Below are 57671 nucleotides of genomic sequence, written 5' to 3' on the forward strand. Positions count from 1 at the left end.
GACGAGATTCATGTTAATCTTCCTTTCTCACAAAGAAATAGTGTGCACCCCTTCGGCGCACACTACCTTATGATTTAACCAATAGTGAATCTTTTAGGGCATCGAGGTTTTGTTTCATAATGTCGATATACCCTAAACCTTTATCCTGTTCTTCTTTGCTTAAGCCTTCCAGTGTATTCAGCACTTCTGTCTTCGCGCCGATTTCACTGGCGAGCGTATCTGCGACCTTGGAGGATGCAATTTCTTCAAAGTAAATGACTTTTACATTATGTTCTTTGGCATATGTTTTCAGCTTTGCCAAGCTGGCTGCGCTCGGTTCTTGGTCAGGAGAAAGCCCTGCAATCGGAACCTGCGTCAGGCCATATTCTTTTGCGAGATAGCCAAAAGCAGTATGCTGCGTGATAAATTCTTTTTTCTCCGCTTTTTTTGCGGTTGTACGATATAGTTTATCAAGATCCTGCAGTTTTGCAATATATTCTTTACTATTTTTCTCATAGTATTCTTTGTTATCCGGGTCTTGCTTTACGATTTGCGCCGTAATATTTTTAACTTCCTTTTGCGCCAGAACAGGGCTTAGCCATACGTGAGGGTCCATTGCATGACTGTGCTCATGCTCCCCATGATCGTGGTCTTCGTGTTCATCTTCAGAGCCTTCCATTAAATCAATGCCTTTGCTTGCGTTAACGAAAACAGCGTGGCCTTGGCCCATGCTTTTTTCAGCTGACGGAACCCATGTCTCCATGTATTCACTATTATAAACGAACAGATCAGCATCCTGAATGTTGGCAATGTCTTTCGGCGTCGGTTCCCAATCATGCGGTTCAACGGAAGATGGGATTAACAGATCCACATCGCCTTTGTCTTTTACAATTTGTTTTGTGAATTCATACATCGGATAAAACGTTGTGACAACGTGCAGTTTATCACCCTTTGAATCCGCCGACCCTTTTGTTGATGAGTTGCCGCATGCTGCAACCAATAAAAAGCACGCTGCAATCACAAACAAACCGCTCCATTTTTTAAACATATCGTATATCCCCTCTTTTTCAGTAGCTTTAAATCAAAATGATAACGATTTTGTAATCCTATATCATAATAAACCGAAGTCATTACGTTTTGCAAGAATAAATTTCATTTTCTTTTTATTCTTCCCGCCTGCAGAGCGAATATATGTACTAAAAAAACCCGGCTGAATGCCGGGCTGCTAAATCATTAGGTTGTTTTGTCCAGAAGGTACACCCTGCTTTCATAAGGCTGGAACACCATTTCGTCAGCAAGGTCGCCGTTGTTGTTATAGTTGCTGAGAAGCAGAGATGCCTGAGCTTTGCAGCAGTTCTTAGGCCATGGGAAAACAGCCTGCTCTTTTGAAAAATTATTGACTGACAAAAGCTGCTGTTTACCGTTTTCTCTCATATATACAAACAGCTGCGGATCGTCCGGAAGCAAAAGGTCATAGCTTCCTTTTATAAGATCAGCGTACCGCTTTCTCAGTCTGATCAGCTTTTTGTAATAGAGTAAGACCGAATCGGGGTCACTCAGCGCTTCCTCCACATTGATAGAGGTGAAGTTCGGGTTGACCTTCAGCCATGGCATGCCATCAGTAAATCCGGCATTTTTGCCGCTGTTCCACTGCATCGGGGTCCGAGCATGATCCCGGCTTTTGGCTAAGATTGATCTCATCACATCCTCTGGATCATAGCCTTTTTCAAATACCCGTTTATGATACATATTGATCGTTTGGATATCTTTGTAGTCCTCAATCCGGGTGAACGGCGCGTTTGTCATCCCGATTTCTTCTCCCTGATAAATGTACGGCGTGCCCTTCATGAAATAAAGTACGGTAGCCAGCATTTTCGCAGATGCTTTGCGGTATTTCCCATCGTCCCCGAATCTGGATACAATCCGGGGCTGGTCGTGGTTGCACCAATATAATGTATTCCAGCCTTGATGTTCAAGCTTTTTTTGCCATGCGGTCAAAACCGATCTTAAATCAGAAAGCTCAAGGGGCTTTACATCCCAATGTTCTTTCCCGGGCTGCTGGTCAAGCTCCATATGCTGAAAGTGAAAAATCATATTCAGCTCATGCTTATCTGTTCCCGTATATTTTAGGCCTTCTTCCGGCGTGACATTGCCGACCTCTCCGACAGACATGACATCATATTGAGAAAACACTTCATCTGTCATTTCTTTCAAATAGTCATGGATTCGATCGCCATTTGGCTGAAAGGGCTTCGGCTCTGCCTGCTGATTGATATAGTCCTCATACGCAGGAAGATATTCTTTCTTAGAAATGAGATGGAGCTGATCAATGCGCAAGCCGTCGACCCCTTTATCGAGCCAAAACTTCATCATGTCATACACCGCTTGGCGAACTTCGGGGTTTTCCCAGTTTAAATCAGCTTGTTTGTCGGCGTTCATATGGAGATAATATTCTCCGGTATGCTCCTCGTATTGCCAGACCGGACAGCCATAGTTTGAGAGCCAGTCCGTCGGCGGGCCGTTCTTTGTGCCGGGACGCCAATAATAATAGCTGCGGTATTTGCTGTTTTTGTCCAGCTCCGCTTCTTTAAACCACGGATGCTCGACAGAGGTGTGATTTAACACAAAGTCCATCACCAGCTTTAATCCCCGCTGATGCACCTGGTCCAGCAGCTCGTGAAAATCGTCCATTGTTCCGTATGAATCCATGATTGCCCTATGGTCTGTCACATCATAGCCGTAATCAACATTCGGAGAAGGATAGATTGGGCAAACCCAAATCACATCTGCCCCGAGCTCCTTTATGTAGTCAAGACGGGAAATAATCCCCCGCAAGTCCCCAATTCCGTCTCCATTGCTGTCCTGAAAGCTTCTCGGATAAATCTGGTACACCACCGCATCCTTCCACCAGTCTGTGTTCATCCCGCAATCCCCCTGTATTTGATGTTCTATTCAAGCTGAGACGGATAAAGTGTCATTCCGCCATCGACGAAAAGTGTAGTCCCGGTCACATAGCTTGCTTCCTCAGATACGAGCCAAGCAGCTGCTGCCGCCACCTCTTCCGGTTTTCCGAAGGCTTTCATCGGGATTTTTTTCAATTGTTTTTGCCTGCTCTCTCCCTTTTTCGTATCAACATTTGATTCTGTGGCAATGGTGCCTGGCGCTATCGCATTGACGCGGATTCCCTTATCCGCATAATTGAGCGCCAGCGTTTCCGTCATCATCTTGATGCCGCCTTTGGATGTGGAATACTGAACGTTGACTGGACGCGGAATCTGCTGATGAACACTTGAGATATTCAGCACATTGCCCTTGATATTGTTTTTCATCATGTGGTTAAGTGCCGCTTTCGCTCCCAGAAAGGTTCCGGTAACATTGACATCAATCACTCTCTGCCAATCTTCAAGACTCATCTCATGCGGCATGGCTTCCGTGCCGTTAAAGCCGGAGTTGTTTACCATCACATCGAGCGTGCCGAAATGCGCTAAAGCTGTGTCCAAGAGCGCCTGGATCCCCTCTTCTTTTGACACGTCCGCCTCAACTGCAACGGCTTTCCCTCCGTTCTGCTTGATGATTTCCAGAGTTTCATCGGCTCCAGACGGGTCGCTGTGGTAGTTTACAACAACATTCATTTTCTCCTGTCCGAACCGTACCGCAATGGCTTTCCCGATTCCTTTTGAAGAACCTGTCACAATCGCTGTTTTTCCAGTTAACTCTTTATACATACATGATATCCTCCTCTGATTTCTCACTATGCAGTGGAAAATACCCTGTTTTTCCGAGTTGAAAACAGCACAAAAAAAACAGAGAACCTGTAGTTCTCTGCTTTTTTCTATTGAAAGCGCTGCTCGGCTAGCTTCTTTTTAATATTCATCAGCCTGCGGTAAAAGAAAGCGGCGGACTCGTAACGTTCCTGCTGATTGAAGCGTTCCGCTGTATCATGCAGCAGATCTTCGGCATCAGCAAGAAGCTGCCTGGATTCCAGCAGGTCAAAGCATTCTGTAAGCACGGTCCGGTCGCCGCTTCCAAGATACAGCTCATGAATGAGGCGGAATTTCGTCAAGTACATGTCATCTTTCCATTCAGCCGCGCTCTTTATCCCGCGTTCATATGTCTCTACTGCTTTGTCGTATTTTTCTTCTTTACAGTACATATGAGTCAGTGAAAATACAGCTTGAACAGCCTGCTGAAAGTTGTGCTCCTCAAAAATAGCGGCGGCTGTTTTGAAATAGCCCTCCGCTTCTTTGTAATCGCCCAGGCTGTATTTACAGTGGCCGACATTATAATAGGCAGCGGCGATCATATACGCTTCTTCCAGCTGCCTGGCATGATCTAAGGCACTGCACAAGTGGGTCAGTGCTTTTTCATGATGATACACATCCGTCAAATTTCCGGCGATGATAAATTCACACTGCACGCGGCGGCGGCCGTACAGTTCATATTTCGTATAGATATCAAGCGCCTGGCTCGCATAGTTCATGGAAAAATACGTTTGTTTGATGTGATAATACACCTCTGCAACCTTAAAAAGAAACTCAGCTTTTTCGATCTCATCCTCAACATACTCGAGCTTCTCCTCAGCATGTTTATAATGGTCAATCGCTAATATGAAATTTTTCTGCTTAAATTCGTACATTCCTCTGAAATAATAAAAGTAGTATTCCAATAAGCCCGTAAGTTTTTGCTGATTGCTTTCAATTTCATTCAGCATATCAGAGAACGGAGGCTTGGTGTCGCTGTCTTTCACCGGCATCAGCTTATCAAGCATGATTCGGTGCCGGAATTCCATCAAAGAAAAATATAAAAGCAAGTCCTGGTTCTCTTCCATATCTTCTAAATCGTATTCAATCTCCTGCTTTAACGCTTCTGCTTGATCTGCTTCAAATGCGCGAATGAGCTTGTACCATTCATTTAGCTTTACTGCTACTTCTTCAGATGGAATCTTTGCTCTCATCAGTCTGCCTCCTTCCTCCTGCTACTATTTATGTTATATTTTATCATAGCTGTCCGCTTTTAGAGAGAGTCAATCACTTAAAAGCGTTAACATTCAGCACATCTTGAGAAAGTGAGACCGATATGAAGTTGGCCGCAAAAACATCTGTTATCTTATGTATTCTATTTTTTCTAAATCTTTGTGTTAGTTATATTCGGCATGAATGGCATTCTCAAAACGCCTTGCAGCACATGCCTGTCCCTTCGGATCTTCACCCGATTGTGAAGCAGAATGCCGATGCACTCAAAGCCGCTGCAGCGAATAAAGGCATTACCGTCGTTATTACTGAAGGATTCAGATCCTTTAAGGAACAAGACGAATTATATAAACAGGGACGTACAAAAAAAGGGAATATTGTCACCTATGCAAGAGGAGGGGAATCATATCACAACTATGGTTTAGCGATTGATTTCGCCCTTCAAAAAAAGGATGGCAGCATCATATGGGATATGGAATATGACGGCAATCAAAATGGAAAATCAGATTGGCTGGAGGTTGTCGAGATCGCTAAAAAACTCGGTTTTGAATGGGGCGGGGATTGGAAACGATTCAAGGACTACCCCCACTTGGAGATGATTCCTAACTAGACATCCCTCACAGCCTTTTCTTTTTCCTTATGTGCGCATCAATATAGGAAGGGTAAACCGGCTTATAGACAAGTTTGCAGTGCTGGTCACTGCCTGCTGTAAAATCAGGCTGCCATTCCAGCTTCACATCAAAAGCGGCTAAAAACGCTTCTCTCGCTTCTTCAGCGGAAATATCCGGCCTGTGATTTATTGCTTCCAATTGTTCAGGTTCAATATCAGGCGCCATAAAAGCATCAATCAATCCCGTTTCCGGATTGACAATGATACGGGCGGCGCCGAACCGCAGCGGCACTCCTTTATACCAGACAGAAAAATGATTGCGGATTCTCCCTCTTTCATCAATTCGGACGGGATTCAATTTGAAAAACTCGGCTGCTCTCGGATAAAGAGCATACAAAAATTGAAGCGCTATTGTCTGGCATTCTTCCATTGAGCATTGGCGGTTGTTGCGCCGCTCAATAAAAGAAAGCGCTGCTTTTAATTTTCCGGTTCTTTTATCCGTCTTCATTTTGATTGTGTTTTTATTTCTCGTTTCAAAATAGCTTCCTATGCTCAGATCCTTACGCTCCGGTGCAGTGCCCCTGCGCCACGTGCTTCCTATTTGTTCCCCAAAGTCTTTTTCACTGACTTTCTGCATATCAGGGGTAAGACCCAGCAAGGCAAATATATCGACTTCTTCGTTGTTCCGAAGCGGCGGCAATGGCGCCGCGTTTTCTATTCTTTCATCTCCGATATGCTGGTCGGGCACAATTTCGTCTATATCCGCGGGATAGCTGTATCCCGGCAGAATCGGTTCATATACAAGCCTGGGTGCCTGATCGCCATCAATGACATCGTACATCAGCTGAAAAGACATTGTATTTAAGTAATGGGACACAACCTTCTCTTTCGCTACAAATTCTTTTGGAACTTCGGCTTTGTGCCCTTCTCCGTAATATAAAAAATGGATGATCTGACCGCTGCGTGTCACATCAATTAAAAAGCCTGAATTAGGAAGCGGAAGCCCTAATTCCATTTTGGTATACATAAAACGAATGTGCTGCCTCCGTTCTTCCTTGCCTTGAAAATGAAAATTCATAAATGTGCCGGGATGGTTAGCAGCGGCGGACTGAAGAGCCGTCAGCTTCAGCTCGGCGTCTGGAAGTTGTTTGTCTGTCTCGGAGCGGACGGATGTTGAAAAGGTGAGCAAAGCGCCGTCATTTCCGAGTTCCACTGTAATGTGCTTTTCCGGATCTTCAGGGTTCCTCCAGATGAAGTATGCCCGCCCCTTCTTCTTTTGTTTTTGATCATAATCTTCTATCTCAAGCTCATAATGCGGCGGTACATTCCCGATCTCTTGCGCCTTCTTTTTCAGCTGTTTATTTACCAATGAAGTCATCCTTTCAAAGAGTCTACGACAAAGAGAATCCAGTTTATTATATAAAAGGACCTTTCTTCTTTTAAAGTGAAGAAAGGTCCTTTTCTATTATTATCATTGTTTTTTGACATTCCTCCTGTTACTTTCATCACATATCCCTTTATAAATCTAAGGCAATTGTGTGACTTTTAGCTGTTTTACCATGAGCTAAAGACAGGCTCTCCTGTATGGGCTTCGATAAAACGGGGATACACCGGCTGATAGACGAGCCGGTAGCTGGGTTCTTCATCATCCCCGTATTCTCTTTCCCAGCCAAGCTCAACTTTAAAATGCTGCCAAAAGAGAGTCTTGGCTTGTTCAACTGAAATGGCCGGAACGGGATCAATGGCTGCCAGCTCATTTGGATTAATATCAGGTCCCATATAAACGGTGATATCCCCTGTCTGGCGGCTGACGCAAATTCTGATCTGCCCAAATCGGAGCGGAACTCCGTGACAATGCGCTTCAAACGTAAAACCAGCGACTGCGTTCTCTTCTTCATCCTTTTCGTCGTATCTGATCCTAAAATATTGATCGGCATTTGGAAATAAAGCAAACAGAAAGCGCAGCGCGATTTTTTCGCACTCTGCCTCAGTTACTGTCAACGGCCCTTTTTTCTCCATAAATGACATGACGCCTTCGAGTTTTCCGGTTTCTTTGTGATAGATGGTTTTCAGCACTTGATGCGTCCGTCCCTTGAACCAACTGTACAAACTTTTATCCGCCGGCTGATACATAGGTTCATTCGGATTCCGCCAAACGATCCCGATTCTCCCATCGTCCAAATCCACTTCCCGTTCTTTGACAAATCCTTTTTCGATTCCAATCATGCTGACAGGATCGGCCTTTTCGTAAATCTCCTCGAATAAAGGGAGAGGAAAGCTCTCCGGCTCCCTGTAATCATCGTCATCATCAGCTGCCTGTTCTTCTTGAACCAAATCCGCAGGTACGGTAATGGCCCTGCATTCAGGCTCATACACCAAATGCGGCTGATCATCTCCGTTTTCGTAAACAGAACGATGGAGAACTTCAAACAAAAGGTCAAACTCCACGTCCTTCTTGAAGAAGGCAAGTGCCTCTTTATCATCCGCGATCCGCTTTGGTTTGATGATGCTGCCAGCTTTGCCGTAATAGCGAAAGGAAACGATCTCACCTGATAAGGAAACATCAGCCATAAATCCGCTCATAGGGAGAGGAAGCCCGGCCTCCATTTGAACATATGAAAATCTCACTTTATCACAGGATGTACGGTCATTTTCTTCACGAACAAAGGCAGAGAGTGCTCCCGGATGATGGGTCTCGACAAATTGGCGCATGATATCCTCTAGTTTCTCCTCAGACAGCCTTTCTCCGCTTTCAGGCCCCATATCACGGGAAAGGGATTCCAGCTCCCCGCCCGGCCCAAGTTCCACGATAATGCCGATATTCTCATCCTGAGGATCTGTCCAACAAAAATGAGCTCTTTTGTCATCATCGTCAAAATCTTCAATTTCCAGTTTTAAGTGTGTCGGCACCCGGCCGATTTCCAGTGCTTTTTGTTTCAATTCCTCTTTCTTCACAAAGACAGCCCCTTTCATCCTTCATATGTCCCCTTCAACAGGTTAAAAAGTAATAGTCTAAAATACACATTTTTCTGAGTTTACCAGTTTTACCAGAACATTTTTCGCCAAAAATAGGATGATGAACCTATTCAATATAAAAGCTAATAATCTTAAAATTAATTCCGTTGTAACTTTTTATAGGTCCATTCATGACAAAGGAGGGCGGAGTTTCCAGAAAACCCGGTGAAAACCGTGAGAAAAGAACTGATTTTTTTGGTTATATGATGCTAATCCATTCAAAAAGATCCATTTCTCAAAGACAAAAGACTCCCCTTCCCTAAACCATTTGAGGAGGAAAAATGAATGTTTCAGAAAAAAACGTACGCTGTTTTCCTAATTCTTCTGCTGATGATGTTTACAGCTGCTTGTTCCGGCAGCAAAACAAGCGCGGAGAAGAAAGAATCAGAAACAGAAAAAAGCTCAGATATAGCTCAAGTCAAAATCAAGGATGTTTCTTACACGCTTCCGTCTAAATATGATAAGTCCACTTCAGATGACCAGCTTGTGTTAAAAGTGAATGTCGCTGTGAAAAACACAGGAAAAGACCCGCTGAATGTAGACAGCATGGATTTCACTTTGTATCAAGGTGATACGAAAATGTCTGACACAGATCCTGAAGACTATAGTGAAAAGCTTCAAGGCAGCACGATTAACGCTGACAAATCCGTTGAAGGAAATCTGTTCTTCGTTGTAGATAAAGGCAAGCAATACGAGCTTAACTATACGCCGGAGTCTTACGGTGATAAAAAGCCAAAATCAGTTACTTTTAAAATTGACGGAAAAGACAAAAAAATCCTGGCGACGGCAGATAAGCTCCAAGATTCTGCAAAAGCGTTATCAGCTTATATTGATGTCCTTCTTTTCGGCAAAGATAACGCCGATTTCGAAAAAATCACCGGCGCTAACAAGAATGAAATTGTCAATGACTTCAACGAATCAGCCAAAGACGGTTATCTATCAGCTTCCGGCCTTTCCAGCACATATGCGGACAGCAAAGCGCTTGATAATATCGTAAACGGCATTAAAGAGGGATTAAGCAAAAACTCTTCCATTCAGGCAAAAACGACTTCAATCTCTAAGGACGAAGCCATTGTTGAAGCCACAGTGAAACCTGTAGATGCATCTTCTCTTTCAGACCGTATCGAAGACAAAGTGAAAGACTACTATAGCAAAAACTCTAATGCCAGTTATGAAGAAGCTGTGAAATACGCGCTTCAAGTCTATCCTGAGGAATTCAAAAAGCTTGGACCGGCTTCATCTGAAAAAACGGTTGAAGTGAAAATGAAGAAAAATGACATCGATCAATGGCAGCTTGATATGGACGATTACAGAGCAGCAGAATTAGTCGAAGCATTCATCAAAGAATAAAACACCAAAAGGAAATAGCCTTGACGGCTATTTCCTTTTTTATTTAAAAATGTCGCTGATGAAATTCACTTCATCTTCAGTCAGTTCAACGTTTAAGGTTTTCAGGTTATCCTGTAATTGCTCAGGTCGTTTAGCTCCCGGAATAATGGCATCAATCGCTGGTCTCGTTAACAGCCACGCCAAAGCAACATGTGCTGTCTCGGCTTGTTTTTCCTCCGCTACCGCTTTCAATTTATCTACTTTTTTGAGATTGTGGATAAATGTTTCACCCTGAAATTGCGGTTTATCCTTTCTGAAGTCATCAAAGACTGTGTCTTGCGAGAATTTTCCTGTCAGCAGTCCGGACGCAAGCGGAAAGTAAGGAATAAAAGAAATGCCGTGTTGTTCACAGTATGGAAGAAGCTCCTTCTCGGCATCACGCTGAATGAGAGAGTATTCGGCTTGGAAGACCTCCAAATAGCCGTCAGCATTACATTCCTGCAATTGCTGATAATTAAGGTTCGATGCGCCGATCGCTTTGATTTTCCCCTCATCCTTCAGCTCTTTCAAAGTGCCCGCTACTTCAGCGAGAGGCGTTTTTCCATCTGGAAAATGAACATAATACAAATCAATGTAATCTGTTTTCAGCCGCTTCAGGCTCTTTTCCACCTCACTGCGAAGAAACTCCCGGCTATTGTCTAATTCAATGCTGCCATTCACTTCTTTATGGGCACCTTTGGTGGCAATGATGAGCTCATCCCGTGCGCCGCGCTCCTGCACGACTTCGCCGATTAATTCTTCAGATCGCCCCAATCCATATATAAAGGCGGTGTCGATAAAGTTCACGCCGCCATCCAATGCCGTGCGCACTAAATCCTTCCCAGTTTCATCATGTAGATTTGGAAATAGATTATGCTCGCCGACCGCATTCGCGCCGAGTCCGATCCGCTTCACCTTCAGCTTCGTTTTGCCGAGTGTACGTGTATGATCCATTGTTCCTTCTCCTTCGAAACCAATTTTGATGAAAAATAGTGCAGGTTCACTTTTTGTATTAGATATCCTTTTTCTATTTTCCTTCTTTTTTCAGGATATACAAAAAGGAGAAAGTGTATTTCTCCTTTTGCAAAGTTTATTTCGGAAGAACCCACTTGTCTTTCAGGAAGCAGGCTCTGGCCAGTAAAAAGAAAATGGCGATGAGCACGGCGATGGTTCCTGACGTGCACCAAATGGCAGCCGGGTCAACCATCCCGAATAAAAGCTGTTTGAATAACGCATGCAGGTTCAGAAACGGGATAAGAAAGTATGATAAATCAAATTGATTCGGTGCCTTGCTGAAGATGAAAAACATCGGGAACACAGGCAGAAAGACGACGAGAGACATATAGCTTTGTGCTTCCTTTACCGAGCTGGAAATGATGCTGATGAAAAGCTCCATCGCAGAGATCAGCAATGCAGAAAGCACGATGATTAAGGCTGAAGCGCCGATTACACTCCACATATGATCTCCCAGCTGGAGGGCCGTTTTTAAATTCTCAGTAAATAAGACGGTGGACAAAATCAAAAACACCAAAGCAAATACACCTGAAGCAACGCCAAAAGTAGAAACCGCAAGCCACTTGCCGACCAGCATTTTGTTTCTGCTGACTGGCGTCAATAACAGCGCCTCAATTGATTTCCGGTCCTTTTCCCCGGCCATGATATCAAGAGCGATCGGCATTGCGCCGGAAACAATGGAAGTCAGAATCAGCATGGGCAGGATGGCGGAAAGCATAATAGCGGAAACCCCTTTCTCCTCATCCGCTTCCTTTTGCTGAATCGTAAATGGCTGGATGACCGATTGATCAATGCGCTTATTTGTTAAACGGTCCTGCACAATTTCATTTTTATACTGATCTAAGGCAGACTGCACAAGCTGCATGGCATTTGACGACCCTTGATCGACTGAATTGCCGTAAACATCAATCTTAAATGGCGTCATGCTGTTGACATATGATTCGAACTCTTTCGGGACGTTCAGATAGGCATCTGCTTTTCCTTCGTCAACCGCTTCTTTAGGCGCAGCAAACGTTTTTACACTGATCTCGTCAATCGCATGAAGCTTACTTTCCAGTGCGGGCGGCAGAGAATGGCCGACAGCCAGCGTGTATTGCTCCTCTTTGTCGGACAGCATGCTTTCATAAAAGAATACAAGCCCAAGCATCATAATCATCGGCACTAGGATTGTGAGTAATATCGTTTTTCTGTCGCGCAAAGCGTCGATCATTTCTTTTTTATAAATATGGCTCAGCATTTAAGAAATCCCCCTGACAAGCTTAGACATAAAGATGTAATTCAAATCCTCACTGCGCTCGCTCTCGTATAGTGATTCGAGCGCCCCCCGGTAAATCACCTCTCCGCTGTGAATCATGATGACACTGTCACAGAGCGCCTGCACTTCCTCCATAATGTGGCTGGAAAAAAGAATGGTTTTCTGTTCTCTTTTCAGCTGCTGGATGAATTCGCGAAAGATATTGCTGGATGTAATATCAAGCCCTGTAGTCGGTTCATCAAATAAAATGATGTCCGGATCGTGAATCAGCGCTCTGGCAATGGCGACCTTCTGCCTCATGCCTTTCGAAAACCCGCCCACTCTGCGATTCATATAATCGCGCATGCCAAACCGTATTGATAAATCTTCAATTCTTGCTTTGATCTCGTGACGGTTCAGCCCATACAGCCTGCCGAAGTATTGGAGATTTTCTTTAGCGGTCATCCTGTCGTAAAGCCCGGTTTCTCCTCCGAATAAGACACCGATTCTTTTTTTGACCTCAGTCGGCTGCTTGACCGTGTCAAAGCCGTCTACCGTGATTGCCCCTTGTGACGGTTCAAGCAGAGCAGCAATCATTCTCAGCATCGTCGTTTTGCCCGCACCATTTTCTCCGAGAATGCCGACGACTTCTCCTTTTTGAATTGTTAAGCTTACATCTCGCACCGCTTTGACTACTTTTTTCTTATCCTGAAACCTGCGGCTGCAATCGGTCAGTGTAATCATGTCATAATCTCCCTTTTCTTTTTTCTAATAATGACTATATACGAAATGCTGGATTTGTTGGATAAAGTTGTCGCGAAGAGTTCTTTTTATGTCGCGAAATGGGATAGAATAAAGATGATTCTATGTAACTAGGAGAATGATAATGGTAAAAGTCGGACTTGTCGATGATTATCGAGTAGATTTAGAGAAGCTGGAAGCGATCGTATCCAGAATGCAAAATGTCGAAATTGTCTTTTCCACCGATTCAGCGGAGGAAGCCTACAGCCGGGTAAAGAATGAAGACATTGATCTGCTGCTTGCCGATATCGAGATGCCTCATATGTCTGGCTACGAGCTTGCGGATTTGATCAGATCCCATTCACTTGATGTGGATGTGATTTTTGTTACCGGCCACAGCGGTTATGCGGTTCACGCCTTTGACCTGAACGTCCACGATTATATTATGAAGCCTTACTATGCTGACCGTCTGGCCGCTTCCTTCGACCGTTATTTGAAAAAGAAAACGGAAACGAGTTTGAATGGGCGTATATTGATCAAGCAAAAATCTGAAATGCACGTCCTGCAAAAGAAGGATATCATTTTCGCAGAACGGACGGGTCGTTCCACGACGATTGTGACAACCGCTGAAGAGGTGCAAACGTATCAAACATTAAATGATATTAAAGGCGACCTGCCCGAAAAGGATTTTCTCCGTTCGCATCGTTCCTTTATTATTAACATTCATTACATAAAGCACTTTTCCGCTTATACCAAGCATTCATTCACGGTTTCCTTTGAGGGAACGTCTAAAAAAGCGATGATCACCAAGCAGCAGCTTGATTATTTTCAAAACTACTATTTTTGAGGAGTTTAGTACGTGGTTACCCTTTTTAAAGGTCTTTATCTGATTTTATTTAGTTTCATATGTTATCAGGGGGCTGCTGCTCTTTGGCACAGTACAGCCGGCTCTTGGCTCGCCGCTGCTTTAGGTGCGGCGGCAGCAGGATTGTACCTATGGAAAACGAAGCTGGTGTGGGACCGCTGTTCCTTCCAGCTTTGTGCGTGGATTGCGGTGATTCAAGCGATGGCAGCGGCGGTAGTGCCGTTCGGCTCTGACATAATGCCGGCATTATTTGCGATCGTGATATTTGCAGGGTGTGAAGGGCTCCGTATCGGACAGTCTGCCCTGCAAGCAAGGCTTTCTGATCAAATTGATAAGCTGACACAAGCTGAACAGCACGCCAATCAAATGCTGATCGATGTCAGAAGCCGGAATCATGACACAATGAAACATATCACAGCAATCAAATCAGCTCAGCCCAAGGCAGATACACAAGCATATATTCAAAACTGGACGGATCAATACAGTCAATACGACCGTTTTTTGAAGGGAGAGAACGCGTACGTTGCAGGGGTGCTTTATGATTTTCTAGAAAAAGCCCGCGCCTCGAATGTGAGTGTTTCACTTCATATGCATACACCGTTTTCTTCACTTCCATTTTCAGCTGCTGATCAGGTCAGCTTGGTCGGCAACATATTGGAAAATGCGCTCGACAGCGCGGCGGAGGCCCGAGAAAAAGCGGAGATTAAGCTGGAAACTTCGCTGCGAAGCGGGCTTTATGTGCTGATTTGTGAAAACAGCACCCCCGGCATGGACCCTACGGTGCTCGATACTCTGTATCAATCGTTTGGCCGCTCAACAAAAGGCGGTGCTCATGAAGGCATGGGCACATATATCATTCAAAAACTGGTGAAGAGCGCTTTTGGCAGGCTGGATTTTACCTACCGTCACCCCGTCTTCCGGTTAGAAATCAAAATTCCGTTTCAGAAATAAAAAAACCTTGAAAAGCCTGGCTTTTCAAGGTTTTTTTCATTATGAGGATAACGCTTGGGCAAAGCGATCCGCTTCGTCCTGCAGCGTGCTTTCAATTTCTTTGTAACGGCTGGAAATGGTTGATGCGCTTACGCCGTATTTTTTCGCCAGTTTAGCCTGGGAAACGGACGCGCCGTTAAGAGAAATCGCGTTTACATAATATTCAACTGCCGCCGCAAAAGCTTCCGGCTTTCTGATGACAGGTGATTTTTTCTCGCAGAATGTTTTCCAGATGTCAATAACAGCCGGAATCAATTCAGTCGGATACTCATCCCCGCTCATGCCTTCTTCGATAGCCGCAGCGGTTTCTTTCTCCAAGTCGTTTGCCCACTCAACAGAGCTTTCCTCCGCTTTTTCTGCTTGCGGCTCTTCATCCTTTTCAGCTAACAGCGCGAACAGAACGCTGTTGAATTCCTGCTTCATGAAGTCCTCCGGCGTTTTGCCGTTCTTCACAGCGGAATCCGCATATTTCTTCACCTTGCTGATCAGCGCTTCTGTTCTCTTCACTGGGAAGATCGTGAACTGCATGAAGAATTCTGCTTTTTCGGCTTCGTGGATTGGATATCCAAGAATCAGGCTTCCCACTGGAGGAAGGTCTTGATTGCTGGCGTCCATTTCCACTTCGAATTGTTTTGCCGTAATGACATCTTCAAAGTGAATGATGCCTTCTTTCAGGTCCTTCAGCAACAATAAAGCTGGCGTCATGCTGTTCCATGATTCAACGATCTCACGCGTTTTCGGACGAGTGATCGAATCGCCTTTTTTCTGCAGGTACTCTTCGAAGATTGTCTTCTCACCGGCAAGCGGATGGAAGAAGATTCCCCAGATACCCAAGTTAAATACGCTGATGTCTTTCGTCTGTCTGTCCATAGCAGAAAGAAAATCATGCTGGTTGATAAAGCCTGAAATGCTTTCTCTATGTACTGTGAAGGCATACTCCACTAAGTCTTCCTGAATTTGTTTTGCTTCTTTTGCCGCTAACTCTGCCGGGAAGTCGACTACTTTACTTCCGCAGCATTTTTTATATTTCTTGCCGCTGCCGCACGGGCAAGGGGCATTTCGTTTCACTTTTCCCACAATAAACCCTCCGAATTCTGTTGTAACTTTTCTATTTTAACAAAAATAACTTCTGAGGGCTTGGTTTCGGGCTAAAAAAGAATTTGGTAATGTAATAAGCTGGCTGATTATGCCAATTTACCTATGACATTTTCACCAACTTTTGTGATTTAAGGCTTATCACCTATTCCCATTTTAGGCCCTTCTTTTTTACAATCATTAGGTATTTATTTAACATTTTAAGGAGTGTTTCTATTGGAACTAGCTGGTTTCATGCTGCGCGCCTGCGCTCTTGTACTTGATGTAATCATTGCCGCAGCAGTGATTTTGGCAGCCGGATTTACGTTTGGCGACGGGTCCGCCGGTGTCATTATAGTCGCTATATTGATGCTGATTGTGTACCCGTTGCTGATGCCGCTGACAAAGTGGAAAGGGACACTGGGCAAAAAAATCATCGGACTTCAAATCGTAAGAGATGAAACACACGAGAAAATTTCTCTCCTACAGGCGATTGTCCGCTACATCATAGCGTGGGTGCATGTGTTCTCCCGCCTGATCTATTTGACTGCCGCATTTACGAAGAAAAAACAAACCGTTCATGATATGGCTGCAAAAACCATTGTGCTGAAAGCAGAATAACCTTGAAGAATAGCATTCTTCAAGGTTTTGTTTTTCATTAGTTCGTATTCTGGCCTCCGCCGTTCAGCCCTTCTTTGATCAGGCTGTTGACTTGGCTGTTCATCAATAAACCGATGTGTCCCACGCCATGAATTTGAACGTTTTTGGCACCATCTAATCTTGATAAGTAATTCATGACAATCATATCGGCACTGCTGTAAATAGATGTGTATAAAATCTTTTGATTTGGATCTGTTCCCGGAAGCGCCTTGCCTGTCGTCAAACGGTTCGCGCCGCCAAGCGTCACGACGTTTGCAACTTTATTTCCGCCGTCCAGATTTTTTATGTAGTAAAGTGTGTTCGCGCCCCCCATGCTGTGAGCGACAATATCCACTTTTTTCGCACCCGTTTCATCTAACACCTTTTGCACAAATCGTGATAATACCGGGCCATTGTTATAATTCGTGCCTGTCTTGTCCCAAAAATCAACCGCATACAGCTTGTCCCGTGACCAGCCTTGGGATACGAGATAGCTCTTAATTCCAGCAAAATTGAAGGATGCTCCTCCAATACCGTGAACCATAACAACTGGGTTATGTTCAGCGGCTTTTGCTGACGGCTGCAACGCAAACAGCGATGTAACAGCCAGCATCAAAATTGTTACAACTGCAATGAACTTACTTTTTACAAATTTCATAATATCCTCCTTTTTTGTAACAAATTCTCCAAATATATTACGTTACCAAATTAATTAAGTAAAGGGTAATTTTGGCTTATTTTTAAAGAAATTTTAAGATTCAGAGGTCATTATTGGTCCTAAAAAACAAAAAAAGAAGGCTTATTCGCCTTCTTTTCTTCAATACTTATTGAAATAAGCTTGGATCTTTTTAGGATCGTTGGTTTTGGTAAGCGCAAGCATCAGCAATATCCGTGCTTTTTGGGGGTTTAAAGAGTTCGATGCCAGGAGGTTCTTTTCCTCATAGTCTTTGTTTGGCGTTACGACACCATTTCCCGTACGGCTTGAACGCACCACAGTTACGCCTTTTTTGACTGCACTGCCCGCTCCTTTTTCGGCTGTGTCAGATAAAGACCCGTTCCCAGAACCAGCAAACACAATCCCTTTTGCTCCGGCTTTTACAGCTGCGTCAAACAGGTAGCTTCCATCATTTTGGTATCCATAGATAATGTCTACTTGCGGCAGCTCATCAAGATTAGAAACCGAAAAGTCCGTATCCTTCGTATGCTTGCGGGTTATTTCATTATTAAAATAAATATCATCGGCAATTGTTCCGACAAAGCCCATTTCATCTGATTTAAATGTATCTGTTGTGGTTGTGTTTGTTTTGGTGACATACCGTGCTGAAGCAATCCGGTCGTTAAGAACGACGAGCGCACCTTTTCCTTTTGCCTCAGGTGTGCCTGCCACTTTCACTGCATTGTACAGATTAGACGGCCCGTCGGCGCTAATCGCTGTGGATGGCCTCATCGAACCGACGACAACAACAGGTTTATCGCTTTTCACAGTGAGGTTCAAAAAATAAGCTGTTTCTTCCAGCGTGTCAGTTCCATGAGTCACGACGATTCCGTCTACATCATCTGAAGCGAGCAAGTTGTTGATTCGTTTCGCCAGCTTCAGCAATATTTTATTATCAATGTTTGTGCTGCCGACGTTGACAATCTGCTCACCGCTGACGTTCGCGATGTCCTTCATTTCCGGGACTGCCTCGATCAATGATTCAACGCCGACAACACCTGCTTTATATTCAGTTGTTGAGGTTTTGGATTGATCGGCTCCTGCAATCGTGCCTCCAGTCGCTAAAATTCTAACGTTTGGCAGGTCCTTTTTGTCAGAGGCGGACGCCGAAGAGACTTTTTGTGTCTTTGTTTTTTCTTTCGGAGATTCTTTTGTTTCAGGAGAATGTGAACATCCGGCAAAAACAAACAGTAGTGCGGTAAAAAGTACAAGCAGTCGTTGTTTTTTCATCTCTTTCTCTCCTTACATCCTTATGATGATTAATCATTGAATATTTTATCTATTCAGTCAAAAGTCCAGTCAGCTTTTCTCTCACTTTTTTTGTTGTAATATACTTCTTTTTTTGTCTTTTCATACAATGAATTTCTCTTGACAATTGATGAACGAATCAAGATAATAGACCAGTCACTATATTTTTGATTGAATTCAGTAAGGTGGGAATGTTATGAGTTATGGAGATTCCCGTGAGAAAATCCTTTCGGCAGCTACCCGGCTTTTTCAGCTGCAAGGGTATTACGGCACGGGGCTGAACCAGATTATAAAGGAAAGCGGCGCGCCTAAAGGCTCTCTTTATTACCACTTTCCGGGCGGTAAAGAACAGCTTGCGATCGAAGCCGTGAATGAGATGAAGGAGTATATCCGTCAGAAAATCGCGGACTGTATGGAAGCTTACACCGATCCGGCGGAAGGCATTCAAGCCTTTTTGAAGGAGCTCTCCTGCCAGTTTTCATGTACGGAAGACATTGAAGGCTTGCCTGTGGGCTTGCTAGCGGCTGAGACGTCATTGAAAAGCGAACCTTTGCGTGAAGCCTGCCATGAAGCCTACAAAGAATGGGCCTCTGTATATGAGGAAAAACTGCGGCAGGCTGGCTGCAGCGAGAGCCATGCAAAAGAAGCCAGCACTGTAGTTAACGCGATGATTGAAGGCGGCATTCTTTTATCTTTGACGGCAAAAAACAGTACGCCGCTCCTTCATATCTCCAGCTGCATTCCTGACCTGCTGAAGAGATAAAAAACGACATCCTACATGCAGTTGATAGAGAGGGGAAATGATTTTGGAAACAACAGCTAAAGCATCTCAGCAATACAAAGTGATGCCGATTATGATTTCCTTGCTGTTGGCCGGTTTTATCGGCATGTTCAGTGAAACAGCGCTGAATATTGCGTTAACCGACCTTATGAAGGAATTGAACATTACAGCGGCAACCGTCCAATGGTTAACGACGGGCTACCTGCTTGTACTCGGTATCCTTGTTCCTGTTTCAGGACTGCTGTTGCAGTGGTTCACAACAAGACAGCTTTTTACCGTGTCACTTATCTTTTCAATTTTAGGCACATTCATTGCGGCGCTTGCGCCGAGCTTCCCGTTTTTATTAGCGGCAAGGCTCGTTCAGGCACTTGGAACCGGTCTTTTACTGCCGCTGATGTTTAACACAATCTTGGTGATATTCCCGCCTCATAAACGGGGCGCCGCAATGGGAACGATCGGGCTTGTCATTATGTTCGCGCCCGCCATCGGCCCAACTTTTTCAGGATTGGTTCTGGAGCATCTCAACTGGCACTGGATTTTCTGGATCTCTCTTCCGTTCCTTGTGCTGGCGCTTGTTTTCGGTATCGCATATATGCAGAATGTATCTGAAACGACAAAGCCGAAAATCGATGTATTGTCTATCATCCTGTCGACGATTGGCTTCGGCGGCATTGTGTTCGGATTCAGCAACGCGGGTGAAGGCTCCGGGGGATGGTCCAGCCCGACTGTTATCGTGTCGCTGATTGTCGGCGTTGTCGGCCTTATCCTATTTTCAATCCGCCAGCTGACAATGAAGCAGCCGATGATGAACCTCCGTGCGTTCAAATACCCGATGTTTATTTTGGGTGTGGTCATGGTGTTCATTTGCATGATGGTCATTCTGTCATCTATGCTGCTTCTGCCGATGTACCTGCAAGGCGGCTTAGTCCTGACGGCATTTGCATCTGGTCTTGTTCTCTTGCCAGGCGGTATTTTAAATGGATTTATGTCCCCTGTTACAGGCCGCTTGTTCGATAAATACGGGCCGAAATGGCTTGTCATTCCTGGATTTGTGATTGTCACTGTTGTTCTTTGGTTCTTCTCAAATGTCACAACCACATCAACGGCTGTGCTGATTATCATCCTGCACACCTGCTTGATGATCGGGATTTCTATGATCATGATGCCTGCGCAGACAAATGGTTTAAACCAATTGCCGCGCGAGTTTTATCCAGACGGCACCGCCATTATGAATACACTGCAGCAAATGGCGGGCGCTATCGGAACAGCGGTTGCGGTCAGCATTATGGCTGCAGGCCAGCATGATTATATGAGTACCGTTAAAAACCCTGCCGATCCGGCAGTCATCCCGCAAGCTTTGACAGCGGGTGTGCAGCACGCGTTTGTGTTTGCGATGATTGTTGCCATTATCGGTTTAGTTGGCGCATTCTTTATGAAGCGCGTTAAAGTAGATCATTAATATGAAAAGCCCCTGACCTAGTATTCAGGGGCTTTTCTATGTTTACTTATCAATCATTTTCGCCGCGATTTCATCAATCGCGTGCCGCATTTCCTCCTTCGTATTATAAAAGTGGGGAGCGAGACGGATGACTTCGTCCCGCGGCGCGCAAATCACTTTTTTCTTCTTCAGCAATTCCGCCGTTTCCGATGCCCGCTCATCAAGGATCGCAACCATGCCTGGCTGAACCCCGCCTTGTGCAGCCGCCAGCTGCAGGCCTTTTGCAGCAGCATATTGACAAGCCTCTGCACAGATCGTTTTTACATGATTCCGGATATGAGAAACCCCGATATGATTCAACAGCGACAAAGCCGCTGCAGCTGCGTATATGCTGATAAAAGCTGGGGTGCCTGTTTGAAAACGGCGCGCGCCTTTCGCATAAGCCCAATCAAATCCGTTCTCACGGCCAAACCAGGCTGATGCTTTCGGCTTCAGTGCGTCAGCCAGCTCCTTTCTCACATAAAGAAACGCCACACCCGGTATGCCGAGCAAATACTTCCGGGTGCCTGCTGCCAGTATATCTACGCCCCACTTCTTCACATCAATGGGAATGTGCCCCGCTGATTGATAAGCATCCACAAATAATAAAGAGCCCTTTCTCTGAGAAATCTCGGCAATCGCTTTTATATCCTGAACATAGCCGTCACGATAATGAACGTGAGGAACACACGTCAGTACTGTTTCATCCGAAATATGCGTTTCATATTGTTCAAGCGGCAGCACGCCGTCTATTGATGGAATGACGGATACGTGATAGTCGCATTGTGTCTGCCAGACATGAGACACTGCCGGAAAATCCATCTCCGTATACACAACATGTTTCTTTCTAAAAACAGATAGGGCCGATGCTACGGAAACCAGCGCATCAGAAACTGACGGCACAATCGCCACTTCATCCGGTTCAGCTCCGATCAGCTTAGCAAACTCGTTTCTCGCACTCTCTGTTTTTTCGATCGCTTCTTTCCAGTTCGTCCCAATATACAGCAGGCTATCATGATAATCCTGGATCGCCCTTGATACAGGCTCTGCCAATGCGCTCTGAGAACAGCTGGCAAGCATCGTATGCGTCTGCAAGGTTGGGAATAAATGACGATACTGATGCGGCAAATGTTCCATTATGATTCACTCCTTTACATTATTTTGATGAAAAACCCATAAATAAACAATAGAATAAAAGAAAAAGGAGATGGGAGAATGAGAAAAAAAGTGCTGATCACCGGCTTTGACCCTTTTGACAAAGAAACCGTCAATCCATCATGGGAAGCGGCGAAACGGCTTAATGGCTTCGAGACGGATGAGGCAATCATTACAGCGGAACAAATTCCTACTGTCTTTAGATCCGCTCTCGACATTCTGCGCCAAGCCATTCGAAAGCATCAGCCAGATATCGTGATTTGTGTCGGCCAAGCCGGAGGGCGGATGCAGGTCACACCGGAACGAGTGGCGATCAACCTTGCAGATGCGCGAATCCCCGATAATGAAGGACATCAGCCGATTGATGAAGAGATTTCTCCAGGAGGGCCCGCTGCTTACTGGACGGGGCTTCCCGTGAAACGAATGACTGAAAAAATGAAGGAAAACGGCATTCCGGCCGCGGTCTCCTATACAGCGGGAACCTTTGTATGCAACTATTTGTTCTACGGATTAATGGATCACATTAGCCGGACAGCTCCGCACATTCGCGGAGGGTTTATTCATATTCCTTACATTCCGGAGCAAACAACAGACAAAACAGCGCCGAGCCTCAGCCTCGACACGATTGTCCGGGCATTGAGAATCGCCGCTGTTACGGCCGCACAATATGATGAGGATGTGAAGTCACCAGGCGGTGCGCTGCACTAAGCGGCCGCCGCCGTTTCGTCCCTCAGCCTCTTTTTGTAGACAAACGCTGATAAGGTGACACTTACTTCAAACAGGACAAGAAGCGGAATCATCACAAGAAAATCAGAAATGAAATCCGGCGGTGTAATCAATATAGACACAACGATCAGCAGAAAATAGGACAGCTTTCTCGCTTTGGCCAGTCTGTAAGGATTTAAGATGCCCAGCCTTGTTAAAAACATCACCACCAAGGGCATCTCAAACAAGAAGCCGAACGGCAGGCTCAAATTCACCATAAACCTGAAGTAGCGGTCAGCCGTAAACATCGTTTCAAAATGGCCGGAGGATAAATGAGTCAAAAAGCTGAGCACGATTGGAAACAAGACAAAGTATCCGAAGGAGATGCCCGCCAAAAACAACGCAAATAAACCTGGTATGTACATGAGCGTCACCTTGCGCTCCGTTTTCGTCAGCGCCGGGGCAACGAAACGCCACAGCTGGTACGCGGCAACAGGGATGGAGGCCGCAATGGCACAAATGCCGGCAAGCATCATATACACCCAAAGAATTTCACTCGGACCAAGCACAGCCAGCTTTCCGTCCAAATCCCTGATCAGCCAGTCATAAATATCCTGTACAAATAAAAAAGCCGTGATGAGAAATAGAAGAAATGCCGCGAGGGTTATGATCATCCGGCGGCGAAGCTCTTCTAAATGCCCAATCAGATGGGTTTCTTTTTTATCCATTCAAAAAAGCCCTCCCTTTCATAAAAAAAGAGGCAGACCCGGTGTCTGCCTCATCAGCATTCAGCCCGCGTTTTTGTCCTGCTTTACCGCTGTCAGCTCAGCTGATTTCTCTTCTTTTTCATCACCAGACACAAGTGATTTTGTGGCGCTTTTAAATTCCAGCAGTGTCCGTCCGGCGGCACGCCCGATTTCCGGCAGCTTGGAAGGGCCAAAAATAATGAGGGCGATGACGAAGATCAGAATCAAGCCCGGTATTCCAATGTTTGAAAACATAATTTCCACTCCTTAATTCGTGATTTTTGCCCGCTTCTTAATCATTTGTTTTTCGTGGGCTTTGTTGTGCGCAAAGAAACGATCCTCTTCGACCTCATCGGATTGCTTCACCCCGCCTTGGATTGTTGTGGATGATACCTTTCTCAACCCAGTTTGGTCTTTCTGGTAAACGAATGAAGCCCGCGTGGAAATGGCTGCGCCCGGCTCGGTCACAAACGGCATCACCCGATAATCGGCTTTCCACTGGTGAGGCGTCACTGTACAGCGGACATATCCGCGATAGTCGTTAAAGAACTTGATGTGCGGATTTTCTTTTAGAATTTGGTCCGTATCCGCCCGCTTATCGGCGCCGTTTCCTCCGGATGTGATCGAGGTTCCGACAAATTCGGCTCCAAATATTTTTGAACTTGTCTTCTCGAAATCGACATGCAAATTCGATGCCCAGCTTGCGTGTACATCACCTGTCAGTACGACAACATTATTCAGATTTTTGCTTTTAATGAAATTGATAACCCGTTCGCGCTGAGCCGGATAGCCGTCCCAAGAATCCATGCTGTAGATCGGGCTTGCGCTTGTCCCAAAATTCCATTTCGCAAAGAAAATTTGCTGCGCCAACACATTCCAGTGGGCGGTCGAGCTGCTCAAATTGTTGAAGAGCCACTGCTCCTGTTCTTTTCCTAACAGGGTTCGATTCGGATTGCGCGATTCATCAGAAGGCGGCTTATTGCCGTCGTTATTGGCTTGGTCGTCTCTGTACTGACGAGTATCAAGCACATTGAAGGACGCCAGGTTTCCATACGTAAAGTGCCGGTACAGCTGCATATCCGGTCCATTCGGCAAAGAGGAAATGCGGAGCGGCATATGTTCATAGTATGCCTGATATGCTGCCGCGCGGCGGAGCACGAATGCTTCAACCGACTGTCCTTTTTCCGGTATTTTATTGGCATAGTTGTTTTCGACTTCATGGTCATCCCATGTCACAACCCAAGGGAATGCAGCATGTGCTGCTTTAAGATTGGCATCAGAGCGGTATTGGGCGTGACGGTTCCGATAGTCTTGCAGCGTATAGATTTCCGCGCTGTTGTGCGTGCGGACATTGCCCGTTTTTGATACATACTCATTCGGCCCGTATTCATATATGTAATCACCGAGATGGAATACAAGATCAAGCTTTTCCTTCGCCATATGCTTGTAGGCCGTATAATATCCGTGCTCATATTGCTGGCAGGAAGCAAAGGCAAAGGTCATTTGCGGCACATTAGCGCCAGGGGCAGGCAGTGTTTTTGTTTTTCCGACAGGGCTTAGTTCATGTCCGGTTTTGAAACGGTAATAGTACACTTTGTTCGGCTCAAGCCCGTCCGCTTCCACATGAACGGAATGGGCAAGACTCGGTTTAGCCATTTCAGTGCCTTTTCTTACGATTTTGCGGAAATGCTCATCCTTTGCAACCTCCCATTTGACAGGCACCGCTTGCTTCGGCATTCCCCCGCCATTCAACGGATCTGGTGCCAGGCGCGTCCAGAGCACGACACTGTCAGAAAGCGGATCACCTGACGCTACCCCTAATGTAAACGGATAGCTTGAGAATTTAGGCGCAGCATTTACTTCAAAGGCCCCAACCGACTGGGCAATGGTTAATCCAAGAGAAAGTCCTGCAATCTTCCCCGCTCCTTGAATAAATTTGCGGCGGTCAAACGTATTGTTTTGAAAGCTTTCCTCTTTCAGTTTCTGTACCCATTCATCAAAACGACTGTCGTATGCCATTCAAGATCCCCTCTCTCCTCATTGATCGTCTCCATTATAGGAAATCATTGTTAAACGAATGTGAAGAAGTGTGAACCGATTGTAAGCGCTGAACATCAAAAACAGGTCTTCCCTCACAAGCCTGCCGCTGAAACATGCCGAAAGCTGGCTGAATGACGCGTTTTCTGCATATCCTGTCGTTTGCAAGCCGCCCATTCGGCCTATTTTTCTTCACATGATCTTAAAAAAACAAAAACACCGAGCTATTTCGCAGAATGGCTCAGTGCCTTATCAGTTATTTCGAAAACAATCTGCTGAAGGCCTTCTTTTTCGGCTTTTCAGCAGGAGGCTCTTGATCTCTTACAATTCCTTTTTCCATCGCTTCTTTCAGCTAAAATGGAAATTCAGCAGGGCAGAGCATCATAAAGCTCATCATCAGAAATGCGGTCAATTTCTTCGTTAAGCAGGATGTTCGTGTTACCAACGCCACGCCTTTCTAGCGTATGGAGTTTATTGAGAAAATCAATTTTCCAATGCCGACAAACTGCCAAAACACAGGCTTATCAGAGGAAGCTTCAATGATCGGTTTGATCGACTTTTTAAAGCCTCCGTCATTGATAAAAACAATGAAAGCGGGATACAAGCTCGGTTCCTCCGCAACATATTTGCGCAGCACGTCCTTCATGACCGGCGGCTCATCATTTCTGCCGAATTTATGCAAGCGGTCATTATTTAAAATTTCACGCTCGACATAGCCCGAAAAATCCTTTTCTGAATCTGGCTTTTATCGGGAATATTCATTAACATACACACATACATCCAGCAACTCATCAAACTAATCAGCCACTGCCAAAATCCGCTCCATCACATGTTAAACCGTCCCGTTTTTGTAGAGCGTTCTCATCAATCCCGTAATATCAAGAACCAGTCCGACACGAGCTATCACCTTCGTTAATTGCTTTTTTCCAGTACGATCATTACACTTTTCTTTTGCAGGTCGATTGTTGCCATTCTGTCATCTCCGTCAGTTCTTTTCACAGGAATACAATTGCATTTCTTCAAAGAAAAACACCGTTCAATTTGAACGGTGTCCTGTCTCTAAAATGTGTTATATACATTTTCACACGTCTCCGCCGTCGGCTGATAAAAGCAGTGTGACTTAAACCTGGCCACAAACGGCTGGTTATACCACTGGGCGGGACAGTTTCCCTCCGGCCTGAAGTACCATAAACTAAATTTTGCAGGCCAGCGCCTTTCACCATTAATCGACCGGCGTGCAAGGGCACGCTCGCTATCCCGCGCCCTTTGATAAAAATATCCATGAGTCACAGCCTCAAACGCGTGTGGCTGATAAATCATCTGCCTGATGGTGCGGAGGCCTTTAAAATCTGAGCAATTTGCCCGCAGCCGATTAATTCCAACGTTGCCGACAAGCAGCATCCCCTGCTTGCCTTCGCCTTCCGCTTCCGCTCTGAGCAGCCTTGCCATCAAATCGACATCCGCACTCGTTGCTCTCACGACCGCCATCACGTCACCTCCCCTTGATCTCTTTTCATCATATTTCATTACTTCAAAAGTGATGACGGAGGGACAGGAGAAGTTTTTAAATTAATTCATCTAAAAACACCAAACATTTTGTTTGCTACAAATGGGCGGTTGGCCGTCAAAGCAGCGTCTGGTGCGAGACGGCCGCCGCAATTTCCGCTGACGAACAGCAGGAGACTTAATGCTGATTCATCCGCCTTAATAAATGTATGGCGCTGGGCCTCCCTCTCCCGGCAATTTTGCACCCGCCTCCGGAAAAACACGAAATAAGGTTTAAGTTTTTACATTTGAGGAATTATACATAACAAATCAACTGACAAAAGGAGGAATTGTAGTGACACATGTGAAAGCGCTCGCGATTAAAGGTATTATGACGATTATTGTGTTGTATCTGGTGCTTGGTCTGGGCTTTGGTTTCACGTTTGGAGATACGCTTTTAATGACGATAGTGTTAGGAGTTATTTCTTATTTGCTTGGGGATCTGTATGTATTGCCGAGATGGAATAACATGATCGCAACTTTGGCTGACTTTGGCTTGGCCTTTCTCGTTATCTGGCTGATGGGTATGCCGCTTTCCCTGGGGATGACTGGCGGTGAAGTTGCGTTGGCGGCTTTATTCGGCGCGATTGCCATGGCAATCGGTGAATATTGCTTCCATTTCTATATGATGAGCAAAGAGATTGGCAAGAAGCATTATCTTGAAACAAGAACAGACTCATAATAGAAAGGCCGGTGCTGACAGCATCGGCCTTTTGTGGATAGCGGGCGCCTTATTTCAAGCATCCTGTTTGTCTACATTCCTGATCGCCATGCAGGAAAAAATGAAACCGAGGGCCGCCAGAAATAATGGGATATACACAACAGATGAAATCGAGAAGCCCGGACTTGTTTGACTAGTGAGCGTTACAATCACTATAGACGAAATGATGGTTGCTGGAACGGAGTGTTTACGCATCCCAAAAAAGATGGGAACTAAACTCGTTCCAGCGGCGCCAAAAGTGAAAACCGCCATTTTTACCGCCTGCTGAGAAATGATTCCAGAAGTTAACTCACCTGGTATAAAATGGTATATTGAGTTCACCCCAAAGAAAACTGCGGCTATGAGTATATTCGAAAGTAAAATCGTGATAAACGTCAGTCCGGCCGCGATCATGAGCTTAGCTGTAAGCAGTTTTTTACGGCTGATCGGGTACGTGAACATCACAAGAATGGTTTTGTTTTTATATTCCGAAATCACCAATTTTGCGATCAGCACTGCGCCAAAAATGATAAATACTGATCTGACAAAGGTGCCGATGATGAGAAACGCTTCCTCCATGCTTTGGAACGAAACCCCGCCATCAGCTTTTTCAGAATAACTGATCAGCCATAAAAAGCCCATAATAATCAGGTTGGCAATGAGGGCGCCTCTGACATACCAGCCCATCTTCATTTTTCTTAATTCGATTCTGATCAAATTCACCAACGTGTCTCTCCTCCTTTACGCACTGATGCTATTGCCGTTGATCAAGTTGATAAAATAATCCTCCAGCGACGTATACTTTTTGTTCATTGATTCAATGTCTACATCATTCAAAATCAACGCTTTGGATATGTCAGACTGAGAGGCTTCAGCCTCGTAAATTCGAATCGTTTTCTCATTTAAGATTTTAAAGTTCGTTAAATGCAGCTCTTTCTCAAGCACAAAGCAGGCCTTTGTCTGATTCAATGTAACAAGCTCAATGTATTCAGTGTTCTGGCCTCTGACATCCTCCATTGATACCTCTTCAATCAGTCTGCCGTCCCGAATGACGCCAATCGTGTCCGCAATTTGTTCGATTTCACTCAGCAAGTGGCTTGAGATCAACAGTGTCATCCCGTACTCTTTGCTCAGCACTTGAAACAATTGCCTGATTTTTTTAATGCCGAGAGGGTCAAGCCCATTCACCGGCTCATCCAGAATAAGCAGATCCGGCTTTGTGAGGATGGCACGCGCAATTCCAAGGCGCTGCTTCATTCCGAGCGAAAAGGTTTTGACGGGCTGCTCGTTGATTTGTTTTAAATTCACCATATCCAGCACTTCTTGAATGGCTTTTTTATTGTGATATCCCATGTATTCACAATGCAGCTCTAAATTTTCTTCAGCTGTCAGGTTTTCATAAAAAATCGGATATTCAATCATGCTGCCGATGTTCCCCAGCACCTCATATGACGTGTGGGTGAGCTTATTCCCAAGGATGCTGATTTCACCGCTTGTCGGTTTAACAAGGCTAGTCAGCATTTTCATAATGGTTGTTTTCCCCGCGCCGTTCGGGCCGAGAAAGCCATAGATTTCACCTTTTTTAATATGCATGCTGACATCGGATACAACCTCTTTGCCCTGATACGTTTTGGTCAGTCCGTTTGTTTGTACGATATAAGTCAAATTTGTTTCTCCTTCCCTCTCTTTTCCTGTTTTCTATTGTAGCGGCGAGCCCTGTCATTTTTATTTCTCAAACCTTACGAAATTCTTACGTTTAAAATGTCATGCGTTTCAATGTGATCGTAAATGCAGTCCGTTCGTACGGCTTGCTTTTGACAGATATAGCGCCCCCCATTTTTTCTGTAAGCCGCTTTGTGATGGTTAAACCGAGACCACTTCCTTGAAATGCTTTATTTCTGGATTCTTCAAGTGTGTACAGCCTTTCAAACACCCGCTGCTGATCGGTTTCACTTATCCCTTTTCCGCGATCCCATATGGTGATGGCAATGTTCGTCTCATCATATGACAGCGTCAGTCCGATTAACTTGCCGGCCGCGCCATACTGAATCGCATTTGACAATAGGTTTTGCAGGATTCTGTCCAGAGCCTCTTCATTCGCCTGCGCATACACCGGCGTATCCGGGATATCAATGGCTGCACGAAAGCCTTTAGACTGAACTGCGTCATAATAATGCAGGATATTGCGTTTGCATATGTCGTTCATATGTACTTTGGTGATTGGGATGTCTTTATCTTCAGATTCTAATTTCGCTAAATCAAAAAAGGAATTGATCATCTGAATGAGTTCATTTGTTTTCTGGCGGAGCTTCCCCAGCAATCTTTCCCGCTCTTCATCAGGCATGTTCGGATCACTTTGGATGGTTTCGATATAACCGAGAATGACCGTTAACGGCGTTTTCAGGTCGTGCGACATATTGGTCAGCATTCGCTTCATGGAATGCTCTGTTTTCGCAAACCGGGCACTGATCTGCTGACGATTCTCAAGGAAAAGATTGATGTTAACAAGCAAGTCTTTGAGCGTTTGATCATCTGTAGGAAGCAAGATTCGCCCCGCCGAATCCTGCCTGAGCATGGAGCCAAGCTGTTCTGCCATATATGCCAAATTCCCGTCTCGCTTCTTTTTCATTATGAATTGAATCACATTCAGGCACGCCAGAACGATGACGGCGGCCATCCATAGCACTGTCATTCTAAAACTCTCCTAATTTATAACCGATGCCCCATAGCGTTTTAATATATTGAGGGGAGGAGGGGTCATCTTCAATCTTTTCTCTAAGCCGCCGCATATGTACGTTAATAATGTTTTGATCGCCAAAATACTCTTCATTCCAGACAGAACGGTAGATTTGTTCTTTCGTAAACACTTTTTTAGGATTTGCCGCAAATAGGCACAGCAGCTGCCATTCTGTTGATGTCAGCTGAAGCGGTTCTCCATTTTTCATAACTGAGACATTGTCTATATCGATCGCAAGCTGGTGAATCCGGATCACCTTATTCTCAGCCGGTTCCTCTGCTGAATATTGCGTCGCCCTTCGTATCGCGGCTTTTACTCTTGCTGTCAGCTCAATCATCGAAAACGGTTTGGCGATATAATCATCCGCCCCAAAACCCAATCCCAATGCCTTGTCAACCTCTCCGTCTTTTGCCGAAATCATTAAGACCGGTATATTGCTTCTTTCCCGGATGATTTTCAGAAAATCCATGCCGTTCAGCTTCGGGAGCATGATATCGAGGAGGATCAAATCGTATGAACTCTGCTGAAACAGCCGGATGCCCTCTTCTCCGTCGAAAGCATGTACAATCCGAAAGCCTTCTTTTGTTAAATAATGATCCACCATTTCACTGATTGAGTGGTCGTCTTCCACAAGCAATATGCTCTGCATCTTCTCACCTAACCTTTACAAAATCAAAAAACACACACGTAATTACACTTATTGTAATTGAAAAACGTGTGTGTTTTATAAAAATTATTCATTTTTTCCTGTTTTCAGCTTCCTGTATTCCATCACCGTAATGACAAAGAATACGGCACCACATCCGATGGCTTGAATAAGCCGAAGCCGTTCACCAAGAAATAAAGCCCCATAGAAAATCGTCAGGACAGGCCCTGTCATTGAAATGGCGGCGGCTCGCTGTGCCCCGATTCGTTTAATACCCTCAAGCATTAGCACAAATGGAACCACAGTGGTAGCGACTGCAATGACCGCAAAAACACCGTACATAGCAAGCGGGTATGCTGCTATTGGCGTATTCATGCCAGCCGCCGATTTGATCCCTGTGTAAAGCATCATGGCCGCTCCGGCAGCTGTCATCCCGTACGCATTAAGACGGATGCCTCCGATTTGATGGACGAGCCGCCCGGAAAGAACAAGATAACCAGCATAGACGGCCGAGGATAACAAAATGAATGCAGATCCAATCATATTTGCCTGAAAGAGCTCAGTATCCCATCCGCCAAGCGCAAAGAAAAGGCCAAACATGACCGCCAGCACTGTGAAAAGGTCCTGAAATGTAACCATATTCCGATCACGACACGCTGTAAATAGGATTACAAATATCGGACAGCTCATAAGCAAAATACGTTCAACCATTGCGGATACATGGTTCAGCCCGATAAAATCAAGCAGGGGAGACAGAAAAAAACAAAACACTCCCGTGCCACAAGCCTTCCATAGGTCTCCTTTTTTATTGCCGTCTGGCATTGGAGGGCGGTATATCAAAAAAATCAGCCAAAACAGCGGAACAGCCATCAGCTGCCTGTATAGCAGCACAGCATCTGGCTCAGCACCCATTTGATAGGCCCATTTAATCCAAATTGACTTAGACGCAAAACAAACCGTTCCGATCAGCAAAAAAATTGTACCTGAAGCGGCCTCGCGAAACTTCCTCTTCTCTTCTTCTCTCATCTCAGCTCAGCTATTCTCCTTTACTTATTCAAATGCTTTTGGATAAAATCGAGAAGCGTATATCCTTGGGCAGTCAGAATAACACCTTTCCCGCTGCAGGCCGGGCATGGTGTTCCTTCAATTTCTCCCGCTCTTTCACATTTAGGACATGCGACCTCAAGATCGTCAGTTGCAATGACCATTTGACATCCTCCTTTCCTATTCATCTGCTATGCACCACCAGCCATCGTCCATTGGCCGTCACCTCCTTTAAGAAACACAAAAAAACCCCCATCCTATGCAAAGGACGAGGGTCTCGCGGTACCACCTTTATTAACAGCTATACAGCCGTTCACTCTAAGTACAGAAAACCTATGTTTCAATACTCCTCTCTTGGTAACGGGGAGAGAAACCCGGCATCGCCTACTATCCGTTCAGCAAAGCAATTCAGAAGCCCATTCGGCATCAGGGGAGGATCGGTTCACACCTGCCACCGACTCTCTGAACCTCCATTCTGATGCGTACTTACTCTTCCTCACGATTGTTGTTCCGTTCTATTATTTGTAAAGTTTATATTACTTGGTTCATGAAATGAAGTCAATTCTTAATCCGATGTTACACCGAGTGCTTCCAGCGCCATATGAACGTGCTCCTCCTGCTGTGTTTGCAGAGCGAGCTTGGCGATTTCCACCGGATACGCCGCCTGCATCTCTGAAATGTGCTCCTGCATTTTTGCCCATATTCGGCCGCCTGCTCGATCATAGTGTTCAAGTAAACGGGCAGTTTCTTTTTCCCCGAAAATGGTTTGATAAAGAACAAAATCCTTGGCTGGATCGGCAACCTTCGCTTCTGTCCAATCCAGAAGCCCTGTGACACGTTCATTTTGGTCGATAAGAATATGCGGCGGGTGGAGATCGCCGTGTATCAGTGCAGAAAAACCAGGCCAGTATGCATCATCATTTATCCACGTTTGCCATCTTTCCCAAAGCTGACTAGATACACCAAGCTTATTTTTCACATCAACCATAGAGTCTGCTGTCATTTGCCTGAAATCTTCTGGCATTATCACTTCTATTCCCGATTGTCCGGCAGCTGTTTGATTTGTGCCATGTAATTCTGCCAGTATGCCGGCAAGTGTATGAACAAAATCGTCTGATGGCGGCTGATGATTCATGTTCCATACATATTGTTTCTGTTCCAAATCAATTTCAGCCGCCGGCGTTCCTTTTAACATTGGGTAAGCGATCAATTCCGGTGTGTGAATTCTCCAATCCGGCACATCAGCTGTAAGATTCGCGCGGAGAAAGGCAAGCGTTTTGCCTTCCGCAGATGCTCTTTCCACAACATCACTGCGACGCGGCTTTCTCAGCACCCATTGCATACCTGTATCGTCCTCGGCAAATACAACTTGAAAGTCCATTCCGGTTTCATTCAATTGCGCGTTCTTAGAATGAACCGTCAAACCTTGGCTGCGTGCAAGCCCGACAATCTCTGTAATTAGCTGTTTTTCGGCAAGGTTTGTCATCCCCATTTCCCCTTTCTCATGCTCCGGCCTGCTGTAGAGAGAAGGGATGTTTGAAGGCACAAAAAAAGAAGGCAAGCATGCCACCCTCTTTTTTGATAACCATATAAGGGCTCACACATAGGCGGATTCATCCCGATTCTCCCGCATTCAGGCGAGAGTTGTTCACTATTGAATTCGTGTCACTCGGAATCTAATGAATGCCATGCTGTAACCCCTCCGTTTCCTAGACGTTAATTGCATTTTACAGCATATTCCATCTCTTCGCTATAAAAAAATGAATCAAGTCACTGGAGCAGGATTGAACAAGCACAAATCATTATGAAGGCCCCAACGGTCAGCCCACGTTTGTTTGCGGCCGCTTGCCACATCCAAAATCGTTCTGAAGATTTCCCAGCCTACATCTTCGATACTGGCCTCTCCTGTCGCGATTCGGCCCGCATTGATATCGATTAAATCCGCCCAATGCTCTGATAATGAATGCCGCGTCGATACTTTCAGCACCGGTGCAGCCGCCAGGCCGTACGGTGTTCCCCTCCCTGTCGTAAACACCTGCAGATTCATGCCCGCAGCCAGCTGCAGGGTGCCGCACACAAAATCGCTTGCCGGTGTCGCCGCGAACAGCAGGCCTTTTTGCTCTGCCCTTTCACCTGGGCCGAGCACGCCGGAGATAGGGCTAGTGCCTGATTTCGCCACCGAGCCTAACGCTTTTTCCACCACATTGGATAATCCGCCTTTTTTATTGCCTGGTGAAGGGTTTGCGCTTCGGTCAGCTTCTCCCCGCCGGAGATAGCTGTCATACCACTTCATCTCATTGATCAGCGATTGTCCGACCTCTTCACTGACAGCCCGCGGCGTTAATAAATGAATGGCATCACGTACCTCTGTCACTTCAGAAAACAAAACCGTCGCACCTGCGCGAACCAATAAATCAGCCGCATACCCCACGGCAGGGTTCGCCGTCACGCCGGAAAACGCATCACTGCCGCCGCATTGCAGGCCGATAACCAGATCTGAAACAGGGCATGTCACACGGGTTCTGCTGTTCAGTCTGATTAACCGCTCCTCCGCCATTTCCAAAATGGATTGGATCATCGCCGCAAAACCTTGATGATCCTGGAGTGATAGAATGTCATCATCATTCCCAGAGGCAATTCTTGCCGGAAGGAGCTTTTCACACCCCAATCCGATTACCATTACTTCTCCGCCGAAGTTCGGATGCTTCGCGAGATTTTGAATCGTGCGGATCGGAATGACGGCGTCGGGCGCATTGATCGCCACGCCGCATCCGTATTGATGATGCAGCGGCACAACGTCATCGACATTTGGGTATTTCGGCAGCAGCTCTTCTTTGATCCGTTTGACCGCATAATCTAAAACGCCAACGACACATTGAACACTTGTGGTGATGCCGAGAATATTTTTTGTCCCCGCACTGCCGTCCGCATTTCGGTATCCTTCAAATGTATATCCTTCAAGAGGGGGCAGCGGCTTCGGCACTCTGTTTGCGAGAGGAAGATCGCCTAACGCCGGGGGATCGGGCATTCTCACGAGGGATTCCCGTATCCAGCTCCCGCGCTTGATCGTCTCATCGGCAAATCCGATCACCTCTCCGTAACGCACGATCTCATCCCCTTGATTGAGATCGGTTAAAGCCACCTTATGGCCTTGAGGAACATCCTCTTCAAGGACGAGTCCGCATGAAAAAACAGTGCCCTTTGGCAGTCCTCCATCATTTACAATAATCGCCGTGTTATCTGTGGCATTCACTTTGATGTAGAGAGGCGCTTGGTTTTGCCTGAGGTTCATCGCCATATGAAAATCACTCCTCATATATTAGTAAGCGTTTTCTTAATTGGTTTTAAAAAAACCGCAGCTCCTACGTTTCAACTGCGGTTGTCTCACCATTACTTTTCATCCAGCCCTTTTAAAATTTTGTCACGGACAAATTTCAGATGCTCATACATGTGGTAATGCGCTTTGTAAGGGTCTCTGTTGGCAAGGGCGTCGTAGATTTTTTTGTGATATTCGACCGTTATATCTCTCTCCCTGTACGGAATTTGGCTGTCAATTTTCGCATGGGTGATTAAGAGGGATTGAATCATCCCCTCTACAACGGGATTATTGGCACTTAACGCTATAATTCGATGGAACTCTTTATCTGCTTCACCATAAAGATTGTCAGTGCTGTTGGCAATGTCGTCGATTGTCTTCTGCAAACGCTGAAGCTCATCCTCATTGATTTTTTCCGCGGCAATCGTCACGAGTCCGAGTTCTAACGCCATCCGTGCTTCAATGATTGCCGGAAGATTATCAGTCGCCAAGGCAAGCATGACGGAAAATGGCTGCATGCCGATTTTATCGTTGAAATATGTGCCCCCGCGGGTTTTTCTCGTAATGACGCCCAGCGTTTCAAGTGAACTGAGCGCCTCCCGAAGCACCGGCCTGCTGACATGCAAAATGTCCATCAGTTCCATTTCTGTCGGCAATTTGTCTCCGGCCCTCAACTGTCCGCTCGATAATAAATGGACAATCCGTTCGATGACCTGTTTGGCTAATGTTTTCCGATTGACTGTATCGACTTTCAAATCCTCTAAACCTTCGTACACGAACAACTCTCCCTTCAGTTGTTCAATTGTAAGACAAAATAGCCGATATGACAATATTTACAATAAAACTTATCGCACAAGACACGGGCGCTTCCGGTCAAATTCCCAGTTGCGGATCAGGAACTGCATAGAAATCGCGTCATTTCGGGCGCCTACATTCATTTTCCGGTAGATCTCATGCGCTTTTTCCACTTGTTCCATATCAATATCGACGCCTAGCCCAGGTTTATCCGGGACTTTGACACAGCCAGCGGAAATCTCAAAAGGCTGTTTCGTTAATCGCTGGCCGTCCTGCCAGATCCAATGGGTATCAATCGCCGTGATGCGCCCCGGAGCCGCTGCTGCCACATGGGTAAACATCGCAAGGGAAATATCAAAGTGGTTGTTGGAGTGCGAGCCCCATGTCAAACCCCAATCATGGCACATTTGCGCCACCCGCACCGACCCTTGCATCGTCCAAAAGTGCGGATCAGCCAGCGGTATATCCACCGCATGAAGCTGAATCGCGTGACCCATTTCCCGCCAGTCGGTCGCAATCATATTTGTCGCAGTCGGAAGCCCTGTCGCGCGGCGAAATTCAGCCATCACTTCGCGAGCGGAGTAGCCGTTCTCATCCCCGCATGGATCTTCTGCGTACGCGAGCACATCTTGCTTTCCTTTGCATAATGCAATAGCTTCCTCTAATGACCACGCCCCGTTCGGATCAAGGGTGATTCTTGCCTCTGGAAAACGTTTCGATAAGGCGGTAACAGCTTCGATTTCTTCTTCTCCCCGCAGCACCCCGCCTTTGAGCTTGAAATCCTGAAAGCCATAGCGCTCCTGTGCAGATTCGGCAAGACGCACAATGCCCTCCGGCGTCAGCGCTTCCTCATGGCGCAGACGGAACCACGCACAATCTGACTGCTCATCGCTTTGATACGGCAAGGTCGTCCGCTTTCGGTCGCCGATGTAAAAAAGGTAACCAAGCATTTTCACTTCATCTCGCTGCTTCCCTTCGCCAAGCAAAGCTGCGACAGGTTCCTGAAGAAATTTTCCAAGCAAATCCAACAAAGACGCTTCCAATGCGGTGACGGCGTGCACAGTGGTGCGCAAATCAAACGTCTGGATTCCGCGTCCTCCCCTGTCCTGATCGCCAAACTGCTTTCTGACCCTTTGCAATATCGCCTGGTACGCACCAATAGATTTTCCGACAACAAGCGGCTCTGCCAGCTCCAGTGTGCGGCGAATACGCTCTCCGCCTGGCACCTCACCGACTCCCTGATTTCCGCTGCTGTCTGTTAAGATTACGATATTCCGGGTAAAAAACGGGCTGTGCGCTCCGCTTAGGTTCAGCAGCATGCTGTCATGTCCCGCAACCGGAATCACCTTCATTTCTGAAATTGAGGGAATATTCGATCTTTTTTCTTTTTGAACCTGCTCTTGTATTGATGAGCCCATGCTTTTTCCTCCTTTTATAAAGCGCTTTCATAAATATTAGACAGGCAATGATTGATCGGGGTCTTGTTCTTGTTTTTTTAACACGACCCGTTTAATCGGGCCGACCAGCAGCAAATAGCTGAGGATCGCAACAATCGCATTAGCGCCGACAAACACGAGCGCGCCATTAAATGATCCTGTGGCATTGACGATGTAACCGATAATAATCGGTGTTGTAATCGAGGCAATATTTCCGAAAGTGTTGAACAAACCGCCGCTTAATCCTGCACACTCTTTCGGAGACGTGTCCGACACGACAGCCCAGCCCAATGCGCCGAAGCCTTTTCCGAAAAACGCGAGCGACATAATGATAACGACGAGCCATGCTGAATCTGTGTAGTTGCAGACAATCATACTGCAAGACAGCAACATGCCGGCAATGATTGGCACTTTTCTAGCAAAGGTCAGTGAACGGCCTTTTTTGAGTAAGATGTCTGACACAATACCTCCAAGCACGCCGCCGGCAAATCCGCACAGCGCCGGCAAGGAGGCGACAAACCCAGCTTCTAGAATAGACATGCCGCGGGCCTGAACCAAATATACCGGAAACCATGTGAGAAAGAAATAGGTGAGAGTCGTAATGCAATATTGCGCGATGTACACGCCAATCAGCATGCGGTTCGTTAACAGCTGTTTGATATACGGCCATTTCGATTCTGTTTCTTGTTTGCTTTTACTGTCATCCATGGAAATCAGCCCGCCGCCCTGTTCGATGTACGCAAGCTCAGCTTCGTTAATCTTTGGGTGTTTTTTCGGTTCATACACCGTTTTTAGCCAGATGACAGCCAGAAGAATCCCCGCAGCCCCCATGACAACGAAGACGGAATGCCAGCCGAAAGAGTGGGTGAGCCAGCCCATTAAAGGAGAAAATATGACGATTGCGAAGTATTGTGCTGAATTAAAAAAAGCTGAAGCTGTCCCGCGCTCGGAACTTGGAAACCATGAGGCAACAACTCTGCCGTTTCCGGGAAATGAAGGCGCTTCTGATAAGCCTACCAGAAAACGCAGTGCAAACAGCAGGATAATCGCTGTGCCGGCTGAGAAAAAGCCAATCGCCCCTTGCAGCAGCGTAAAAAACGACCAGAAAAAGATGCTTAACGCAATGACAGTCTTTGAACCAAAACGGTCCAGCAGCCAGCCGCCCGGAAGCTGCCCGATGACATAGGCCCAGCCAAAGGCAGAAAAGACATATCCCATGGCGACCGAATCCAATCCCAAATCATGCTGGACGGAATCTCCGGTGATGGAAAGCGTCGCTCGATCCGCGTAGTTAATAGAGGTCACAAGAAACAGCATAAACACGATGAACCAGCGCACAGACGTTTTTTTGCCCGCCGGTGTAACACTCGCAAAGTCTTTTTTCATAGTATCTTCTCCTTTTCAAAGTAGAGAATCATATGCTGGCTGTGATAAAGCTGGGAAAGAGACATACGCCTCTTTCCAGCACCATTACGGCTTCACAAAAACGGTTTTGATCGCTGTGAAAAAGTCCTTCGCCGCCTCACCCTGTTCGCGGGAGTGGGAGCTCGACTGCTTCATGCCGCCAAAAGGCGCCTGCAGCTCAACGCCTGCGCTTTCTGCATTGACCCGAACCAGCCCGGCATCAATTTCATCAATGAAAGAAAGCATTTTGCCGATGTTTTCCGTGAAGATGGATGCACTTAAACCGAACTTCACATCATTGGCGATGTCCAGCGCCTCCTCCATCGAATCAACCTTGATCAAAGCAATCACCGGACCGAAGATTTCCTCCTGGGCAATCGTCATCTCAGATGTCACATTGTCAAAGATCGCAGGCTGAACATAATAGCCGTTTTGATACTTTCCGTTCTCCAGCTTTTCTCCTCCCATTAAAAGGGAAGCGCCCTCCCGCTTGCCTTTCTCAATGTATGACAGGCAGTTATCAAGCTGATTCTTGCTGGCGATCGGTCCCATCCAGACATCCTCTTTTAAGCTGTCTCCGATTGTAATATCCTTTGTGCGCTGAAGCAGTTTTTCTTTAAAGCGCTCATAAATGCCGCTTTGCACGATGACACGGCTTGTCGCGGTGCATTTCTGGCCGGTTGAACGAAAGGCCCCCGTAATGACAGCTTCAGCCGCAGCTTCAAGGTCAGCGTCATCAGCTACGATGACAGGGTTTTTGCCGCCCATTTCAAGCTGATATTTAGCTCCCCTCGCTAAAGCGGCTTGCCCGATGATTTTTCCGACTTGATTTGAACCGGTAAACGTAACGGCGTTTACACCGTCATGCTCAGCAAGCCCCTGCCCGACAACAGAGCCCGGGCCTGTCACCAAATTGATGACCCCTGCCGGCAGCCCCGCTTCCTCAAAGCAGGCAATGAGCTTCGCGCATGTCACGGCTGTTTCTGTTGCCGGTTTGATGACAACTGTATTGCCGTATACCAGTGCCGGCGCCATTTTCCAAATCGGTATCGCCACCGGGAAATTCCACGGAGAAATCACGCCGACCACACCGAGTGGGACACGGGTGGTGAACATGAGCGCGTCTTTGTCAGTAGACGGAATGACGTCACCCGTTTTGCGCATGCCCTCTCCGGCGTAATAGCGCAGAATGGCAATCCCCCGGGCTGTTTCTCCCTTCGCTTCCGGCAGTGTTTTGCCCATTTCACGCGTTGCACAGGCAGCGATTTCCTCCAAGCGCCGCTCCATGATATCCGCTGTTTTGTATAAGTATTGGCCGCGCTCGGCACCCGTCAGCTTTCTCCAAGCCGTTTTGGCTTTATTGGCGGCGGCGACGGCACGTTCCACATCCTCAGCTGTTGAATTCTGTACATAACCGACAATATCATTCACATCGGCAGGGTTTTCGACCTTAACCATATCGCCTGATTGAGACTGAACCCACTCTCCGTTAATAAAATTGAGATACGTGTTTTGTTCCGTGATCACAGACATGCCCATTACCCCTTTCGTGTTTTTTCTGGTCAAACCGTTGCGGCTTTTTTCGGAAAACGGTCAGCCGCCTGCTTCAAAATCGCTTCCAATTGCTGATAATGATCCTTTTCAACCGGGCCGACAGGCGGTCTGGCTGTATTTCTTACATTCAGCCCCATGATCTCCATCCCCGCTTTAATCAAGGATACGGCGTAGCCCTTTCGTTGTTTGCGAATGTCGTTGATTGGGAGAATCACATGCTGATAAATTTCCTTCACCAGCTCGGCATCTCCGTTTTTCAATGCATCATAAAACATTCGCGAAATATGCGGGATATAATTTGAAATCGCTGAAGAGTAAGAGTGGAATCCGATCGGCAGGTAAGCCGGCATCGTCACTTCAGCCATCGGCATTCCGTTGAGCCATCCTAAGCGGTCGCCGATCGTATAGACGAGGTTAATATTTAAATCCATATTCCCTACCCCGTCTTTGACACCGACAAGCTGTTCACATTCGGTCAAGCGTTTGATCTGTTCTACAGCGAGAATGGCGTTATCACGCTGATAGAGAATCGCATTCAAGTCAGTGCTTTCAATAATCGTTTTCGCATACTGATACAGCCCCTCCTGTTCGCCATGCACCAAATACGGGGGCAGGATCAAGTAGCCGTCGGCGCCCTTTTTCTCCGACAGCTGCGCCCATTCAAGCGCTGTGCTGAGGTTGCCGCCCACCCCAGTGTAAACCGGCACCTTTCCCCCGGCTGCAGAGACTGCGACTTCCACCATTTGCTCATATTCCTTCTGGCTGAGAGATTGAAATTCACCAGACCCGCAAGCGATAAATATCGCTTCTAAGCCCTCTTTCAGCAAAAACTCAATGTTTTGAAAAAGAGCTTCTTCCTCCAGCTTTCCTTGTGTGTTAAAAGGAGCAACCGGAAAACCTAAAATGCCAGCGGGTGCTTTTCTGATACGGCTCATCAACATAACCTCCTGTTATTTGTGTATACAGCCCCTAACTGAAAGCGCTTTATTAATCTTTGTTTCACATCCGCTCCTTCCCATATATCCTTTTGTTTAATTGTAAGACAAATAAACAATAAGTCAATATCTTTATTTTCTGATATTTTATAAAAAAACAGTAAATCGCTGTCCCGCCGGGATTCTGCGCAGCAAAAAAACAGCCGGATCAGCCGGCTGTTTGGTTTATATCCTTCTTTGTTTCATCGTCTCGTGCAAAAGCTTCGCTTCCAAAAAAAACACGTGGATGAATTTTTTCATATTTATTCTAGCAGGGGCGAGAGGTTTTGCATCCTTGGATTGGAGTTCTTTCATTTTCTGGCTGACTACCGGAAAATCAAAGAACTTCGACGCATAGGTTTCAAATTTTGGATTCGAAAAATCAGTTGTCCCCAGTGATGCAAAATGGTGCAGCGAATGGATAATCGCTCTGCGGATACGCTGCTCTGAGGCTTTCATTTCTCGATTGACCTCCGTCTGAGAGGCCCCTGTCCCCAGCTTCCGTTCGGCTACTTGGGTGAATATTTGTTTTAGCGAAGGGCTTTGTTTTTCGTGCGGCTCGGATTGCTCGTATTCTGCTAAATACTGCAGGACTGCCATGAGATCCTGCGCGCCGCCTTCTCCCATCATGCCCAGCTCGGACAGCAGAAATGCTCCCGCCTCTTTTAAATCGCTGTCACTCTTCTGCTGGGGACGCGCTTTCCGATCAGTCCGATTGACAAGCCGGCTTAGTGAATGCTGAATGGCTCCAATCGAGTGTTCAAGCTCAATCCGCTCCTTCACCTTTTGGAGAACCGTAACAATTTCAATGCGGTTAATCGGCTTATGGATAAAATATTCGATGCCGAGCGAGTACGCTTCTCCGACCATTTCCTTTGCCTCCACTTGAGAGATCATGACGATTTTGCCGGAGTACGTATGCTGGATCTCACGAATGGTCTCAATGCCGTCTCTTCCGGGCATTAACAGATCAATTAATAAAATATCAATCTGTTTGAACTGCAGCATATGCCCTTCCACTTGGCTTCCGTCTTCTGCTTCACCAGCAGCTTCCCCAAGATCCTCGTCCTCAATGATCTGCCTTAAAATCGACCGTACCGCACGGTCATCATCAGCGATAAAAAAACGCATAGCTTTCGGTTCACCCTTTCTGAATCAAATGCCGGACAGGCAGCCTGATGGCAAACACCACTCCCCGCTGCTGATTATCAAACGTAATATCCCCATCTAGTTCAGTCACCATTTCCTTCACATAGGAAAGTCCTATTCCCGTAGAAGGCGTGCCGAATTCGTCATATTTTGAAGTAAAGCCCGGGTCGAACACAATCTCCCCTATTTTTTCAGATATACCGGGACCATTGTCTTCCACCTGAAATTCTACCATACTCTCATTTAACTTATGGAGCCTCAGGCTGATCATTCCCTCTTCATCCATAGCTTCTACCGCATTTGCCGTTAGATTATTAATGATCGAAAGCACAATAAATACGTGATATTCGTCATGCTCTCCCTCTATGGAGCAGTAAAAATCAATCTGCTTTCCCAGTGCTTCAGCGTACTTTTCATTCATTCGAATCACGAGCTGCAGCAAATCAGAAGCCCTCATATAATCTCTCAAACTCTCATTCGAAATCAGTTTTGAAAGCCCGGCGAATATCCGTTGGTTGTCCTTTTTCACTTCATGAATCTCCCCGGCCAGTCTCAGGATTCTGCCGCTGAGCTGATGATCCTTGCCCTTCATTTCCCGATAGAGCTGATACGAATCGTTTGTCACTTTCTCTGTCGTTTTCAAAGTCTTTTTTAGATGCACCGTTTCTTCATATAAATTAGAAACGATCATCAGCATGTGCTCATGCTGCTGCCTTGTCTGTTTTTCTCTCGATTGTGTTTCATACAGCTTCAGCACACTATAAAAGCTCATCACGATAAATGTGTGAGAAATCGCAATCACCGCAATGTCAGTAATTTCCTCAGGCGTGACAACCGTATGAAAAATGAGAAATTGCACAGCCAGCTCGACACAATCTGACACAACTTCAATCATAAACCCAATGAAACCGAGCATAATCGGCCGTTCACGGAAACGATTGGCCTTTAGTATGTAAAACAGGCAGGCGTAAGTCATATAAAAGAAAAAGCTAGACGCTTGGTCATACAGAATCGAAGTCAATCCGTTGTGCCCTCCGCCCCATAATTCCAGAAAGACGCGAAAGATAAAAACAGCCGCTCCAGTCAGAAAACCTGGCAGCACAGCGGGCACATGCCGCAACAACGATAAAAAGAAGAAAAAAACCGGTGCGCCAAAGCTGACCCGGAATTCTTCATTGAGGGGATAAAATTTCAGTTCACCGGCCAGCGGCACCGTAATCAGCATGAGAGCCAGTATATATCCGTCTTTTTCGATAAAACGTTCCAGTTTTATGATGATCACATCCTCGCTTTTTATTTTGGAGAAACGGGAGAAAACCTGCAAATTGCTTTTGACCCAGAAAATCAGGTTTTTATAAATCTTACTGCTTATTTTCAAAATGTTTTTGTCGTATTTTGTATGATTCTGTAGTCGCCATTATACAGTAAATGTACCATCCGCTTTTATGAAAGCGTTTAACGCCCCTTCAGCCTTCGCTTTGATAAACCTCAGTCCTTAAAGAAGAAAATCAGTGAGGAGGAATTCGATGAAAGAATTGATAAAAGAGACTCTGAAAGAAATAAACCCGGCGTCACAGCTGCATCATTGGGTTGAGCATTATCGCCCCTTTGCCGCCAATGGACAAAGTGCAAACTATATCCCCGCTTTAGGAAAAGTCAATGACTCACAGCTCGGCATTTGTATATTGGAGCCTGACGGAACGATGATACATGCCGGCGATTGGAACGTCCCTTTTACCCTGCAAAGCATTTCCAAAGTGATCAGCTTTATCGCCGCCTGCATGAGCCGCGGCATTCCCTATGTGCTGGACCGCGTAGATGTCGAACCGACAGGCGATGCCTTTAATTCAATCATTCGGCTCGAAATCAACAAGCCGGGAAAGCCGTTTAATCCCATGATCAACGCGGGTGCCCTTACCATCGCCTCGATTCTTCCCGGTGAATCGGCATACAAGAAGCTCGAGTTTCTATACTCGGTGATGGAAACCTTAATAGGAAAACAACCGAGAATTAATGAGGAAGTGTTCCGTTCTGAATGGGAAACCGCCCACCGCAACAGAGCGCTGGCCTACTATTTAAAAGAAACAAACTTTTTAGAAGCTGACGTAGAAGAAACACTTGAGGTGTACTTGAAGCAATGCGCCATGGAGAGCACCACAGAAGACATCGCGTTGATCGGCCTGATCCTTGCCCATGACGGGTATCATCCGATTCGACGCGAGCAGGTGATTCCAAAAGATGTGGCAAAATTGGCCAAGGCGTTAATGCTGACGTGCGGCATGTACAATGCTTCAGGCAAATATGCGGCGTTTGTCGGCGTGCCGGCCAAAAGCGGTGTCTCCGGCGGCATCATGGCGCTGGTTCCTCCAAGCGCCAGAAGAGAACAGCCTTTTCAATCCGGATGCGGTATCGGCATTTACGGGCCTGCCATTGACGAATACGGCAACAGCCTCACCGGGGGTATGCTGCTGAAGCATATGGCACAGGAGTGGGAACTCAGTATTTTTTAAACATAAAAAAGAGGTGATTGTATGCAGCAAATCCTGGAACATATCGTCGGTATCGCAAATGATCTTTTGTGGTCAAAGCTATTAATTGTATTGCTTCTTTCTCTTGGAATCTATTTTACGTTCAGGCTTAAGTTTTTACAGGTTCGCATGTTGAAAGAAATGGTGAGAGTGTTAAGAGAAGGTGCTGCTTCCCGGTCGAAAAACACCATTTCTCCGTTTCAAGCCTTTTGCATCAGCATGGCAGCCCGTGTCGGAACGGGAAATATTACGGGCATTGCCATCGCCATTGCACTCGGCGGGCCCGGTGCAATCTTCTGGATGTGGATTATCGCCATTATCGGATCAGCATCCAGCTTTGTGGAAAGCACACTGGCTCAGATTTATAAAGTAAAAGATGTAAACGGCTTCCGCGGCGGGCCGGCGTATTACATGGAAAAAGGGCTGAACAAAAGGTGGATGGGCGCGCTGTTCGCTGTGTTAATCACCTTATCGTTCGGTATCGTCTTCAACTCGGTTCAATCCAATACAGTCAGCCTTGCCTTTGAAAACGCGTTCGGCACAAACCGCCTGACATTGGGACTCATTTTAATTGCTGTATTCGGCACGATCATTTTCGGCGGAGTCAAGCGCATTGCAAAATTGGCTGAATCCATTGTCGTCGTATTGGCTGTCCTGTATATCGGAGTTGCGTTTTTCGTCATTTTCACCAACATTACGCAGCTGCCAGATGTGCTTGCGCTAATCGTGAAAAATGCGTTTGGTTTTGACCAGGCCGCCGGCGGGGCTTTGGGCGCGGCACTCATGCAAGGCGTCAGACGGGGAATCTTTTCAAACGAAGCGGGAATGGGGAGCGCACCGAATGCCGCTGCCACCGCCACAACAAGCCACCCCGTCAAACAGGGGCTGATCCAAGCTTTTGGTGTGCTTACTGATACACTGGTCATTTGTACAAGCACCGCCTTTATCATTCTGTTTTCGGATGCCTATCATACTCCGGGTCTGAGCGGAATCGCCTTGACACAAGCCTCTCTAAGCTCCCATGTCGGATCATGGGCATCAGGCTTTCTCGCCATTCTGATTTTGTTATTCGGATTCTGTGCTTTAATCGGAAACTATTATTATGGCGAAACCAATATTGGCTTTTTGAACAAAAGCAAAAAACTAATATTCGTTTACCGTATCGGCGTGCTGGCGATGATTGTGTTTGGCTGTGTCGCCAAAGTCCAGCTCGTCTGGGATCTTGCTGATTTATTCATGGGCTTGATGGTCGTCGTGAATTTAATTGCAATTTTCTTATTATCAAAGGTCGTTTTTACAGCGCTGAAGGACTATACACGCCAGAAAAAAGCTGGCAAAGATCCGGTCTTCTATAAAGATGTGCTCAAAAACCACAACGGCATTGAATGCTGGCCGCTTTCTGATACATCGTCAGACTCACACAACAAACAAATATCATAAAAAAGAGGTGTTCAGACATATGGGCTGAACACCTTTCTCTATTTGCGTTTATTGACAAACACGTAAGCCTCCATTACGATTTTCATATCTTTTTAAAAAATCTGAAAGAAGGCATCGGTACATTCTATGAATCCTATCCAACACATACTAGATACATTCCCGCTTATTGTGCTAGACGGCGCCATGGCGACCGAGCTTGAACGCAAGGGCTGTGACTTGAACGACAGTCTGTGGTCGGCAAAAATCCTGATGGAAGAACCGGACCTGATTAAACAAGTTCATACTGATTATTTCGCGGCAGGCGCCGACTGTGCGATCACCGCCAGCTATCAGTCCACATTCGAAGGCTTTGCCGCACGCGGGCTGAGCGAAGCGGAAGCACGCCGGCTCATCGAGTTGTCCGTCAGCATCGCAGCTGAAGCACGTGATGAATTTTGGTCGTTTGAAGAAAACCGTTTGAATCGGCCAAAACCGATCATTGCGGCTTCTGTAGGCCCTTATGGCGCTTATCTTGCAGATGGTTCTGAGTATCGCGGCAACTATGCAATATCAGAAGATGAACTGATTGAATTTCATCGTCCCCGGATGAAAGCGCTGATTGAAGCCGGAGCTGATGTTTTGGCATGCGAAACGATCCCGTGTCTGACTGAAGCAAAAGCGATTGTGCGGCTGTTGAAGGAATTTCCCGAAACGTATGCGTGGATCAGCTTCAGTGCCAAAGACGGCCTGCATATCAGTGACGGAACATCGGCCGCTGACTGCGCGGCGCGGCTTGATGAACATCGCCAAATTGCAGCGCTCGGCATAAACTGTACACCGCTTCAGCATATTTCTTCCTTGATAGAGGAGTTAAAAAAGAACACGTCAAAGCCGATCATCGTCTACCCGAATTCAGGTGAGCAATATGATCCGGAAACTAAAACGTGGAACGGCGCAGCATGCGCAGAATCTTACGGGGCGAGCGCCCGCACCTGGCATGAAAAAGGTGCGAAGCTGATCGGCGGCTGCTGCCGGACAAAACCCGAAGATATTCAAGAAATCGCGGCTTGGGTCCGCTCTTTAAAAACAACTTGACTTATCGGAATTGTTTGTATATTCTAACTTAAAGCCGGTTCGCCGGAGTCTCGTGTCACTTCCTGACATGAGATTTTTTATTAGGAAGGAAATAAATCGCCGATAGAAAGTTGGAAAAAGATGGACTCTGCTCACAACAAGAATGAGACAACCTTTCAGAGAAGTATGAAAAGCCGGCACCTCTTTATGCTTTCCTTAGGAGGTGTCATCGGAACAGGACTGTTTTTAAGCTCTGGCTATACCATTCAGCAGGCAGGCCCGGCTGGAACGATACTTGCCTACTTAGTCGGGGCCGGAATTGTCTATCTGGTCATGCTATGCCTCGGTGAGCTGTCAGTCGCCATGCCTGTGACCGGCGCCTTTCACACCTATGCGGCCAAATACATAGGGCCTGGCACCGGCTTTACGGTCGCTTGGCTGTACTGGCTGACATGGACCGTGGCATTGGGATCGGAATTCACAGCAGCCGGCCTGTTAATGCAGCGCTGGTTTCCCCATACATCGGTTTGGATGTGGAGTGCCGTATTTGCGCTGTTCATTTTCTTGCTTAACGCATTTTCGGTCAGGTTTTTCGCTGAATCAGAATTTTGGTTTTCCAGCATCAAAGTATTAGCCATCATATTATTTATTCTTTTAGGCGGTTCTACCATGTTCGGCCTCATCCCGATCAAAGGCGGAGAAGCCGCTCCGATGCTGTCTAACTTCACGGCGGAAGGCGGGCTCTTTCCTAATGGATTTATTCCGATATTGATGACGATGCTGTCCGTCAATTTTGCCTTCTCGGGAACGGAACTGATCGGAATCGCAGCGGGTGAAAGCGTTGATCCGGACAAGACGATACCAAAAGCGATTAAAACAACGGTCTGGCGCCTCTCACTCTTCTTTGTCGGAACAATTTTTGTGCTGTCAGGGCTGATTCCGATTCAAGATGCAGGTGTCATCAAAAGCCCGTTTGTCGCTGTCTTTGATAGAGTCGGTGTACCATACGCGGCCGATCTCATGAACTTTGTTATCCTGACAGCGATCCTGTCAGCGGCTAATTCCGGGCTCTACGCTTCTTCCCGGATGCTGTGGTCTTTATCAAAAGAAAAAACGCTTCATCCGACATTTGCAAAGCTGACGTCAAAAGGAACCCCGTTTAACGCGCTGGTGTTCAGCATGATCGGCGGCATTCTGTCGCTGCTGTCCAGTGTATTTGCACCAGACACTGTATACGTTGTGCTCGTGTCGATTTCCGGTTTTGCTGTCGTTGTCGTGTGGATGGGAATCGCTGCATCTCAATTCATGTTCAGAAAACGTTATATCGAAGCGGGAAACAAAGTTTCTGATTTGAAATACAGAACGCCTTTGTATCCGATCGTGCCGATTGCAGCGTTTCTGTTATGCCTGGCTTCCGTCATTGGCATTGCCTTTGATCCGAATCAAAGAATCGCACTGTATTGCGGCGTTCCGTTTATGGCCATTTGCTATGCAATGTATTATGTGAAAAACCGCAAAAGCCTGCCGGCTGCTGATATGACTCATTCAAAATAAAAAGAACCTGCCTTCAGGCAGGTTCTTTTTCAATTTTTACACTTCCACTGTCCAGTTGAACGGGCCTTTTACCTTGCCAAGCTGAATATCTGTTATCGTTTCATACAGCTTTTTCGAGAGGTCCCCGATTTGCCCGTCGCCTACAATCACCGTTTTTCCATGAATGTTGAGTTCACCGACAGGCGTAACGACGGCTGCCGTGCCTGTGCCGAAGACCTCTGTCAATTCTCCGCGTGCAGAGGCCGCATACACCTCATCAATTGATATTCTCTCTTCACGAACCGGAATGCCCCAGCTTCGAATCAGTTCAATCGCAGACGCGCGTGTCACCCCGCTTAAAATGCTTCCGCTTAAAGCAGGTGTGACAGCTTCCCCGTTTATGACGAAAAAGATGTTCATGCTCCCTACTTCTTCCACATATTTCTTTTCAATGGCGTCCAGCCACAGTACCTGGTCATAGCCCAGCTCATTCGCTTTCCGCTGTGCCTGAAGACTGGCCGCGTAGTTCCCAGCCGTTTTTGCAAATCCGACTCCGCCGTTGACCGCCCGCACATACTCATCTTCGACATAGATTCTAACCGGCTTCAGCTGATCGTCGCCATAATAGGAGCCGACAGGCGAAAGCACGATCATAAATGTATAGCTCCTGGATGCCTTCACACCGAGACTCGGTTCTGTGGCAATGACAAAAGGACGAATATAAAGTGACGTTCCTTTTTCCTTTGGAACCCAATCTTTCTCCAGCTCAACTAATTGCGTCAATGCCTCAAGCACAAGCTCTTCGTCTAAAGGGGGCATGCTCATGCGCTCACACGATCTGTTCAGCCGTTTGATATTTTGATCCGGACGGAACAGCAGCACCCTGCCATCCTCTGTTCTGTATGCTTTTAATCCTTCAAAAACAGCCTGGCCGTAATGAAAAACAGATGAAGACGGATCGAGCGTAAGCGGTGCGTACGGTGCAATTCTCGGATGATGCCATCCAATTCCCTCTTCGTAGTCCATCACAAACATATAATCTGTAAAATATTGTCCAAACCCCAAGGAAGACGGGTCGGGCTTTTCCTTATAATATCCAGTTTTTTCTCGTTCAATAAGCTTATTCAATCTGACCAGCACACCTTTCGTATAATTGTTTAAATATTCAGTCTTTTTTAGGCTGCAAAAAATATAGCCCTTCCTTTCATGATACGCTGCTCCACACCGATAAATTTCAGAATATTCTTTAGGATCATCAGCTATTATACACCACATTCATTGTCAGATGAAGCTGAAATTAAAGAAAAACAGCCAGTTTTATTCTGGCTGTTTGATTTAGACCGCTAAACATAGGACGACAATGTGGCAAATCAGCAAAATATACACTGCGAACACTAATTGCCAATTGATCTTCCGCGCCCATGCAAACACCACCATCAAAACAGGCAGCATCACAGTCCCCGCCAGCTTGTTCACTGTCAGATCCGGGCTGTTCGCTACATCATAATGAATCGGCATCTGCGCCGGCAGAAAAGGGTAAAACACTAGTGAAAGGATAAATGCAGCAATCACAGCTCCCCACAGCACTTTTCCATTCGTCAATAGAAACATAGAACGACCATTCCCTTCTTATCACGTATTGCTTTATGAATGATATGACTGTTCTACGGTGAATTTCGTTCGGTCTCCCCGCGTAATAATTTGCGCATATTCCACCACTTCTTCATTTTTATCATAGGTAAGGGATTCTGATAAAAACGCAGGCGCTCCGACATTGGTTAATAAGTGGCCGCTGATCGTTTCATCCGTTAAAATCGGTTCGATCGATTCCGTTCCCCTGCTGATTTCAATATTGTATTTTGTCCTTAACAATTCAAACAGCGAGCCGGTGCATTCCTCCTGCGCCAGCCCCGGTGCCGCCTTCCAGGGAATATACGAGGTATGATACTGCAAAGGCTCCCCCTCGGCGTATCTGACTCTGACAAGCTTGTTGACAGGTTCATTCTCTTTCATTTTCAAAAGCTCGGCAATGGAGTGATCAGCGGGTATCACCACAAGCTCAAGCACTTTTGATTCAGAACGCAGGCCTCTCATTTGTTCTGCAAAGCTCGTAATCTTATGCGGAATCGGCGTTTGTATTTTTGCCGCCGATACAAACGTCCCTTTCCCCTGAATTCTCTTAATATATCCTTCAAGCTCTAGCTGCTGCAGGGCCAGTCTCACAGTTGTTCTGCTGACATCATATTGTTCGCAAAACTCACTCTCCGTCGGCAGCTGATCATTCGCCTGATATTTGCCCGACTTAATTAATTCAATGATTTTAAACTTGATAACAGAATATAAAGCTGTCATTTCATTCTCCCCATTCTGTATGCAATCCGTTCTTTTTCATTGAGACCATAATACCATTTGCCATCCCAATATGAAAGATTTGTATCCTTCCTTTATAACAAATTTTCAGAAATTGATATTGACAGTTTGATAACGCTGGTGCTAAATTCGTAATGACAAGTATCGAAAATTGGTCATAACAAATATGGTGCTTGTCTATCTCTTTGAGGGGGTGTCACATGAAGATTCTGATTGCTGAGCACTACGATGAACTCTGTAAGTTAAGCGCTGCCATTATTAAAGAGCAAATACAAGCTAAGAAAGATGCCGTTCTCGGCCTGGCAACCGGAAGCACGCCGGTCGGCTTGTACAAGCAGCTGATTTTAGACTATCAGGCAGGTGAAATTGATTTTTCAAAGGTTACTACATTTAATTTGGATGAGTACGCTGGTCTCTCTCCATTTCATCCTCAAAGCTATAACAAATTTATGCATGAGCATCTTTTTCAGCATATCAATATGCAGCCTGATCATATTCATATCCCGCAAGGAGACAATCCGCAGCTTGAGGCTCAATGCAAGGTATACGAAAATCTCATCCGCCAGGCGGGAGGCATTGATGTCCAAATTCTCGGCATCGGCGCCAATGGCCATATCGGTTTCAATGAACCGGGATCTGATTTTGAGGACCGGACACGTGTTGTGAAGCTCTCAGAAAGCACGATACAGGCAAATGCCAGATTCTTCGGCGGTGATCCGGTGCTGGTGCCGAGACTCGCGATTTCAATGGGCATTAAAACCATCATGGAATTCAGCAAACATATTGTGCTTTTAGCAAGCGGCGAGGAAAAAGCAGACGCCATTCAAAAGATGGCTGAAGGTCCTGTCACGACAGATGTACCGGCCTCCATTCTTCAAAAACACAATCATGTAACCGTTATCGTCGATAATAAAGCAGCTCAAAAATTAAAGAGTGCACCATACTCATAAAAACAATAAAAGGAGACTGTCATGTTTAAAAAGGCATTTCAAATTCTGCAGCAGCTTGGCCGCGCGTTGATGACTCCGGTTGCCGTCCTGCCGGCAGCAGGTCTTTTGCTCCGTTTCGGAGACAAGGATTTACTGAACATTCCTATTATAAAGGATGCGGGCGGCGTTGTATTCGATAATCTCCCGCTGATTTTCGCCGTGGGGGTCGCGATCGGATTAGCCGGCGGAGAAGGTGTAGCCGGACTTGCCGCTGTCATCGGATACTTAATTTTAACCGTCACCCTCGACAATATGGGAAAATTACTCGGCCTTCAGCCTCCGTATGAAGGAGCCGAGCACCTGATTGATATGGGGGTTTTCGGAGGAATCATCATCGGGCTTCTCGCCGCCTATTTATATAAGCGGTTTTCATCAATCGAGCTGCATCCGGTCCTTGGATTTTTCTCTGGAAAACGCTTTGTCCCGATTATTACTTCCATCAGTTCATTGGTGATCGGCGTCTTTTTCTCATTCGTTTGGCCGCTGATCCAAAACGGAATTAACGCAGCCAGCAGTTTAATTGCCGATTCAACAGTCGGCCTGTTCTTTTATGCAACGATCTATCGTTTGCTGATTCCTTTTGGCCTGCATCATATTTTTTATACGCCTTTCTATTTTATGATGGGAGAATACACAGACCCATCAACAGGCAACACCGTAACCGGCGACCTGACAAGGTTTTTCGCGGGAGACCCGACAGCAGGGCGCTTTATGATGGGGGATTTCCCTTACATGATTTTCTGTCTGCCGGCAGTTGCTCTTGCCATTATCCATACCGCGCGTCCGGAAAAGAAAAAAATGATCTCTGGTGTGATGATTTCTGCGGCACTCACATCTATGCTGACCGGAATTACTGAGCCGGTTGAGTTTTCTTTCTTGTTCGTTGCGCCTGTGCTCTATTTGATTAACTCTATTCTTGCCGGCGTCATCTTTGTCGTTTGTGATTTATTCCATGTCCGCCACGGCTATACGTTCTCAGGCGGCGGAATTGACTACGTCTTGAACTACGGACTGTCAACAAACGGCTGGGTTGTCATTCCTGTCGGGATCGTGTTTGCTTTCATTTATTATTATTTGTTCCGATTTGCGATTCTGAAATGGAATTTGAAAACGCCCGGCCGTGACACAGATGAAGACGGTCAGAATGAGGAGAAAGCTCCAGTCGCAAAAGACCAGCTTGCCTTTCACGTGCTGCAGGCCTTGGGCGGACAGCAAAATATCGCTAATCTGGATGCGTGTATCACAAGGCTTCGCGTGACCGTTCATCAGCCAAGCAAAGTCAGCAAAGATGAATTAAAACGGCTTGGCGCAGTAGGTGTGCTCGAAATCAACAACAACTTTCAGGCGATATTCGGAACAAAATCCGATGCCTTAAAAGACGACATCAAAACGATCATGGCCGGAGGCGTCCCTGACACCGCCGCCGCGCTGGACACGGAAACAGACAAGCAGCAAAATCCTGTTTCCGGCGAGGCCTTTATTTATCCGCTCAAAGGAGAAACAGTCTCTCTGGGGGACGTGCCTGATCAAGTCTTTTCAGAAAGAATGATGGGCGAGGGGTTCGCGATTAATCCAACAGAAGGAAAAGTCGTCGCACCTGCGGACGGCGAGATCGTCTCGATCTTTCCAACAAAACACGCCATCGGCTTTATGAGCGCCGGAGGCACCGAAATCCTGATTCATGTCGGCATTGATACCGTCAAATTGAATGGGGAAGGCTTTGAAGCACATGTCACGAGCGGACAAGCCGTCAAACAAGGTGAACTGCTTCTCACATTTGATCTTGATTACATCAAGCAGCATGCCGCTTCAGCCGTAACACCGGTTATTTTTACAAATATCTCTGAAGATAATATGAAGCACATTCAAATGAAGTAAAAAAGTCCCCCCTGATGCGGGGGACTTTTTCGCCAACATAATGAAAGCGTTACCAAAATAAAATAACTTGAAAAAAGGGGTTTGCATTAGAATCACGAATGATATGAATATGCCTTCATTCTATCATTCTAAAGGGGGATTCATTTGAAAAAATTAATCGCGTTTCAAATTTTAATCGCTTTGGCTGTCGGAGCGGTGATCGGCCACTTTTTTCCTGATTTCGGGATGGCACTGAGGCCTGTCGGGGATGGATTTATCCGCTTGATTAAAATGATTGTTGTGCCGATTGTGTTTTCTACCATTGTCATCGGAGCCGCAGGAAGCGGAAGCATGAAAAAAATGGGCAGCCTCGGTATCAAGACAATCATTTGGTTCGAAGTGATTACCACGCTTGTATTGGCGCTCGGACTTTTATTAGCAAATGTCTTAAAACCAGGTGTCGGGCTTAATCTCTCCCATTTGGCGAAAAAAGATATCAATGAACTATCAGGCTACACTGAAAAAGTTGTTGATTTTAAACAAATGATCCTCGATATTATCCCTACAAACATTATTGATGTGATGGCCAGAAATGATTTGCTTGCCGTGATTTTCTTTGCGATTTTATTCGGTGTCGCCGCTGCCGGTATTGGCAAAGCCTCTGAACCCGTGATGAATTTCTTTGAATCCGCCGCTCAAATTATGTTCAAGCTCACGCAAATCGTCATGGTGACTGCTCCTATCGGCGTGTTAGCCCTGATGGCAGCTTCTGTAGGCCAATATGGCATTGAACTCCTCTTTCCTATGTTTAAGCTGGTTGGCACAGTATTCTTTGGCCTGTTCCTAATCCTCTTTGTCCTCTTTCCGCTTGTCGGTCTCATCTTTCAGATTAAGTATTTCGAAGTATTGAAAATGATATGGGATCTGTTTTTAATTGCATTTTCCACCACCAGCACTGAAACCATTCTCCCTCAGCTGATGGATAGAATGGAGAAATACGGCTGTCCCAAACGAGTGGTATCATTCGTCATTCCCTCCGGCTTGTCATTGAACTGTGACGGCTCGAGCTTATATTTATCGATTTCTTGTATCTTTCTGGCGCAGGCCTTTCATGTAGACATGACATTGTCCCAGCAGCTCCTCATGATGCTTGTGCTTGTGATGACTAGTAAAGGCATTGCAGCTGTTCCCTCTGGCTCGCTTGTTGTGCTGCTGGCGACTGCCAATGCTGTAGGACTGCCGGCTGAAGGCGTTGCCATTATCGCGGGTGTTGACCGCGTCATGGACATGGCGCGAACAGGCGTGAACGTTCCGGGACATGCGATCGCCTGCATCGTGGTGTCAAAATGGGAAAAAGCCTTCCGCCAAAAAGAATGGGTTTCCGCAAACAGCCAAACCGAAAGCTTATAAAAAAAGAACACCTCATTCCGAGGTGTTCTTTCCATTATTCAACAGAAGCATGTTCTTCTGTTTCAATCGCTGCCAGTCTTGCATTTACTTCTTCTTCTGTCATATTATGCTCTTTCACATACAGGTTTCTTGGATTCGTGCGGCACTCGTGGCTGCAGCTGCGCATATATTTATACTCATTTTCCGGTGTGCATATCATTTTTTTATTGCAAGATGGATTTGCGCAGTTCACATAACGCTCACACGGTTCTCCTGTAAAGTAGTCTTTTCCGACAATCACATGCTCGACACGGTTGACAGGCACGCTGATTCTTTCATCAAATACGTAGCACTGGCCGTCCCAAAGCTTGCCTTGCACCTCAGGATCTTTTCCGTATGTCACGATGCCGCCGTCAAGCTGGGCTACATCTTCAAAGCCTTGCTTCACCAGCCATCCTGAAAACTTTTCACAGCGTACGCCGCCTGTACAGTACGTTAAAATCTTTTTGCCTTCAAGCATCTCTTTGTGTTCTTCGATCCATTCCGGTAATTCGCGGAAGGCTTCGATGTCAGGACGGACTGCACCTCTGAAATGGCCAAGGTCATACTCGTAATCATTACGCGCGTCGATTACAATTGTGTTTGGATCCTGCATCTTCTCATAAAATTCTGCAGGCTTCAAATGCTGACCTGTTGTTTCGTTCGGATCGACATCATCTTCAAGACGAAGCGTGACAAGCTCTTTTTTATGGCGCACGAAGATTTTTTTGAAGGCATGGCCTTCTACTTCATCAATTTTAAATACCATGTCCGCAAAACGAGGATCAGCTTTCATTGTTTCCATATATTTTTCAGTCTGTTCAACCGTTCCTGATACCGTACCGTTAATTCCTTCAGAAGAAACAAGGATACGGCCTAACAAACCAAGCTCCTTACAAAAAGCCAGATGCTGCTCTCTAAACGCCTCTGGATCTTCAATCGGAACATATTTATAGTAAAGTAATACTCTGTATTGTTTTTCCATGTTTTAAACACCCTGTTCAATTATAGTTAGTTGCTATGCACACTCTTACTATATCATACAGGAAAATGCCGCAAAGATGAACAGATCCGTCCAGACTGATAAAAATATCCAAGCTCTTACAAACCTGCGCGGCACAAGGGTTTCTGAATGACGGATAATATTTTCCATTAACTTACTGATAAATGTAGTTATCTGAAAACTATTATTATCATTCCTCTTCAAAAACAACATGATCCATCCACACCTGCCCCGGTCCAGATAATTGAACGCCAAAGGATATCACTGCTATTAGGTTCTCTAGTCGTTACGAGATAGATATTGAAAAAGTTTCCTTTTTCCGCCAACAAAAAAAGCTTCTCTGTTGAAAGAAGCTTTAGCTGGATTCTCTCATCACCTGATGAAAGTAAAACCGATATGTATTTCGTAAAAATGTCTCAACCGGAAGCTGCACATCCGCTTGGTATTTGCTGATGATAAAGGGAAACCGCTCGATTCCTTTTTCGCGCAAATTGTTCGCTTGCTCTTCATCTATTGCCGTCTCTTGCAAAACCGCTTCAATGATCGGCCAGCACGATTCCCGCACTAGCCTCAGGACAGCTTCATCTCCGGTGTTCTGATAATCTGTAATCCAGCTGATGATTTGTTTCTCCATGGGTCTCACCTTTCTTCAAAAAAAGAGGCGCTGCGTCTATGCAAGCTCCTCTTTTTACTCTTCGTAACCTATCAGTTCTCCGACTTGAACTTCTTGGCCTTCTGTTAAATTGGCGGACGGCTGGAACGCGTCTTTTTCAAAAATCAAAATGACGGTTGATCCAAATGAAAAGT

Annotated in this window: 58 protein-coding genes, 3 pseudogenes and 1 other annotated feature (2 of these 62 cut by a window edge); of the genes and pseudogenes, 18 read left to right on the forward strand and 43 right to left on the reverse strand. The window is 46.1% G+C overall.

Going from position 1 to position 57671, the window contains the following annotated elements:
* From znuC to rapJ, 5 genes are all read right to left on the reverse strand, one after another.
* Positions 1 to 12: the 5' portion of a zinc ABC transporter ATP-binding protein ZnuC gene (gene znuC, locus ACQXR1_RS18970; RefSeq protein WP_014475714.1), read on the reverse strand. Its footprint begins 684 nt before the window's first position; the window shows 12 of its 696 coding nt (coding positions 1-12); its start codon is at positions 10 to 12; the stop codon falls past the left edge of the window.
* Between the two features lie 55 nt (positions 13 to 67).
* Entirely contained in the window at positions 68 to 1027 is a 960-nt protein-coding gene (locus ACQXR1_RS18975) for a metal ABC transporter substrate-binding protein (protein ID WP_069839790.1), read from the reverse strand.
* 185 nt (positions 1028 to 1212) lie between these two features.
* The gene (locus tag ACQXR1_RS18980) at positions 1213 to 2901 is read right to left on the reverse strand and encodes a glycoside hydrolase family 13 protein (protein WP_430772677.1); all 1689 of its coding nucleotides are present in this window, start codon (positions 2899 to 2901) and stop codon (positions 1213 to 1215) included.
* A 26-nt stretch (positions 2902 to 2927) separates the two neighbouring features.
* Positions 2928 to 3704 carry an SDR family oxidoreductase gene (locus tag ACQXR1_RS18985; protein WP_430772678.1) on the reverse strand — a complete coding sequence of 259 codons (777 nt, stop codon included), beginning with the start codon at positions 3702 to 3704 and terminating at the stop codon, positions 2928 to 2930.
* A 107-nt stretch (positions 3705 to 3811) separates the two neighbouring features.
* Positions 3812 to 4933, reverse strand: a complete 1122-nt coding sequence (gene rapJ, locus ACQXR1_RS18990; RefSeq protein ID WP_306647132.1) for a response regulator aspartate phosphatase RapJ — start codon at positions 4931 to 4933, stop codon at positions 3812 to 3814.
* 122 nt (positions 4934 to 5055) lie between these two features.
* Between rapJ and cwlK the strand changes: the two genes are divergently transcribed.
* The gene (gene cwlK, locus ACQXR1_RS18995; protein WP_206869419.1) at positions 5056 to 5559 is read left to right on the forward strand and encodes a peptidoglycan L-alanyl-D-glutamate endopeptidase CwlK; all 504 of its coding nucleotides are present in this window, start codon (positions 5056 to 5058) and stop codon (positions 5557 to 5559) included.
* Between the two features lie 7 nt (positions 5560 to 5566).
* On the opposite strand, the gene ACQXR1_RS19000 is transcribed toward cwlK, so the two are convergent.
* Entirely contained in the window at positions 5567 to 6928 is a 1362-nt protein-coding gene (locus ACQXR1_RS19000; RefSeq protein WP_430772679.1) for a YcdB/YcdC domain-containing protein, read from the reverse strand.
* Between the two features lie 185 nt (positions 6929 to 7113).
* Positions 7114 to 8532: a YcdB/YcdC domain-containing protein gene (locus tag ACQXR1_RS19005; protein WP_430772680.1), complete on the reverse strand. Its 1419-nt coding sequence runs from the start codon at positions 8530 to 8532 to the stop codon at positions 7114 to 7116.
* 173 nt (positions 8533 to 8705) lie between these two features.
* On the opposite strand from ACQXR1_RS19005, the gene ACQXR1_RS19010 reads away from it, so the two are divergent.
* Together ACQXR1_RS19010 and ACQXR1_RS19015 are read left to right on the forward strand one after the other, a co-directional pair.
* Entirely contained in the window at positions 8706 to 8837 is a 132-nt protein-coding gene (locus ACQXR1_RS19010; protein ID WP_430772681.1) for a hypothetical protein, read from the forward strand.
* Between the two features lie 22 nt (positions 8838 to 8859).
* Positions 8860 to 9924 (forward strand): DUF4352 domain-containing protein, encoded by a 1065-nt coding sequence (locus ACQXR1_RS19015; RefSeq protein ID WP_069839784.1) that lies wholly within the window; start codon positions 8860 to 8862, stop codon positions 9922 to 9924.
* Between the two features lie 39 nt (positions 9925 to 9963).
* Here ACQXR1_RS19015 and ACQXR1_RS19020 read toward each other — a convergent pair whose 3' ends face one another.
* The 3 genes from ACQXR1_RS19020 to natA form a co-directional block, all read right to left on the reverse strand.
* On the reverse strand, positions 9964 to 10896 hold the full coding sequence (locus ACQXR1_RS19020; RefSeq protein WP_430772682.1) for an aldo/keto reductase: 933 nt from the start codon (positions 10894 to 10896) through the stop codon (positions 9964 to 9966).
* A 136-nt stretch (positions 10897 to 11032) separates the two neighbouring features.
* Positions 11033 to 12193 carry a sodium ABC transporter permease NatB gene (gene natB, locus ACQXR1_RS19025; protein WP_430772683.1) on the reverse strand — a complete coding sequence of 387 codons (1161 nt, stop codon included), beginning with the start codon at positions 12191 to 12193 and terminating at the stop codon, positions 11033 to 11035.
* Positions 12194 to 12934, reverse strand: coding sequence for a sodium ABC transporter ATP-binding protein NatA (natA, locus tag ACQXR1_RS19030; protein ID WP_326274503.1), 741 nt, complete (start codon positions 12932 to 12934; stop codon positions 12194 to 12196).
* A 142-nt stretch (positions 12935 to 13076) separates the two neighbouring features.
* On the opposite strand from natA, the gene natR reads away from it, so the two are divergent.
* Both natR and ACQXR1_RS19040 read left to right on the forward strand, forming a co-directional pair.
* On the forward strand, positions 13077 to 13778 hold the full coding sequence (gene natR, locus ACQXR1_RS19035; RefSeq protein WP_014662661.1) for a two-component system response regulator NatR: 702 nt from the start codon (positions 13077 to 13079) through the stop codon (positions 13776 to 13778).
* Positions 13779 to 13790: 12 nt separating this feature from the next.
* The gene (locus ACQXR1_RS19040) at positions 13791 to 14747 is read left to right on the forward strand and encodes a sensor histidine kinase (RefSeq protein ID WP_430772684.1); all 957 of its coding nucleotides are present in this window, start codon (positions 13791 to 13793) and stop codon (positions 14745 to 14747) included.
* A gap of 39 nt (positions 14748 to 14786) precedes the next feature.
* Here ACQXR1_RS19040 and ACQXR1_RS19045 read toward each other — a convergent pair whose 3' ends face one another.
* Positions 14787 to 15863 (reverse strand): helix-turn-helix domain-containing protein, encoded by a 1077-nt coding sequence (locus tag ACQXR1_RS19045; RefSeq protein WP_069839779.1) that lies wholly within the window; start codon positions 15861 to 15863, stop codon positions 14787 to 14789.
* Between the two features lie 234 nt (positions 15864 to 16097).
* On the opposite strand from ACQXR1_RS19045, the gene ACQXR1_RS19050 reads away from it, so the two are divergent.
* Positions 16098 to 16481 carry an RDD family protein gene (locus ACQXR1_RS19050; protein WP_147772863.1) on the forward strand — a complete coding sequence of 128 codons (384 nt, stop codon included), beginning with the start codon at positions 16098 to 16100 and terminating at the stop codon, positions 16479 to 16481.
* Positions 16482 to 16518: 37 nt separating this feature from the next.
* On the opposite strand, the gene lipA is transcribed toward ACQXR1_RS19050, so the two are convergent.
* Both lipA and ansZ read right to left on the reverse strand, forming a co-directional pair.
* Positions 16519 to 17157 carry a lipase LipA gene (gene lipA, locus ACQXR1_RS19055; protein WP_014662657.1) on the reverse strand — a complete coding sequence of 213 codons (639 nt, stop codon included), beginning with the start codon at positions 17155 to 17157 and terminating at the stop codon, positions 16519 to 16521.
* A 159-nt stretch (positions 17158 to 17316) separates the two neighbouring features.
* A complete protein-coding gene (gene ansZ, locus ACQXR1_RS19060) occupies positions 17317 to 18444 on the reverse strand; it encodes an asparaginase AnsZ (RefSeq protein WP_430772685.1) in 1128 nt (375 codons plus the stop codon).
* Positions 18445 to 18658: 214 nt separating this feature from the next.
* Here ansZ and lmrA point away from each other — a divergent pair, with 214 nt between their 5' ends.
* Together lmrA and lmr(B) are read left to right on the forward strand one after the other, a co-directional pair.
* Positions 18659 to 19225 (forward strand): transcriptional regulator LmrA, encoded by a 567-nt coding sequence (lmrA, locus tag ACQXR1_RS19065; protein ID WP_014662655.1) that lies wholly within the window; start codon positions 18659 to 18661, stop codon positions 19223 to 19225.
* A 37-nt stretch (positions 19226 to 19262) separates the two neighbouring features.
* Positions 19263 to 20702, forward strand: coding sequence for a lincomycin efflux MFS transporter Lmr(B) (gene lmr(B) / locus ACQXR1_RS19070; RefSeq protein ID WP_430772686.1), 1440 nt, complete (start codon positions 19263 to 19265; stop codon positions 20700 to 20702).
* 42 nt (positions 20703 to 20744) lie between these two features.
* On the opposite strand, the gene ACQXR1_RS19075 is transcribed toward lmr(B), so the two are convergent.
* Positions 20745 to 21857, reverse strand: a complete 1113-nt coding sequence (locus ACQXR1_RS19075) for an aminotransferase class V-fold PLP-dependent enzyme (protein ID WP_430772687.1) — start codon at positions 21855 to 21857, stop codon at positions 20745 to 20747.
* A 78-nt stretch (positions 21858 to 21935) separates the two neighbouring features.
* On the opposite strand from ACQXR1_RS19075, the gene pcp reads away from it, so the two are divergent.
* Positions 21936 to 22583, forward strand: a complete 648-nt coding sequence (gene pcp / locus ACQXR1_RS19080; RefSeq protein ID WP_103031499.1) for a pyroglutamyl-peptidase I — start codon at positions 21936 to 21938, stop codon at positions 22581 to 22583.
* Here the strand turns inward: pcp and tatC are convergent.
* The 7 genes and pseudogenes from tatC to ACQXR1_RS19115 form a co-directional block, all read right to left on the reverse strand.
* Positions 22580 to 23308, reverse strand: a complete 729-nt coding sequence (gene tatC, locus ACQXR1_RS19085; protein ID WP_040084277.1) for a twin-arginine translocase subunit TatC — start codon at positions 23306 to 23308, stop codon at positions 22580 to 22582. The two genes, pcp and tatC, sit on opposite strands and share 4 nt — an antisense overlap.
* Positions 23309 to 23368: 60 nt before the next feature.
* The gene (gene tatAD / locus ACQXR1_RS19090) at positions 23369 to 23581 is read right to left on the reverse strand and encodes a sec-independent protein translocase protein TatAD (RefSeq protein ID WP_003223835.1); all 213 of its coding nucleotides are present in this window, start codon (positions 23579 to 23581) and stop codon (positions 23369 to 23371) included.
* Positions 23582 to 23593: 12 nt separating this feature from the next.
* Entirely contained in the window at positions 23594 to 25345 is a 1752-nt protein-coding gene (phoD, locus tag ACQXR1_RS19095) for an alkaline phosphatase PhoD (RefSeq protein ID WP_040084278.1), read from the reverse strand.
* An 18-nt stretch (positions 25346 to 25363) separates the two neighbouring features.
* Positions 25364 to 25540, reverse strand: coding sequence for a hypothetical protein (locus ACQXR1_RS19100; protein ID WP_430772688.1), 177 nt, complete (start codon positions 25538 to 25540; stop codon positions 25364 to 25366).
* Positions 25541 to 25619: 79 nt separating this feature from the next.
* Positions 25620 to 26335, reverse strand: a pseudogene (locus ACQXR1_RS19105) (VWA domain-containing protein).
* Positions 26336 to 26422: 87 nt separating this feature from the next.
* The gene (gene cwlJ / locus ACQXR1_RS19110) at positions 26423 to 26851 is read right to left on the reverse strand and encodes a cell wall hydrolase CwlJ (RefSeq protein ID WP_014662646.1); all 429 of its coding nucleotides are present in this window, start codon (positions 26849 to 26851) and stop codon (positions 26423 to 26425) included.
* 86 nt (positions 26852 to 26937) lie between these two features.
* Positions 26938 to 27114: a hypothetical protein gene (locus ACQXR1_RS19115; protein ID WP_306289211.1), complete on the reverse strand. Its 177-nt coding sequence runs from the start codon at positions 27112 to 27114 to the stop codon at positions 26938 to 26940.
* An 89-nt stretch (positions 27115 to 27203) separates the two neighbouring features.
* Between ACQXR1_RS19115 and ACQXR1_RS19120 the strand changes: the two genes are divergently transcribed.
* Positions 27204 to 27590 carry a YndM family protein gene (locus tag ACQXR1_RS19120; RefSeq protein WP_014662645.1) on the forward strand — a complete coding sequence of 129 codons (387 nt, stop codon included), beginning with the start codon at positions 27204 to 27206 and terminating at the stop codon, positions 27588 to 27590.
* Positions 27550 to 27681 (forward strand): annotated as a pseudogene (locus ACQXR1_RS19125) (hypothetical protein); the annotation flags it as partial. The gene ACQXR1_RS19120 and the pseudogene ACQXR1_RS19125, both read left to right, overlap by 41 nt.
* Here the strand turns inward: ACQXR1_RS19125 and ACQXR1_RS19130 are convergent.
* The 15 genes from ACQXR1_RS19130 to glnK all read right to left on the reverse strand — a co-directional run bounded on the left by ACQXR1_RS19130 (position 27645) and on the right by glnK (position 43888).
* Entirely contained in the window at positions 27645 to 28331 is a 687-nt protein-coding gene (locus tag ACQXR1_RS19130) for an ABC transporter permease (protein ID WP_430772703.1), read from the reverse strand. The pseudogene ACQXR1_RS19125 and the gene ACQXR1_RS19130 sit on opposite strands and share 37 nt — an antisense overlap.
* Before the next feature lie 18 nt (positions 28332 to 28349).
* The gene (locus ACQXR1_RS19135; protein WP_326350480.1) at positions 28350 to 29273 is read right to left on the reverse strand and encodes an ABC transporter ATP-binding protein; all 924 of its coding nucleotides are present in this window, start codon (positions 29271 to 29273) and stop codon (positions 28350 to 28352) included.
* A 91-nt stretch (positions 29274 to 29364) separates the two neighbouring features.
* Positions 29365 to 30300 (reverse strand): HAMP domain-containing histidine kinase, encoded by a 936-nt coding sequence (locus ACQXR1_RS19140; protein WP_430772689.1) that lies wholly within the window; start codon positions 30298 to 30300, stop codon positions 29365 to 29367.
* A 1-nt stretch (position 30301) separates the two neighbouring features.
* On the reverse strand, positions 30302 to 30982 hold the full coding sequence (gene ycbL / locus ACQXR1_RS19145; protein ID WP_080478300.1) for a two-component system response regulator YcbL: 681 nt from the start codon (positions 30980 to 30982) through the stop codon (positions 30302 to 30304).
* A 96-nt stretch (positions 30983 to 31078) separates the two neighbouring features.
* Positions 31079 to 32017, reverse strand: a complete 939-nt coding sequence (locus ACQXR1_RS19150) for a DMT family transporter (RefSeq protein WP_430772690.1) — start codon at positions 32015 to 32017, stop codon at positions 31079 to 31081.
* A 20-nt stretch (positions 32018 to 32037) separates the two neighbouring features.
* Positions 32038 to 32199 (reverse strand): anti-TRAP regulator, encoded by a 162-nt coding sequence (rtpA, locus tag ACQXR1_RS19155; protein WP_003234807.1) that lies wholly within the window; start codon positions 32197 to 32199, stop codon positions 32038 to 32040.
* Between the two features lie 97 nt (positions 32200 to 32296).
* Positions 32297 to 32544: a binding site (T-box leader), on the reverse strand.
* Positions 32545 to 32600: 56 nt separating this feature from the next.
* On the reverse strand, positions 32601 to 33521 hold the full coding sequence (gene mphK / locus ACQXR1_RS19160) for a macrolide 2'-phosphotransferase MphK (RefSeq protein ID WP_430772704.1): 921 nt from the start codon (positions 33519 to 33521) through the stop codon (positions 32601 to 32603).
* 279 nt (positions 33522 to 33800) lie between these two features.
* Positions 33801 to 35333 (reverse strand): galactarate dehydratase, encoded by a 1533-nt coding sequence (gene garD / locus ACQXR1_RS19165; RefSeq protein ID WP_430772691.1) that lies wholly within the window; start codon positions 35331 to 35333, stop codon positions 33801 to 33803.
* 92 nt (positions 35334 to 35425) lie between these two features.
* Positions 35426 to 36127: a FadR/GntR family transcriptional regulator gene (locus ACQXR1_RS19170; RefSeq protein ID WP_014662635.1), complete on the reverse strand. Its 702-nt coding sequence runs from the start codon at positions 36125 to 36127 to the stop codon at positions 35426 to 35428.
* A 69-nt stretch (positions 36128 to 36196) separates the two neighbouring features.
* Entirely contained in the window at positions 36197 to 37564 is a 1368-nt protein-coding gene (gudD, locus tag ACQXR1_RS19175) for a glucarate dehydratase (RefSeq protein WP_430772692.1), read from the reverse strand.
* Between the two features lie 36 nt (positions 37565 to 37600).
* Positions 37601 to 38968, reverse strand: coding sequence for a glucarate transporter GudP (gene gudP / locus ACQXR1_RS19180; RefSeq protein WP_430772693.1), 1368 nt, complete (start codon positions 38966 to 38968; stop codon positions 37601 to 37603).
* Between the two features lie 84 nt (positions 38969 to 39052).
* Positions 39053 to 40519: an alpha-ketoglutaric semialdehyde dehydrogenase GucD gene (gene gucD, locus ACQXR1_RS19185; RefSeq protein ID WP_103031492.1), complete on the reverse strand. Its 1467-nt coding sequence runs from the start codon at positions 40517 to 40519 to the stop codon at positions 39053 to 39055.
* Positions 40520 to 40548: 29 nt separating this feature from the next.
* Positions 40549 to 41475 carry a 5-dehydro-4-deoxyglucarate dehydratase gene (kdgD, locus tag ACQXR1_RS19190; protein ID WP_041521239.1) on the reverse strand — a complete coding sequence of 309 codons (927 nt, stop codon included), beginning with the start codon at positions 41473 to 41475 and terminating at the stop codon, positions 40549 to 40551.
* Positions 41476 to 41700: 225 nt separating this feature from the next.
* Positions 41701 to 42645: a glutamine utilization two-component system response regulator GlnL gene (gene glnL, locus ACQXR1_RS19195; protein WP_430772694.1), complete on the reverse strand. Its 945-nt coding sequence runs from the start codon at positions 42643 to 42645 to the stop codon at positions 41701 to 41703.
* A gap of 10 nt (positions 42646 to 42655) precedes the next feature.
* Complete coding sequence (gene glnK, locus ACQXR1_RS19200; RefSeq protein WP_430772705.1) at positions 42656 to 43888, reverse strand: two-component system sensor histidine kinase GlnK; 1233 nt, start codon at positions 43886 to 43888, stop codon at positions 42656 to 42658.
* A gap of 301 nt (positions 43889 to 44189) precedes the next feature.
* Between glnK and ACQXR1_RS19205 the strand changes: the two genes are divergently transcribed.
* From ACQXR1_RS19205 to mmuP, 4 genes are all read left to right on the forward strand, one after another.
* The gene (locus ACQXR1_RS19205; protein WP_069839766.1) at positions 44190 to 45173 is read left to right on the forward strand and encodes a glutaminase; all 984 of its coding nucleotides are present in this window, start codon (positions 44190 to 44192) and stop codon (positions 45171 to 45173) included.
* 21 nt (positions 45174 to 45194) lie between these two features.
* Entirely contained in the window at positions 45195 to 46631 is a 1437-nt protein-coding gene (locus tag ACQXR1_RS19210) for an alanine/glycine:cation symporter family protein (RefSeq protein WP_014662627.1), read from the forward strand.
* A 126-nt stretch (positions 46632 to 46757) separates the two neighbouring features.
* The gene (gene mmuM / locus ACQXR1_RS19215) at positions 46758 to 47705 is read left to right on the forward strand and encodes a homocysteine S-methyltransferase (RefSeq protein ID WP_430772695.1); all 948 of its coding nucleotides are present in this window, start codon (positions 46758 to 46760) and stop codon (positions 47703 to 47705) included.
* 120 nt (positions 47706 to 47825) lie between these two features.
* Positions 47826 to 49238 carry an S-methylmethionine permease gene (gene mmuP / locus ACQXR1_RS19220; RefSeq protein WP_430772696.1) on the forward strand — a complete coding sequence of 471 codons (1413 nt, stop codon included), beginning with the start codon at positions 47826 to 47828 and terminating at the stop codon, positions 49236 to 49238.
* 36 nt (positions 49239 to 49274) lie between these two features.
* On the opposite strand, the gene ACQXR1_RS19225 is transcribed toward mmuP, so the two are convergent.
* The 3 genes from ACQXR1_RS19225 to gamR form a co-directional block, all read right to left on the reverse strand.
* Positions 49275 to 50345: a branched-chain amino acid aminotransferase gene (locus ACQXR1_RS19225; RefSeq protein ID WP_069839762.1), complete on the reverse strand. Its 1071-nt coding sequence runs from the start codon at positions 50343 to 50345 to the stop codon at positions 49275 to 49277.
* 207 nt (positions 50346 to 50552) lie between these two features.
* Positions 50553 to 50828 carry a DUF1648 domain-containing protein gene (locus ACQXR1_RS19230; protein WP_172640157.1) on the reverse strand — a complete coding sequence of 92 codons (276 nt, stop codon included), beginning with the start codon at positions 50826 to 50828 and terminating at the stop codon, positions 50553 to 50555.
* Between the two features lie 33 nt (positions 50829 to 50861).
* Entirely contained in the window at positions 50862 to 51569 is a 708-nt protein-coding gene (gamR, locus tag ACQXR1_RS19235) for a transcriptional regulator GamR (RefSeq protein ID WP_003234841.1), read from the reverse strand.
* Positions 51570 to 51787: 218 nt separating this feature from the next.
* Between gamR and nagB the strand changes: the two genes are divergently transcribed.
* The 3 genes from nagB to gltP all read left to right on the forward strand — a co-directional run bounded on the left by nagB (position 51788) and on the right by gltP (position 55843).
* Positions 51788 to 52537, forward strand: coding sequence for a glucosamine-6-phosphate deaminase (nagB, locus tag ACQXR1_RS19240; RefSeq protein ID WP_430772697.1), 750 nt, complete (start codon positions 51788 to 51790; stop codon positions 52535 to 52537).
* A 21-nt stretch (positions 52538 to 52558) separates the two neighbouring features.
* A complete protein-coding gene (gene ptsG, locus ACQXR1_RS19245; protein WP_430772698.1) occupies positions 52559 to 54454 on the forward strand; it encodes a glucose-specific PTS transporter subunit IIBC in 1896 nt (631 codons plus the stop codon).
* 144 nt (positions 54455 to 54598) lie between these two features.
* Complete coding sequence (gene gltP / locus ACQXR1_RS19250; RefSeq protein WP_430772699.1) at positions 54599 to 55843, forward strand: glutamate-aspartate/proton symporter GltP; 1245 nt, start codon at positions 54599 to 54601, stop codon at positions 55841 to 55843.
* A 34-nt stretch (positions 55844 to 55877) separates the two neighbouring features.
* Here gltP and ACQXR1_RS19255 read toward each other — a convergent pair whose 3' ends face one another.
* The 4 genes and pseudogenes from ACQXR1_RS19255 to ACQXR1_RS19270 form a co-directional block, all read right to left on the reverse strand.
* Positions 55878 to 56846: a rhodanese-related sulfurtransferase gene (locus tag ACQXR1_RS19255; RefSeq protein WP_306289217.1), complete on the reverse strand. Its 969-nt coding sequence runs from the start codon at positions 56844 to 56846 to the stop codon at positions 55878 to 55880.
* A 214-nt stretch (positions 56847 to 57060) separates the two neighbouring features.
* Positions 57061 to 57132, reverse strand: a pseudogene (locus tag ACQXR1_RS19260) (hypothetical protein); the annotation flags it as partial.
* Positions 57133 to 57219: 87 nt separating this feature from the next.
* A complete protein-coding gene (locus ACQXR1_RS19265; RefSeq protein ID WP_430772700.1) occupies positions 57220 to 57498 on the reverse strand; it encodes a hypothetical protein in 279 nt (92 codons plus the stop codon).
* A 54-nt stretch (positions 57499 to 57552) separates the two neighbouring features.
* Positions 57553 to 57671, reverse strand: the end of a protein-coding gene (locus tag ACQXR1_RS19270) for a phosphatidylserine decarboxylase (RefSeq protein WP_172640161.1). It continues 673 nt past the right edge of the window; only the last 119 of its 792 coding nucleotides appear in the window; the start codon falls outside the window, past its right edge — the gene reads right to left on this strand; the stop codon is at positions 57553 to 57555.

It is taken from the genome of Bacillus sp. ATD, from assembly GCF_050585765.1.
Classification (GTDB): Bacteria; Bacillota; Bacilli; order Bacillales; family Bacillaceae; genus Bacillus; species Bacillus stercoris.

Coding starts and splice junctions, on each gene's coding strand:
- ACQXR1_RS18975 (WP_069839790.1), bottom strand. CDS start 1,027: ATGTTTAAAAAATGGAGCGGTTTGTTTGTGATTGCAGCGTGCTTTTTA.
- ACQXR1_RS18980 (WP_430772677.1), bottom strand. CDS start 2,901: ATGAACACAGACTGGTGGAAGGATGCGGTGGTGTACCAGATTTATCCG.
- ACQXR1_RS18985 (WP_430772678.1), bottom strand. CDS start 3,704: ATGTATAAAGAGTTAACTGGAAAAACAGCGATTGTGACAGGTTCTTCA.
- rapJ (WP_306647132.1), bottom strand. CDS start 4,933: ATGAGAGCAAAGATTCCATCTGAAGAAGTAGCAGTAAAGCTAAATGAA.
- cwlK (WP_206869419.1), top strand. CDS start 5,056: ATGAAGTTGGCCGCAAAAACATCTGTTATCTTATGTATTCTATTTTTT.
- ACQXR1_RS19005 (WP_430772680.1), bottom strand. CDS start 8,532: ATGAAAGGGGCTGTCTTTGTGAAGAAAGAGGAATTGAAACAAAAAGCA.
- ACQXR1_RS19010 (WP_430772681.1), top strand. CDS start 8,706: ATGACAAAGGAGGGCGGAGTTTCCAGAAAACCCGGTGAAAACCGTGAG.
- ACQXR1_RS19015 (WP_069839784.1), top strand. CDS start 8,860: ATGTTTCAGAAAAAAACGTACGCTGTTTTCCTAATTCTTCTGCTGATG.
- ACQXR1_RS19020 (WP_430772682.1), bottom strand. CDS start 10,896: ATGGATCATACACGTACACTCGGCAAAACGAAGCTGAAGGTGAAGCGG.
- natB (WP_430772683.1), bottom strand. CDS start 12,193: ATGCTGAGCCATATTTATAAAAAAGAAATGATCGACGCTTTGCGCGAC.
- natA (WP_326274503.1), bottom strand. CDS start 12,934: ATGATTACACTGACCGATTGCAGCCGCAGGTTTCAGGATAAGAAAAAA.
- natR (WP_014662661.1), top strand. CDS start 13,077: ATGGTAAAAGTCGGACTTGTCGATGATTATCGAGTAGATTTAGAGAAG.
- lipA (WP_014662657.1), bottom strand. CDS start 17,157: ATGAAATTTGTAAAAAGTAAGTTCATTGCAGTTGTAACAATTTTGATG.
- ansZ (WP_430772685.1), bottom strand. CDS start 18,444: ATGAAAAAACAACGACTGCTTGTACTTTTTACCGCACTACTGTTTGTT.
- lmrA (WP_014662655.1), top strand. CDS start 18,659: ATGAGTTATGGAGATTCCCGTGAGAAAATCCTTTCGGCAGCTACCCGG.
- ACQXR1_RS19075 (WP_430772687.1), bottom strand. CDS start 21,857: ATGGAACATTTGCCGCATCAGTATCGTCATTTATTCCCAACCTTGCAG.
- pcp (WP_103031499.1), top strand. CDS start 21,936: ATGAGAAAAAAAGTGCTGATCACCGGCTTTGACCCTTTTGACAAAGAA.
- tatC (WP_040084277.1), bottom strand. CDS start 23,308: ATGGATAAAAAAGAAACCCATCTGATTGGGCATTTAGAAGAGCTTCGC.
- tatAD (WP_003223835.1), bottom strand. CDS start 23,581: ATGTTTTCAAACATTGGAATACCGGGCTTGATTCTGATCTTCGTCATC.
- phoD (WP_040084278.1), bottom strand. CDS start 25,345: ATGGCATACGACAGTCGTTTTGATGAATGGGTACAGAAACTGAAAGAG.
- ACQXR1_RS19100 (WP_430772688.1), bottom strand. CDS start 25,540: ATGGGCGGCTTGCAAACGACAGGATATGCAGAAAACGCGTCATTCAGC.
- cwlJ (WP_014662646.1), bottom strand. CDS start 26,851: ATGGCGGTCGTGAGAGCAACGAGTGCGGATGTCGATTTGATGGCAAGG.
- ACQXR1_RS19140 (WP_430772689.1), bottom strand. CDS start 30,300: ATGACAGTGCTATGGATGGCCGCCGTCATCGTTCTGGCGTGCCTGAAT.
- ACQXR1_RS19150 (WP_430772690.1), bottom strand. CDS start 32,017: ATGAGAGAAGAAGAGAAGAGGAAGTTTCGCGAGGCCGCTTCAGGTACA.
- rtpA (WP_003234807.1), bottom strand. CDS start 32,199: ATGGTCATTGCAACTGACGATCTTGAGGTCGCATGTCCTAAATGTGAA.
- mphK (WP_430772704.1), bottom strand. CDS start 33,521: ATGACAAACCTTGCCGAAAAACAGCTAATTACAGAGATTGTCGGGCTT.
- garD (WP_430772691.1), bottom strand. CDS start 35,333: ATGGCGATGAACCTCAGGCAAAACCAAGCGCCTCTCTACATCAAAGTG.
- gudD (WP_430772692.1), bottom strand. CDS start 37,564: ATGGGCTCATCAATACAAGAGCAGGTTCAAAAAGAAAAAAGATCGAAT.
- gudP (WP_430772693.1), bottom strand. CDS start 38,968: ATGAAAAAAGACTTTGCGAGTGTTACACCGGCGGGCAAAAAAACGTCT.
- gucD (WP_103031492.1), bottom strand. CDS start 40,519: ATGTCTGTGATCACGGAACAAAACACGTATCTCAATTTTATTAACGGA.
- kdgD (WP_041521239.1), bottom strand. CDS start 41,475: ATGAGCCGTATCAGAAAAGCACCCGCTGGCATTTTAGGTTTTCCGGTT.
- glnL (WP_430772694.1), bottom strand. CDS start 42,645: ATGCGTTTTTTTATCGCTGATGATGACCGTGCGGTACGGTCGATTTTA.
- glnK (WP_430772705.1), bottom strand. CDS start 43,888: ATGCTGATTACGGTGCCGCTGGCCGGTGAACTGAAATTTTATCCCCTC.
- ACQXR1_RS19205 (WP_069839766.1), top strand. CDS start 44,190: ATGAAAGAATTGATAAAAGAGACTCTGAAAGAAATAAACCCGGCGTCA.
- ACQXR1_RS19210 (WP_014662627.1), top strand. CDS start 45,195: ATGCAGCAAATCCTGGAACATATCGTCGGTATCGCAAATGATCTTTTG.
- mmuM (WP_430772695.1), top strand. CDS start 46,758: ATGAATCCTATCCAACACATACTAGATACATTCCCGCTTATTGTGCTA.
- mmuP (WP_430772696.1), top strand. CDS start 47,826: ATGGACTCTGCTCACAACAAGAATGAGACAACCTTTCAGAGAAGTATG.
- ACQXR1_RS19230 (WP_172640157.1), bottom strand. CDS start 50,828: ATGTTTCTATTGACGAATGGAAAAGTGCTGTGGGGAGCTGTGATTGCT.
- gamR (WP_003234841.1), bottom strand. CDS start 51,569: ATGACAGCTTTATATTCTGTTATCAAGTTTAAAATCATTGAATTAATT.
- nagB (WP_430772697.1), top strand. CDS start 51,788: ATGAAGATTCTGATTGCTGAGCACTACGATGAACTCTGTAAGTTAAGC.
- ptsG (WP_430772698.1), top strand. CDS start 52,559: ATGTTTAAAAAGGCATTTCAAATTCTGCAGCAGCTTGGCCGCGCGTTG.
- ACQXR1_RS19255 (WP_306289217.1), bottom strand. CDS start 56,846: ATGGAAAAACAATACAGAGTATTACTTTACTATAAATATGTTCCGATT.
- ACQXR1_RS19265 (WP_430772700.1), bottom strand. CDS start 57,498: ATGGAGAAACAAATCATCAGCTGGATTACAGATTATCAGAACACCGGA.